Below are 52416 nucleotides of genomic sequence, written 5' to 3' on the forward strand. Positions count from 1 at the left end.
CTGAGCAGGTCTGCGAGTTCCATGAACAGTTCTCGCAACGGCCTGCTCACTTCTCAAACTCGCTCAACTAGACAGTGCCGTATGCCCTCCCCTTTCGAAAATCCGATTGTTCGCTACGGTATCCCACTGGTCAGCGCCTCGGTCGTCGCGGCTGTCGCGTTCCTCTTGCTTGAAGGGACGATACGATATGTCGCACTCGGTATCGCCGCGCTCGAAGTTGTGGTCGCTCCACAGATCCTGAAACAGGCGGTGTCGGACGGATAGCCGGAGACAGGTCGTTCTTCTGTCACCGTGTCGGTCCGACATGGTGTGCAGTCCTGCGGCTGTCCGCCTTTGACATCCGAAGCTTGACGCCTCGAACCGCTGCGAAACTGAGCGCTCGCGTGTCGCTACGCTCCCGCTCGCGGTTCGAGGTTCTTTCCTTCGGTCAGAACCTCGCTTTCTACGGGCTCAAACGCTGACGGTCTCGAACCGCTGCGAGACAGTGCGACTCTACGGAGAGAGTCGCTGTCGGTCTCGCGGGAACAGCACCGCTTCCCGGATGTTCTCTAGCCCGAGCATCGTCATGATGAGGCGCTCGCCGCCGAGGCCCCAGCCGGCGTGTGGCGGCATACCGTACTTGAACATCTTGGTGTAGTACTCGAAGGCTTCCGGGTCCAGCCCCTGCTGTTCGAACCCTTCGACGAGGTGGTCGAAGCGGTGCTCACGCTGGCCACCAGAGACCAGTTCCATCGACGGGTGCATCATGTCGAAGCCGGTCGAGACTTCTTCATCGTCGTCGTGGTCCTTGATGTAGAACGGCTTGATCTCGCTGGGCCAGTCGGTGATGAAGTAGTGCTCGCCGACTTCCTGCCCGAGGACGTGCTCGGCCTCCGTCGAGAGGTCGTCGCCCCACACCAGCGGCTCGTCGAGTTCGCCGGTGGCGTTGATTTTGTCGAGCGCTTCCTCGTAGGTGAGCCGTGGGAAGTCACCTTCGGGGGCCGCGAACTCGTCTTCGAGGCCGAGCGCTTCCAGTTCGTCCTGACAGTTCTCGGCGACGCCCTCGTAGGCGGACTGGACGACGTGTTCGCAGGCGTCCATCGCCTCGGTGTGGTCGTAGAACGCCGACTCGAAGTCGATGGAGGTCGCCTCGTTGAGGTGCCGGGGCGTGTTGTGCTCCTCGGCGCGAAAGATCGGACCGATTTCGAAGACGCGTTCGAGGCCGGAGCCGACCATCAGCTGTTTGAACAGCTGCGGGCTCTGGTTCATGAACGCTTCCTGGCCGAAGTACGTAATCGGGAACAGTTCGGTGCCGCCCTCAGTCCCCGTGGCGACGATCTTCGGTGTGTTGATCTCCGTGCAGTTGAGGTCGCGGAACGCCTCGCGGACCGACCGCAGGACCTCAGCGCGGATCTCGAAGATGGCCTTCACTTCGTCCTTGCGGAGGTCGAGCGTGCGGTTGTCGAGGCGGGTCGGCAGTTCGGCGTCGACCTTGCCCGACGGGTCGAGTGGCAGTTCAGGGTCGGCTTCCGAAATCACGTCAACGGACTCCGGTGTGACTTCGACGCCGGTCGGCGCGCGTGGCTCCTCTTCAACGTCGCCGGTCACCGAGATGACCGACTCGCGCTGGACGTTCAGCCCCGTTTCCACGAGGTTGTCGTCCATCTCGTCTTTCTCGAACTTGACCTGTATCTTTCCGGTGGTGTCTCGAAGGATGAGGAAGGCAATACCACCGAGGTCTCGGATCTCGTGGACCCAGCCGGCGACGGTGACCGTGTCACCCGGCGCTGCGTCCGCCGTGTAGGTTCGGTTTTCCATGGCTGTTCGTTCTTGTGGCCGTAACTTAAGAACAGTCTTTCGAGGCGAGGGAAGGCCACTCGCAGATCATGGTTTGTTTTAAAAAGGACATAGTACCACTCAGGTCCGACCGAAGCGATAGCCCGTTTTCGCTTAAACATAGCAACAGTTTACAGTGTGTTTTATATAATACACTTTCAAACCCGACCATATGGCCCTCCCCCGATGGTTCCCCGTTGCACGGAAAGAGGCAACCACGTTACTCAAATCGAAAGGCATCTGGATACTTGCACCCCTGCTCGTCGTCTGGGGGTATGGTCCCACTTACATCAGTTGGGATACTCTTGGCCCGGACGTTACGGTCGGGTTCGTGCAGGTAGCCGGGTCGCTCCTCCTCCCGCTCTGTGTACTGTTACTGACGTATCGATCGATTATCCAGGAGCGCACGTCGGGCAGTCTGAAATTCCTGCTGGGGCTGCCACTCACGCGGACTGAGATCCTCATCGGCAAAGTCTTCGGTCGGAGCGTCGGCGCTGTGGTACCATTTGCCGTCGCAACAGTTGTTCTCGGCGTGATTGGCGGTGTCAAGTTCGGGTTATTCTCCCCGTTACGTTTCATCGGCGTGTTTCTGGTGACGGTGCTGTACATCGCTGTGCTCGTGTCGGTCGCAACAGCGGCATCGGCGGTGACGACCAGCACAGTCCGTGTAACCGCCGTACTCTTCGGTGGTTTCTTTCTGCTGCTGACACTGGGGTGGAAAATTGTCGGTGTCCGTCTCTACTCGGCTGTGACTGGTAACCCAGTCAATCCGCTTGATCCGCCGGCTGACGGCCTGTTGTTCGCTATACTTCGGTTGTCGCCGGGTCGAGCGTACCGAACTGTAACGAACTGGATACTCGGACTGGCGAACTCCGGTGGCCAGTACACGTCAGTCGCCACAGTACTGTATCCCGGGCACTCGGTCAACGAGTACGTCGTTGACGCGGTCTTCAGTGGACAGCCAGTCCCACCCTATCTCCACGAATCGATCGCTCTCGTCGTATTGCTTCTCTGGGGAGTCGTCCCGCTAGCACTGGCCAGCTATCGATTCAACCGAGGTGACCTCGCATGAGGTCGCCGGCAATCGAGACTGATGGCCTTTCGAAACAGTACGGCGACGTTGTTGCGCTTGATGAACTGAACATGACTGTTGCACAGGGCGAGGTGTACGGCTTCCTCGGCCCGAACGGTGCCGGCAAGTCGACCACGATCAACCTGCTGATGGACTACATCAAACCAACGTCGGGGACAGCGCGCGTTCTCGGCCACGACCCGTGGAACGATGTCGTCGCCTGTCATCAGCGCGTTGGTATCTGCCCCGACCGTTTCGAGACCTACGAGTCGCTGTCCGCGCGGCGGCATCTCGAACTGGTGATTGATACGAAGCGTGCGGACGACGATCCACGGGCACTGCTTGAACGCGTCGGACTGGCCGACGCCATCGAAAGGCCCGCCGGCGAGTTCTCACAGGGGATGGAACAGCGGTTGGCACTTGCGATGAGTCTCGTCGGGGAGCCGGACCTTCTGATTCTCGACGAACCGTTCACTGGGCTTGACCCCCACGGCGTCGCGCTGGTGCGAGATGTTGTCGAAGCGGAGTCTGAACGCGGTGCGACGGTTTTCTTCTCCAGTCACGTCCTCGGACAAGTCGACCTGGTCTGTGATCGCATCGGGATTCTCTATGAGGGGGATCTCATTGCCGAAGGGACCCTGCCGGCGCTCCGAGACACCTGTGACCTTTCGTCTGACGCGACAGTCGAGGATATCTTCATGAGACTGACTGACGGCTCCGCACACGCCGGGGAGGTGGACGCGTGAATCGCCGCCAATATCTGGCCGCGTCGACGGCGGCGCTGTCCGGGCTCGCCGGCTGTCTGGGCGAGGCCGAGTACACGATCTCCAGCGTGGAAGCCGAAGATGATTCGCACCCGCTCGCGCTCGACGTGACGGCAGTCGACCGAAACATAGCGATCGAAAGCCCCGGGCGACTGGACATAACGCTTCGGAACACTGGGACGCAGAACGTTATCATCAAGAACACCGGCATCTGGCCACTCGGGGTGTTAGGACTGATCCCAGCGGATGAGTCAGGGGCCGCTGACATTCTACTGCTGGCTGACGAGTATGCGGAGGCAGATACTGTCGAGGTACGGCCAAACGGGGCGAGTAAAGATAATGCCCCACTCACCGGAACACTGGCAGCTGCTGAATCTATTCAGCGGCAGTATGAAATCGACGGGCGGCGGGTTTCAGCCGCTGGCACGTACACGTTGCAGGGCTACTTTGACGAAGTACCCCTCTCCTACCGCACAGGCCAGAACGCGGACTGGGTCACATATCACCCGTCAGTGAACGTGACACTCACCGAACAGTCGATGCTTCCCTGAGACACAGCGGCGTCTGTACCTCGAACCCGCGTAGCGAGTCCGTATGCTACTGTTGAGGCACAGGTGAGTGTTGAAAATGGCCGGACAAAACCACAACATCCGGGCCAATATCCTGAACCTTTGTACTGGTAGCCATCAAAACAGCCGCCATGGCCGACGCGGAGTACCCTATCGACGACCTGGACCGGAACATCATCTACGCGCTCCAGCAGGATGCGAGACACACGTCCGCGAGTGAAATAGCCGAATCGCTTGACGTCTCCGCACGAACCGTTCGGAATCGCATCACGAAGCTCGAAGACGCCGGCGTCATCGCCGGCTACGATGTCGATGTCGATTACGAGGCCGCGGGGTATCAGCTCCATACGCTCATCGTCTGTACAGCACCGATCCACGAGCGCGAGGAGGTCGCACAGCAGGCACTCGACGTGTCCGGTGTCGTCGCCATCCGGGAGGTCATGACTGGGGCCGACAACGTCCACGTTGAGGTGGTTGGAACCGACGGAAACGACCTGAGCCGCATCGGCAGGGACCTCAACGACATCGGACTGGAGGTCGTCGACGAGGACCTCATCCGGAACGAGTACACCCGGCCGTTCCACCAGTTCGGGCACGACGATGCTGAGAGTGCGTCTAAATAGTCTAAACTTCCGAAAGGTGCTCATATAATCATAATAGTCCTGAATCGGAACTCTAGCCTAGATATTTATCGCCTTCCGGAATCAATAGGTGCGTACCGGCCGGCTCGATCCGGCTCTACGAACCCAATGATATCTCTTACCGGACTCCGCGAACGTGTGGACGACGACATCGACCCCCCGTCGGTACTGGTCATCAGCGACCGGCACGTCGGGTCTGAGGTAGTAGCGACGTTAGATCGAGGCACCGATGCCTGTCTCGTCACCGACCACGACGGTGTTGCCGGGCAAACGCCCGACGACACCCGCGTGGTAGTCGGTGACGAGCGGGAGTGTGCTGTTCTCCGGGACGCTGGGGCCCAAACGACCGATATCGCACTGGTCTCGATGCAGACGGACCGCGGGGCGTTCCTCGTGACACAACTGCTTCGGACGCAGTTCGATGTTGAAACTGTGGTCGTCGTGCTCAACGACCCGCAGCATCGACCGGCGTTCGAGTCGGTCGGCTCTGAGGTGGTCTGTGGCTCGCAGATCCTAGCAACCGAACTGGAACGCACTGTGGAAACAACGCTCCAGACGCACGAAACTGCGTAATAATGGCCAAGGATCTGGAACGCGACCTCGGACTGCTGTCAGTGGTAGCGATATCAATCGGCGCAATGGTCGGCAGCGGCATCTTCATTTTGCCGGCACTGGCGGTGAAAGACGCCGGGGCCGGCATCATCGCCGCCTACCTGCTCGCGGGCGTGCTCGTGCTTCCCGCCGCACTCAGCAAGGCCGAGATGGCGACAGCAATGCCCGAGGCTGGCGGCACGTACGTCTACATCGAGCGGTCGATGGGGCCGCTGCTGGGCACAGTTTCGGGACTCGGAACGTGGTTCTCCCTCTCGTTCAAGGGCGCGCTCGCGCTCGTCGGCGGCGTGCCGTACCTCGTCCTTCTGTTCGACCTGCCGATCCGTCCGGTCGCGATCACGCTCGCCGTCGTTCTCGTCCTCGTCAACATCCTCGGGGCGGAACAGACCGGCCGACTCCAGATTGGCATCGTCGCGGTGATGCTCGTGGCGATCGGCTGGTTTGTCGCCGGCGGCGGCCCGGCAGTCAACACCGCGACGTACGGCGGGATGTGGGACTACGGCGTCGAAGGGATCTTCGCCGCGACCGGCCTCGTGTTCGTCTCCTTCGCTGGCGTGACAAAGATCGCCTCCATCGCCGAGGAGGTCGAAGATCCGGACCGTGTCATCCCGCTGGGGATGCTCGGGTCGCTCGCCTTCACCACGCTGCTGTACGTGCTCGTTGTTGCCGTCGTAGTCGGCGTCATCCCGCTCGATCAGCTCGCCGGGAGCACGACGCCCATCGCTGATGCAGCCGAGGCAACGCTCGGCACCGCTGGCGTCGCGGCCGTGGTCCTCGCGGCGATTCTGGCGCTGGTCAGTACGGCCAACGCCGGTATCCTTTCCTCGTCGCGCTACCCGTTCGCCATGAGCCGCGACGGCCTCGCGCCCGGTCTGTTCAGTACGGTCAGCGACCGATTTGGCACGCCGGTGACCGCTATCACGCTGACCGGCGGCGTGATGTTGCTGCTCATCCTCTTCGTTCCGATTCTGGAGATCGCGAAGCTCGCGAGCGCGTTCAAGATCCTCGTGTTCGCGCTCATCAACGTCGCGCTCATCGGCTTCCGTGAGAGCGACGCCCCCGACTACGACCCCTCCTTCGAGGTCCCACTGTACCCGTGGACGCCGATATTCGGCACCCTGACTGGCTTCGCCCTGCTGACGCAGATGGGTCTGGTTGCGATCGTCGGAGCCGTCGGCATTGTCATCGGCAGCGTCGTCTGGTATCTGGGCTACGTCCGACCGCGAGTCACCAGAGAGGGCGCGATCAAGGAATCCGTCCGCCGGAGCATCGGCGACCGCGCGCTCGACCGGACTGAGGAAACGCTCGATGAGACGGCAGAGACCTCCGTCCTCGTCGCGCTTCCCGAAGGTGCTTCGCGGCAGAGCGAAGCGACACTGCTTGAACTCGGGGCTGCGCTTTCACCCACCGGCAGCGGTCTCTCCGTCGTCCAGTTCGACGAAGTCCCCGACCAGCAGCCCCTCGATTATGCCTCCGGCGTGCAGTCCCCAGACGACCTCGAATTCGAGTGTCGGACCGATACGCTGGCGGCTGCACTCGATATCCCTGTCGAATACGGCGAACTCGTCAGCCACCACCCCGAGCGGGCTGTCGCCAATACTGTCAAAGAGCGGGATGTCGACGTGCTTCTGGTGGAACGTGGCGCGTCGTTCGAGGATTCGCTGTTGGGCGACAGTATCGACCGCATCCGCAAGCAGACCGACTGCGACACTATCGCCGTGGACGCACAGCCGCTCGACGCGCTGGACACGATCACGCTGCTTACGACCCGCGGCCCGTACGATCCACTGAAAGTCCGGGTCGGTAACGCTGTCGCGACAGCGGCCGAGGCCAACCTCCAGTTCCTCTACCCGCTCGACGAGCGCCAGTCGGCCGAGGAACGCCAGCAACTCGAAGCGTACCACGACGACCTGCTGGACCTCTGTGATGTCCCGACGGAGCGAAGATTCGTCGACCGAGGCGACCTTTCAGCGGCAATAGATGCGGCTGACAGTGACAGGACGCTGCTCGTACACGCGAACAATGGTGGGCTTTCAGCCCGCGCGTCAAACGACGGCGGAACCGCGGAGCCAGCAATCCAGGACAGCGATCACGCATCAATGGAAGTGGATACGAAACGCCACCCTGGCGGCGTCGTCGGTCGGCTGCTCGAACGGCTGGCGTTCTAGCTACCGGACTGTCGCCGTCGCGTCCTTCGCGCCTTTCACCGTCTCCCGAACCGCGTCGACGCCTTCGTCGTGGACGAGGTCGCCGACGACGATGGTATCCGCGTGCTGTGCCATGGTGCGGGCGGACTCGTAATCGTGGATGCCACCGCCATAGAACAGCGTCGCGTCGTCGAGAATGTCCGCGGCGGCGGCGACGATGTCGGTGTCACCGAGCATCCCCGAGTATTCGACGTAGACGATCTCCTGCCCCAGCAGGTGCTCGGCGGCTTCGGCGTAGGCGGCCACGTCGGCCGCGTCGAGGTCGCAGTTGGCCTGTGTGTAGGACGCCACCGACGCCTCCGGGTTCATGACGATGTAAGCCTCGGTGAAAGTCCGCGACCAGTCGATATCGTCGTCGATGCGTATCCACTCCTTGTGCGCGCCGGTGATCCAGGCCACGTCGCCGGCGTTCATCACGACCGGAATGAGATACCCGTCGTGACGCTCGCTGTGGACGACTGACGCGGGGTTGGACGGCTCGATGTACACGGGGATGTCGTGTTTCCCGCAGGCGTCGACGACCCGCTTCATCTTCTCCTCTGTCATTCCAGTGGTCCCGCCGACTTCGATGGCGTCGGTCCCCGTCGCTGCGACGTCTTCGAACGTTTCTCCATCGACCAGCGTCTTGTCGGGGTCTATCTTCACGATGTGGTCCCAGTCCGCCCAATCGCTCATACCTGCCAGACTTGCGCGTGGCCGTATAACCGCTTCGGATACACCCATCACAGTGGGTCACACTGACAGCCCTGTACGGACAACCCGACCGGTGTCGGCTCCGGATATATACGTCTCCGAAGATTTATGATGGTTATGTTACAATCGTCAGACAATGACCGCGGACAAGCGTCGGTACGTCGTCGCTGCTATCCGGGCCGCGCTCGTTCTCACGGGCGCTGTCGTGACGGTGGCAGTGCTGTACTCGTTTTCGACGATGCCGACAGCGTCACCGTCCGAAAACGGCTTCGTCCGTGGGCTCTCGTATCTGTTCGGTAGTGTTTTCTTTATTCTGGCGCTGGGCGGTGCCGGACTCGGTCTCGCCTTACCATCGCTGTTGGGGGCTGAGGACGCGCTGGCGTTCGACCGCTGGCAACGCCGCTGTCTCCAGGGCGCTGGCGGCCTTTTCGTCGGTGGGTTCGTCGTCGGACTGGCGGCAGGACTACTCACCGAGTTACAGTTCGGTCTCTTTCTCTGGCTCGTCGCTATCGTCGTTGCTGTCCTCGTCGTCAGTTGCGTGCTGGTTTGGCGACTGTTCGAGGTGTTCGTTACCGCACTGGTGCGCCTCATCGCCGCGGAGACCAGCGAGTGACGCGCACAGGTCCCGCACTACGGTAACGCTGATACCGGCGGCAGCCTAACGCGCCAGTCGTGCAGCGACTTACGACAGTCGAGACGGTACACGAGGACGGGTCGTGGCTGTTCACCGCCGAAGACCCATACGGCGACCTTGAGGAGGTCGTTCTCGTCCCCTGCGAGGACGGCGTCGAGGCGTGGGTGAACCGATGTACGCACGAAGCACAGCGGTTCGACACCGGGCGGGGCGTCCCGATGCGGGGCGACCAGCTCATCTGTCCCCGACACGGCTCGCTGTTCGACGCCTGTGACGGCGGCTGCGACAACGGCGACGCCGCTGGGACGACGCTCCCCGACGTCGAAATTTCGGAGACCCACGGCGACGTGTTCCTCACGGACGACGACTACGCGTTCGCCCACGAGGGCGGCATCGATGACGACGACGGTCCGAGTTCGACATCCCACCTCCAGTTGTGACCGACGGCAACAGCATTGACCGGGATCGACTGCGAGCGGGCGTCGTCGAATGTCCGCTCTGTGAGCGCCAGATTCCCGAGCCGGTAACGCACGCGGTCGTCTACGGTGCCGTCGACACAGTCACAGCCGACAACGCGGAGGCCGTCGAGTGTCCGGTCTGCGACGGTGTGACGTTCATCTCCGACTGACCGGCCCCCTCAGGCTTCCAGTTCGTCCTGCCAGTCCCGGACCTGCGTGGCGCTGACGCCCTGTACCTCGGTCGCGATGATGTCGGGGTCGGCCTCCCGGAGCGCCGCCAGCGAGTCGACACCAGCGTCGCCGAGCTTTTCGGCGGTCGCCGAGCCAATGCCGCTCAGATCTTCCAAGTCCTCGACAGCGGTGCGGGCCTGGTACTCCTCGTAGTTGCAGATCGGACACCCCAGCTCCCACGGGTCGTCGCTGTCGGCATCGATGACCAGCTCCGGCAGGTCGTGCTCCTCGCAGAACGCCTCGGTCACGGAGATGTCGCCGTTGCGGGGCAGCGGCAGCGAGTAGTCACAGTCGGGGTAGCGCGTACAGCCGACAAGCCGGGAGCCCGAGCGGAGGTGTTTGATGGCGAGTTCCCCGTCGTGCTCGGAGCCGCATTCGGGACACGGCCCGATGACCTCGTCCTCGCTCTCGTCGGCCTTCTCGGCCTCACAGCGGGGACAGCCGTGGACGAAGGTGTCCCGGCCGGCGAGCATCTTGACGTGGTGCATGTCGTGCTCCTCGCAGTGCTCTTCGAGCACTTGCGGCTCGCCCGTCGACGGCAGCGGGAGCGTGTTGCGACACTCGGGGAAGCCGTCACAGCCGACGAAGTACGACCCCTGGCGCGAGCGCCGAACCAGCATATCCTCGCCACATTTCGGACAGGGGCCGAGCGTCTTGTCGGCTTTCAGCGACTCCTGAAGGTGTTCGCCGATTTCCTCGCGGGAATCGCGCAGTTCGTCGAACACCCGCTTGAGCATCTCGCGGGACTCGTCGGCCACGTCGTCGAGCGTCGCGTCGCCGTTGGCGATGGCGGTCATGTCAGCCTCTAGCTGGGCGGTCATCTCGTCGCTGACGACGTGGTCGGCGAACTCCTCGGCGGCCTCAACGACGGCCATCGCCAGCGTCGTCGGGCGGGGCGGATCGCCCTCGATGTAGCCGCGTTCGTACAGCTTCTCGATGGAGTTGTGTCGCGTGCTCTTTGTCCCCAATCCTTTGTCCTCCATTGTCTGGATGAGCCGCGACTGACCGTAGCGGCGGGGCGGCTGGGTCTGCTTGGCCTCCATCCGCACCTCGGAGATGGCCAGTTCCTCGCCTTCCTCCACGTCGGGGACGTGGTTCTCGCTGGCGCTGGAGTAGGGGTATACCTCGTGATAGCCCGGTTCGACGAGGCGCTTGCCGTTGGCCTTCAGCGAGCGACCACCGGCGTCGGCGACGACGCGAAGGTGTTCCCACGTGGCGGCCTCGGCGACCGTCGCGAAGAAGCGACGGACGACCAGTTCGTAGATCTCCCACTCGTCGTCCGAGAGGTCGACTTTCGGCGGAATCTCGCCCGTCGGGTGAATGGGCGGGTGGTCAGTCGTCTCCTCGTCACCCTCAGTGGCGGTGATGTCGTCTTGCTCCAGCAGCATCTCGGCGTCCTCGCCGAAGTGTCCGGCTCCGACGAACTCATCGAGCAGTGCGTCTTCTTCGAGGTCGTCCGGGTAGACCGTGTTGTCCGTCCGAGGGTAGGTGATGTAACCGGTGGTGTACAGTTCCTCGGCGATCGACATCGCCTGCTGGGCGGAGTAGCCCAGCGAACTCGCGGCGGAAATGAAGGCGGTGGTGTTGAACGGCGTCGGCGGGCTATCGGTTCGGGTCCGGCGGCGGACGCTCGTCACCGTCGCCGCGTCGACGCTCGTCAGGTCGGCGTAGGCCTCGTCGGCGTCGTCCTCGACCCAGACCCGCTCGGCCTCCTTGCCGTCGTCGTCGTAGAAGTACTGAGCCTCGAAGCCCGACCCGTTCTTCTGAAGATCGGCGAAGATTTCCCAGTAGTCCTCGGGATCGAAAGCCTGTATCTCGCGCTCGCGGTCGACGATGAGCTTCAGCGTCGGCGACTGGACCCGACCCACCGAAATGAAGTCGTCGCCGAGTTGCCGGGCCGACAGCGAGAGGAAGCGAGTGAGTGCTGCGCCCCACACGAGGTCGATGATCTGCCGGGCCTCGCCCGCCGCCGCCAGATCGAAGTCGATGTCGTCGGGGTTGGCGAATGCGTCCCGGACCTCCCGCTCAGTGATTGAGGAGAACCGGACCCGGTCGACGGGTACGTCGGTCTCCTCGCGGATGAGTTCGTAGGCCTCCTTGCCGATGAGTTCCCCCTCGCGGTCGTAGTCTGTCGCGATGGTGGCCTCGTCGGCCTCGCGTGCCAGTTGCTTGAGCGTGGTGACGATGTTCTCCTGCGTCGGTTCCTTCGTCACGTCGGCGTCGATGAGTTCGACCGGCTCCACGTCGCGCCAGTCGTTGTACTCCTCGGGGAAGTCGACGCCGACAACGTGCCCGGAGAGGCCGACGACGCGGGTGTTCCCCCACCGATAGACGTTGACGCCGTTTTGCCTGCTCGCGGACGCGCTCCCCTCGGAGAGGATCTCCGCGATGCGGCGGGCGGCGTTGTCTTTCTCGGTGATAATCAGCCGCATCAGACACCACCTGTCTCTATCATTACCCGTCGCTACGGAGTCAGTTATTCTAAAGGCTTTCGGGAAAATCAGGCGACAGCGCGGGAGTGCGGGCGCTTGCGGGGCCGCTCGCGCTCGCGCGGAGGTAGCCCCCATTACCACTTCGGCAGCGGTCCAACGCAGCTGGGCAGCCGTGGCACCACTCATCACTTCGATGCACTCTTGCCACTGCCACCCCGACTGTCTGTATGGATCGCCGGACGACCAAACTCCTCCGCGGAACCGCCGCCGCACTCGTTTTTGTGACGGCGGCGTTTCACCTCTGGTGGGGGCTCCCGCGAAGCATCATCTACGCGCAGGCGATTGAGGGGCTCTTCGGACGGGGGCTCCCGCCGGACCCCCGACCGTTCCTGTTTGTCGCCTTCGCCGCGGTGTTGCTCGCCGGCCCGTATCTCATCACCCGGGGAGTCATCGGCCTGCGGAACGCCTATATTGCCGGGACGCTCCTCATGATCGCGTCCATCGCCGGCTGGGTGTTCTGGCACGCTACCGGGCACGGCGCCTTCCTCGTCGAGGGGTTCTCCGCACCGTCGTCCGGTAGCGGCGGACACCACGGCGGGAGTACCGCGTTGCTGATACTAGACCATTTCAACACTGAACCGACCGAATCAGCTATCAAGACCCTCGAAGCACTCGCCGCTGCGATCCTCGTCACGCTGCTGTGGAAGGACCCCGCAATCATTCCGGGCGAGCGGCGCGAGAGCGTCGAATCGAACGCGTCGAGCGAATCGTAGTACGCGGCGCAGCGTAGCGGATACTGGACGGGCTCTCAAGCGAAACGCACCTGTACGATTCAGGACCGACTCGGCAAGCAAACGGCGGTATCGTGGCATTTATCATCAATAGTATGTCTCTTGTTACAGGATGGAAACCTCTATCCCGGACGTGATATGGGACCCAGGGATGGATCGGGTATTCGAGGCGTTGTTTACCCGCCGTCGCCGAATGATTCTGTTCATGCTGAAACAGAATAGTCCACGGCCGATTGTCGACTTTCTGCCAAGAAGTGTCGGGGCTCAAAGTACTGAAACTGAACTCCGCCACGATGACTTACCCCGTCTGGCCAGTTTAGCGTACATCAACTGGGACCGGGCAGCCGACGAAGTATCACGGGGCCAGCGATTCGACGAAATAGAACCGATGCTCGAACTGCTCGAGAACCACGCGGATGAACTGCCAGACAACTGGCCACAGCAGTGACCGCGACAATGCAGACGCACCACTGCACCGCTCAGGCCGAGTAGGACGCTGTCTTAGCTCTCCAATTCCTCGCGAAGCAGCCCGTTCACGTCCCCGGGATCGGCGCTCCCGCCGGTCTTTTGCATGACCTGTCCGACAAGGAAGTTGATTGCGCCGTCCTCGCCGTTGTGGTAATCCTCGACGGCGTCGGGGTTCTCGTCGATAGCGTCCACGACAGCCTGCTGGACCTCGTCGCCGGAGGTCTTGCCCAGTCCCTCGCGGTCAACGACGGTGTCGGGGTCGTCGCCCGTGTCGAGCATCTCCCGAAGCACAGTCTCATGGGCGTTTTTGGCCGTGATCTCGTCCTCGGCGACGAGTTCCACGAGCCGGGTCATCTCGTCGAAGCGGTCGTCGATGTCGGTGATAGCCATATCCCGGTAGTTCAGTTCGCCGAGCAGGTTGTCGGCGACCCACGTCGCAGCCAGATCGGCATCGAAGCGCTCGGCCACGTCCTCGAAGAAGTCCGCGACCTGCTTCGTACTCGTGAGCTTCGAGGCGGCCTCTTCGCTGAGACCGTACTCCGCGACGAACCGCTCGCGGCGGGCGTCGGGGAGTTCCGGAATCGGCACCTCATCCTTCCAGTGGCTGACTCGCAGCGGCGGCAGGTCGGCCTCCCGGAAGTAGCGGTAGTCCTTCTCCTCTTCTTTCGAGCGCATCGACACCGTGTTGCCGTGTGTCTCGTTGAAGTGGCGGGTCTCCTGCTCGACGGCACGTCCCGACTGGATGAGCTTTCGCTGGCGGGAGGCCTCGAACGAGAGCGCCTGTTCCGCGCCCTTGTGACTGGAGATGTTCTTGACCTCGGTGCGGTTGGCGTCTTCGAGGACGGATTCGTCGATGTCGCCGGTGTCGTCCACCTCGCCCGCGTCGACCATCGAGAGGTTCGCGTCGATGCGGAGGCTGCCGTCCCGCGTCGCGTCGAACACGCCCAGGTATTCGAGGACCTCTTCGAGCTTTTCGAGGAACGACCGGACCTCGCCCGGCGCGCGGAAGTCCGGTTCCGTGACGATCTCCATCAACGGCGTCCCGGCGCGGTTGTAGTCGATGAGCGTGTAGTCCGCGCGCTCGATAGAACAGGTGCGGGACTCCAGCGGACCCGACCCTTCACGGACGTGTTTGATAGAGCCGGGGTCCTCTTCGAGGTGCGCCCGGCGGATGTCGACGCTGCGGCGTTCGCCTTCGACGGAGAATTCGAGTTCGCCGTCCTGACAGATCGGCGAGTCGTACTGCGTTATCTGGAAGTTCTTCGGGAGGTCGGGGTAGTAGTAGTTCTTCCGGTGGAAGGTGGTCTCCTCCGGGATGTCGGCATCGATAGCCTTGCCGACCTTCACGGCGGCCTCGACCGCACCCTCGTTGACCACCGGGAGCGCGCCGGGAAGGCCCAGACACACCGGGCAGGTGTGGGTGTTGGGTTCGGCATCGGCCACGTCGGTCGAACAGCCACAGAATATCTTCGTCTCCGTCTCAAGCTGGACGTGGACCTCCAGCCCGATGACGGCCGCGAGTTCGCGGGCTTCGGACGCTTGCGCAGTCATTGTCCGGGATTCGGTGGCGCGTGGCTAAAGGCTAACGACCCCATCCGCAACGACTCGATCTGTATTCACCCGCGATAACGGCCCCGCCAGTTTCAATACGGAGAATCAAATGTGTGGCAGTGTGACGATATCGGCGTTCATCGATACGGTTCCGCTAGCTCGGCGGACGCTGACGGTGTTTAACGACGATGAACCCGAGCCGTTGGTGCGGATGCTCAAGCGGATGGTGGATTCACCGGCTGTCGAGATAGGGGCCGGCGAGATATCGCCAGAAACCCCAGAGAACGCTGTGATTGTCGAGGACGAAGACGGGACGGAGCTGGCTGTGTCATCGATCAGTGAGATCAGTGCCTGCGTGTTGCTCGTCAACTCCGATCTGTATGTCACCGGAACGCGGTCTATCGAGGAGGTGGACACGCCGGCGGCACTGCGACACCTCGATGAGGTTCGCTTTTCGGTCACGGGCAAGCGGAAGATGCTGCTCATCGAACTTTCACGGTACATCGAGTCGCTTGGATGGCAATCGGACGATAACACGCTTCACGCCGGGTTCCAGTACCTCTCCCGGATTGACGACGAGCGCGGGACCCGACGCGTGTACGACCGACTGGCCGACAGCGACACCGACCTGCACCTGTACGGCCTCCCGGACCGTGTCCCCGAACTGTCCGGGGACACTACTATCCATACCGAACCGTGTGACGAACTGCGTGAGTCTTGGTTCGTCGTCAACACTGACTGTGACGCCGATATGAAGGGGGTACTCCTCGCCGAACGGACCGGACCGAGCCAGTGGCGTGGCTACTGGTCGTTCGACGCCGACCACGTCGACGAGATTTCAACGTATCTCCAGAACCGCTACTCAACGTGACGCAGACGTACTGTCCGTGCCCTGTGTCTTCTGACAACTCTGTACGATGTATCATTCGGACTGCCAATGTCTGACGTAGGTATAAGTGTCCACAATGGCTGGGTTACGGATATGTGCGGCAACCGAGTCGAGGAACTCGAAACGCGCGTCAGAGAACTAGAAGCGTCGGTCGAGGGTCTGACCGACGAACTCGTCGAATGCAAGGTTCGTATCCGGGAACTCGAAGCCAGCGTGGACGAGGACAACGGATTCAGCGCCGACGAGTCCGACTCGGAGGAATCGGCCGCCACTCAGACGGAGGCCGACACACCTAACACTGAGGATACCGACGAGGTTGATAACAGGGAGGAAGCCGAGGCCGCGTCGGAGACCGAGACCGAAGAGGACTCGGAGTCCGACATCATCGTCGCGTAGGGCTGTCGGCCACACTACCGTATGCATATCAAAGAGCTCGTCCTCGACAATTTCAAGAGCTTCGGGCGGAAGACCCGAATCCCGTTCTACGAAGATTTCACTACCATCAGCGGCCCGAACGGCTCGGGCAAGTCCAACATCATCGACGCGATTCTGTTCGCACTCGGACTCGCCCGCACCTCGGGTATCCGCGCCGAGAAACTCACTGACCTCATCTACAACCCCGGCCACGCCGACGAAGACGCCGAGTACGACGGCGAACGGCAGGCCAGCGTCGAGGTGATTCTGGCAAACGACGACCGGACGCTGTCACGCTCGCAGGTCGTCAACGCCGCCGGTACCGAAGACGTGGGTGACGTGGACGAGATCGCGATCAAACGACGGGTCAAGGAGACCGAGGACAACTACTACTCCTACTACTACATCAACGGTCGCTCGGTCAACCTCTCGGACATTCAGGACCTGCTCGCCCAGGCCGGCGTGACGCCGGAGGGGTACAACGTCGTCATGCAGGGCGACGTGACCGAGATCATCAATATGACCGCCGGCTCCCGTCGGGAGATCATCGACGAGATCGCCGGGGTCGCACAGTTTGACGCAAAGAAGGCGGACGCCTTCGACGAACTGGAAGTCGTCCAGGAGCGCATCGACGAGGCCGAACTTCGCATCGAGGAGAAGCAGGAGCGACTCGATCAACTCGAAGACGAGCGGGAAACGGCGCTCAAATATCAAGACCTCCGTGACGAGAAAGAGGAATACGAAGGCTACCGCAAAGCCGCCGAACTCGAAGACAAGCGAGACGAACTGGCGGCCGTCGAGGAAACCATCGACGAGCTCGAAAACGAACTCACCGAGCTCCAGACGGAACTCGACGAGCGTCAGGGCGCGGTCATCCGGCTGGAAGACGAGCTGCACGAGCTCAACCAGGAAATCGAACGCAAGGGCGAGGACGAACAGCTCGCCATCAAACGCGAGATCGAGGAGATCAAAGGCGACATCTCCCGGCTGGAGGACAAGATAGAGTCCGCCAAGGAAACGGTCGAAGCCGCCGAAAACGAGCGCCGACAGGCGTTCGTCCAGATCGACCGCAAGCAAGAGACCATCGACGACCTCGAAAGCGACATCCGCGAGACGAAGGTCGCCAAATCCAACGTCAAGGCCGATATCGCAGAGAAGGAATCCGAACTCGCTGAGGTCCAGCAACGAATCGACGAGGTCGGCGAGGAGTTCCAGGAGGTCAAAGACGAACTGGAGGAGAAGCGCTCGCGACTGGAGACGCTCAAAAGCGAGAAGAACGACCTCCAGCGCGAGCAGGACCGCCTGCTCGACGAGGCTCGGCGGCGCTCGAACGCCGAGGACGAGAAGCGCGAGGCTATCGAGGCGGCCGAAGCCGAGATTCCCGACCTCGAAGCCGATATCGAGGATCTAGAGACAGAGCTGGAGAAAGCGAAACAAAACAAGGCGACTATCGGCGAGGTCGTCGACGACCTGCGGTCCGAGAAGCGCGAACTCCAGTCGGACCTCGATGAGCTGGAAGACGAAATCAGCGCGAAGCAACAGGAGTACGCCCAGCTCGAGGCGAAAGCCGGCGAAGACGGCGACTCCTCGTACGGGCGCGCGGTGACGGCGATTCTCAACGCCGGTCAGGACGGCGTTCACGGCACTGTCGGCCAACTCGGCGGGGTCGACCCCGAGTACGCCACGGCCTGTGAGACGGCGGCTGGCGGGCGGCTCGCCCACGTCGTCGTCGACGACGACAGCGTGGGCCAGCGCTGTATCGAGTACCTCAAATCCCGTAGCGCCGGCCGTGCGACGTTCCTGCCGATCACGCAGATGCAGAACCGCTCGCTGGGCTCGCTGCCCAGCGCCGACGGCGTTATCGACTTCGCGTACAACCTCGTAGACTTCGACCGCGAATATGCGGGTATCTTCTCGTACGTGCTCGGCGACACCGTCGTCGTCGACAGCATGGACACTGCCCGCGAGCTGATGGGCGACTACCGGATGGTCACGCTTGAGGGCGACCTCGTCGAGAAGTCCGGCGCGATGACCGGCGGCTCCTCCTCGGGTACGCGCTACTCCTTCTCGGGTGGCGCTGGCAAGCTCGAACGGGTCGCCACGCGCATCAACGAACTCGAAGACGAGCGCGCTGACGTGCGCGAGGATCTGCGGGACGTGGAAGAGCGCCTCGACGACGCCCGCGACCGCGAGTCCGACGCGACCGAGCAGGTCCGTGATATCGAGACGAGCATCGAGCGCAAACAGAGCGCCCTCGAAGACACCCGCGAGCGAATCGAGCAACTGGAAGCCGACCTCGAGGAAATCGCCGCCGAGCGCGAGGACGTGGCCGACCAGATGGACGAGCTGGAGGCCGATATCGAAGAAAAGACCGAGGAGATCGACGCGCTCCAGAGCGACATCGACGAACTTGAAGCCGAGGTCGAGGACTCGGAACTGCCGGACCTGACCGACCAGCGGGAGTCGATCAAAGACGACATCGACACGCTCGAAGACCGGCAGGGCGAACTCGACGCCGAACTCAACGAGTACCAGTTAGAGAAGCAGTACGCCGAGGAGGCTATCGAAGACCTCCACGACGACATCGAGGCGGCCCAGAACCGCAAGGCGGAACACGAGGAACGCATCGATGACCTCGAAGCGAAGGTCGCGGAGAAGCAGGAGCTGAAAGGTGAGAAGGAACAGGCTGTTGCTGACCTCGAAGAGGAACTGGCCGAACTCAAGTCTGAGCGCGAGGACCTGAAAGCCGACCTGCAGGAGGCCAAGGAGGCCCGCGACGAGCAACAGGCCGCCGTCTCCGAAGTCGAGCGCGACCTCGAAAACGAGCAGGAGACCCAGGAGCGTTTAGACTGGGAAATCGACGAACTCGAAGCGCAAGTCGGCGACTACGACCCCGAAGACGTGCCCGACCACGAGACGGTCGGGCGGGAGATTGACCGGCTGGAAACGGAGATGGAGAAACTGGAGCCGGTCAACATGCGGGCTATTGAGGAGTACGACCGCGTCAACGACGACCTGCAGGAACTCGAAGACAAGAAAGCGACGCTGGTCGAGGAGGCCGACGGCATCCGCGACCGCATCGACACCTACGAGGCCCGCAAGAAGGAGACGTTCATGGAGTCGTTCACGGAGATCAACGACCAGTTCCAGAACATCTTCGAGCGGCTCTCGAACGGCACCGGCCATCTCCACCTCGAAGACGAAGACGACCCCTTCGAAGGCGGGCTGACGATGAAGGCCCAGCCCGGGGACAAGCCGATTCAGCGGCTGAACGCGATGTCTGGTGGCGAGAAATCCTTGACGGCGCTGGCGTTTATTTTCGCCATCCAGCGGCACAATCCCGCGCCGTTCTACGCGCTGGATGAGGTCGATGCCTTCCTCGACGCGGCCAACGCCGACCTCGTCGGCGAACTGGTCGACGAACTCGCCGGCGACGCCCAGTTTGTCGTCGTCTCCCACCGCTCGGCCATGCTGGAGCGGTCCGAGCGCGCCATCGGCGTGATGATGCAGGGTGACAACGTGAGCGCCGTGACCGGCATCGACCTCTCGGACGAGGGCGACGGAGACGAGGAGGTGCCGGCTGATGACTAGTGAGCCGCCACGCGGCTCGGAACAGTCGAGCGGCGACCACGGGGTGCCACGAGACGATGAAGAGACGGGAGAGCAGGCGGATGACATCCCGCTCAACATCACCGGGCACGAGGACCGCGAGCCACCAGGCGTCTCGGACGACGCGGCGGCGCTACTCGGTGAATCCACAGACACGGACGATGAGACAACGGTACAGGACCGCCCCGAAAACGACCAGCCGACCGGCAGCGACGAGGACGGAGACGAAGACGAAGACGTCGAACCGGTCGAAGTGCTGGTCCAGCTCGCCGACGACGGCGAAATCGACCCGTGGGACATCGACGTAGTGCGGGTCACCGACAAGTTCCTCCAGCGCATCGACGATGCGGACCTGCGCACGTCAGGGCGGGCGCTGTTCTACGCGAGCGTCTTGATTCGGATGAAAAGCGACGCGATGCTCGGCGAGGGCGAGGACGAGGAGGAGCCGGCCGAGCCGTGGGAGCAGGCGATGCACGAGGACGCGCCCATCGAAGAACCGGACCCTTTCGCCGCGCTGGAGTCGGAGATGGACCGCCGGCTCGAACGCCGCCGTGCCCGCGGGATGCCACAGACGCTCGACGAACTCGTCCGGGACCTCCGCGACGCCGAGCGCGAATCGTGGTGGAAAGAATCCAGAGAGTACGACACCAGCGACTCTCCGAGCGGGTACGACCGCGGGACGCAGGAACTGGACTACCGCGGGGCCGACGACATGCGACTGGACGAGGAGCCGTCGGCCGCCGACGTGACCGGGACGGCCCACGCCGAGAACATCGACGACATCATCGCCGACGTACACGACGCTGTCCGCGAACAGTACGACCAGGGCCGCGATGAGGTGCTGTACCGCGAGGTCGCCACGGCTGGCGGGACCCGCGTCGAGACGTTCCTCGGACTGCTGTTTCTTGCCCATCGCGGCCAAGTCCGTCTTCAGCAGGATGACCTCTTCGGCGACCTCTGGATTCAGGACCCCAACGCCGCGACTGGGTCGGACGAAGCCGTCGCAGACTGACTGTTTCGCCCGCAATCTTCCGCCGTTTGTGGCCACCACTGAACGTCGAGAGTGACACGGTAAACAGGTTCAAACGGGTCGAACCCTAAACGTAGGTAATGGCGACCCAGTCCTCGCAGCCGGAGTTGCCGGACCCGGAAGCGCTCGCAGACACGTTCTACGTGTACGAGATCGACAGGACCGCCGAGGACGGCGTCCGGTATTACGGCGAGCCGATGACCGAGTCAGAGCAGGTCATCCACCGCATCGCGCCGGCGTTCCGTCAGCGCGGGTATCGTGTCGCGCTCAAGCGGGAGATGGGCGAGTGGGTACTGATCGCGCGGGAGCGGTCGCTCGGCGTCGACGGCATCCCGTGGCTGAACGTCGGACTCGCTGTCCTGACGCTGGTGTCGACGCTGTACGCCGGGACCCGCTGGTACGGGCTGTCTGTGCTCGAAGACCCGACAGCGATGCTGCAGGCGTGGCCATTCGCTGCGGCGGCACTCGGTATCCTCGCCGTCCACGAGTTCGGCCACTACGTCATGAGCCGCTACCACGAGGTGGAGGCGAGCCTGCCGTACTTTCTGCCGTTCCCGAACGTCCTCGGGACGCTGGGTGCGGTCATCAGCATGAACGACCATATCCCCGACCGCAAGGCGCTGTTCGACATCGGCGTCGCCGGGCCGCTGGCGGGCCTCGCTGCAACAGTCGTCGTGACCGCTATCGGCGTGACGCTCCCGCCGGTGGAGGTAACCCGCGGGATCGTTACGAACATCGAACTCGGCTACCCGCTGTTGCTGCAGGGCATCGCCGCAGTGATGGGTGAACCGCTGGAGTACGCGAACCCGCAGCTCCTCCCGAACCCGGTCGTCATCGGCGGCTGGGTAGGAGCGTTCGTGACCTTCCTGAATCTCCTGCCGGTCGGCCAACTCGACGGCGCACACGTTGCCCGCTCGCTGTTCGGCGACCGCCTGTCGCTGGTCCAGCTCGCCGTCCCCGTGGCCCTGTTTGGGCTCGCAGGCTACCTCGTGGTCTTCGAGGGGGGCCGAGCGGCTGGGCTGTGGGCGTTCTGGGGGATTCTGGCGCTGGTGTTCGGCCGGCTCGGTTCCGCGACGCCGCTGGACGAGACACCGCTGGGGCCGGGCCGCTGGGCTGTTGGCCTAGTTACGTTCGTTTTAGGGATGCTCTGTTTCGTCCCGGTGCCGCTCGTCATCACGATGTAGCGCCCCGCCGCTCGTTCTTGCCGTAGCCAATTCACAGCCCGTACGGGTCGTACTCGGGTCTGTTGTCCGCGCCGGCAGAGAGATCATATCGCTCCCGGAACTCAGTGAGCAGTTCGTCAGCGCCAGCAGTGAACAGCACGGCGACGCCGTAGGGTCGTGAGTACGAGTCAGCATCGGGCGGGTCGGGGTCGATGAAAATAGCGTCCGTCGGCGGCTCGCCGATACCGGGGAGCTCGGTCAGCAGTGATTCCATCGGCACGAGGCCGGTGAGCACGCTCGGGACAAAGGTACCGCCAGGCAGCGGCGCGCGCGGCTGAACGAAACACTCCGCGACCGGCTCGCCATCCTCTTCGAGTACAGTGCTTGCCGGACGTTCCAGCCCCGGCTCCCAGAGGTCAGCCGCCACTGCCGGTATTTCGGCGTCAACGGCGAAATCCATCGTCACGCGGTCGAGCCGCTCGAACGAAAGCAGCGACCAGGCCTCATCCGAGTCGTCGGGGTCGCCGCCCAGCGTCGCTTCGACGAGATTGCCCGTCCGGAGGTCGTCGACTGCCGGCTGTCGCTCGCCGTAGCCGGACTGGTACACGGTATAGAGCCGCGTTGCATCGGTGTCGAACAGATTGATGTGCGGGACCGCGTCGACAACGCGGTAGACCCTGAACACGCCCGTGCGCTCGTCCATATTTCCCCGACGCGCTCCATCGTCAAGACTCCGCGGACTCACCGCCGCTCAGGCAGCCGTCATGAGCTTGAGCCACTCGGTCAGGCAGTCGTCGCTACAGTGGTGGTGACGCTGTCGGTCGCCGCTCGTGTCCAGCACACCGACGACGAGATGCCAGTCGTCGGCGTACACGTGGCCGCCACAGACCACGCAATCGCGCACCGTCTCGTCGTCCGTCCGCTTCCCGACAGACACCGTCTCGACGTAGTAGGTCCCTCCGAGGGCGTACGGCGTTTCCAGTTCCATCAGCGCAGTCTGGGGACTACACACGCCTAAATGACGGGTGCAAACCGACCGGTCCGACGCAACACGGACGTATCTTCAGCTCTAAGTTACAAATATGAGTCAATCCACGGAACTTCCAGACCCAGACCCGGAACAGCTCCGCCTGGCAGTCGAACGGCTGCTCGACGAGACGGTTGACCGCAACGAGCCACTCCAACTCTCGGCTGATGAGCTGTCGGTCTCTGTTCCGATGCGGTTCGGTTCAGACTCCCCGCAGGCAACGTGGCGGTTCGACGGCGACGTGACGATCTCAGTCGACGGTGTTCGGGGGCCGCTCAGAGAGTGGGTCGACCTCCTCGAAGAATAGCCGGCGTCGGAGCCGAAGCGCTCAGAACGCCTCAACGTGGGGGCGGAGATCGAGTTCCAGCGTCCACGCCGAGCGGTCCTGTTCGACGAGGTGCCAGTACGACTGGGCGACCTCGTCGGGATCAAGGTACGACTGTGCGTCGCGGTCGGCTGTGTCCGTAGCGTCCGGTGGGCGAATCTGGCCGTCGATGATGACGTGAGCGACGTGGATGCCTTCCGGACCGAGTTCCCGCGCCATCGATTCAGCTAGCCCGCGGACGGCGAACTTGGCGGCACTGAACCCGATCGCACCGTCGCGGCCCCGGACAGCAGATGTCGCACCGGTGAAGATGATCGTCCCGCCGTCGCCGGCCAGCATGTCCTCGACGGCCTCCTGCGAACAGGCTAGCCCGCCCGTCGGGCCGACGGCGAGGGCGTGCTGGAACTCGTCGTGTGTGATTTCCTGTGTCCCCTTCCACGCACCGCCGCTGGCGTGGTTCACGAGCACGTCGACGGGGCCGAACTCGTCCCGGACCTGCTCGAAGCCCGCCGCGACTTGGTCCGGACTGGTAATATCAGTCTGTACTGCGAGCGCGTCGTCGCCGAGATCCGCCGACAGTGACTCCAGATACGACGCCGACCGGGCGAACAGGCCGACCTGACAGCCTTCGCCGATGAGCGTTCTGGCCAGTGACTCCCCGAGGCCCGGACCGACACCTGCAATGACTGCTGTCCGTGACATATGGACACGAACGACTACCGGGTGGATGAAAGTATGGTCACAGCAGCGGTTCGGAATGGAGGGCCGCAATATCCACGGTGATGCCTGAAATCACAGGGTTCCGTGTCAGTCGTCTCCTCCATGTGCGTGGCCGATACGCAGCGTCACGGCGTTGCAGACGACGAGCGCGACGAACGCGATCCGCGTCGCCCCGGAGTTCAGGCCGGTAACTAGTAGCGGAAGATACAGAAATGGGAGCGCAATCGCTGTCCAGAACGCGATGCCTCGAACGGCGGAGACGAGCGACTCGTCGAACTCCGGTATGGACTCATCAAACTGGGCGAGTAATTCGTATGCGGACGAACTTGACATATGGAGGGACCTACCCACGGCTTCTATTGGAGATAGCTTATAACCGCTAGAGGTTTCCGCCCGTTTCGCTTCGTTTCACGCATAGCGGCCCCTAGTCGTTCATTTTATTATCGGCTGAGCGACGCTTAGACATTTTATCAGCGGTGCAGCTGTGGTATGATACGTATAACACCTCCAGCTACGATGATACCTCCACTGGACGTGTACGACCGATTATGGTCCGAGTAGTGACACAGTTACGTCGTGCTCTGTGTCGTTTAGTGTCGTACTATCGACGACGTGGTCCGGAAGTGACTCCCGCCACTCGGCGAGCCGCTGCTCGTGGTAGGTCCGGTGGCGCTCCAGCGAGTACGTCTCGTCGTCGGCAGCCCGAAGCTCGTCAGCGGTGTCATCGGGCGTCGGATACGGCGGTGCATCCGTAGTCAGCAGTGAGTCGGGCTCGATGTGGATCGTGTTATCGTCGTCGTCGGGCTGGACGACGTGGAGGCGCGCCCGCATCCGGCCACTGAACGGTGGTGTGACGCGTAACACGGTCTCTGATCCGTCTGCAGTCGATTCAATGGCCGCGACGAGGTCCGTGGCGCTTATTGCGATTGACTTGATGTCTGTCGGGTCGGTGTCCATGGCTGAGTCTGTGTGTTCCATTGTTCAGGCAGTTACATCCGATTGCTGTAGTCCCAGGTGTGGAGTCGGTCGGGCGTAATCGTGATCTGTATCTCACGGCGGTCGGGTGCAAGCAGCCGTTCGGCCAGCGGTGAGTCGGTGCCGCCGAGATACCGGTGCAATAAGTCGGTGAGAACCGTCTTATCCTCGTCCGCTGTCATCGTCGCTGTGCCATTGCCCCTGACGCCGCGGTACGGCGGCTCGTTCGTCGAGACTTCGAACGAGACGTGGTCGTCATAGTCGAGGTAATCGACAACGGCGGCGTCTGCCCCGGTCGCACACTCGAAGACACCGTCAACGAACCGATACCAGAGCGAGAGCATCCAGGGTTTGTCTGCTGGAGTTCGGCATCCGAGACGGAGTGGCACAGTTTCGGTGCTGAGAAACTGTTCCATCTCCTCGTTCGTCCACGGTCCGGAGACGGTCACCATACACGCAGCGTACGGTCGCCGCTATGTTAACATCTCTGGCATGAGTCACTGCTTTGTGACAGTACCTACCAAAGAAAAGTCAATAGACCAACTCCACTGTTCTCAGAATCGATAATACGCTGGGTACCTTTATTTTGGTGTTCGGGAAAGTCACCGTGAGAGCAGTACGTGAGTCGACAGGAGGGACAACAAGTGCAAAAGCGTGTTGAGACGGAGGAGGCAACGGTTCTCGTCGTCGACGATGAGCAAGATATCGCGGATCTGTATTCGACGTGGTTGCTGACCGCACACGACGTTCGGACCGCACACAGCGGTACGGAAGCGCTCCAGTTAGTCGATGCGTCCGTCGACGTCGTCTTTCTGGATCGGCAGATGCCCGATATGAGCGGTGACGAGGTCCTCGATACCATCGCGGAACGGGGTATCGATCCGGCAGTCGTAATGGTGACGGCCGTCGACCCGGACTTCGACATCATCGAGATGCCCTTCGACGAGTACCTGACGAAGCCGGTCAGCCGCGAGGACCTCCTCGACACCGTCTCGGAGATGCTCGTCCGGACCACGTACGACGATCAGGTGCAGGAGTACTTCGCCGTGGCCTCGAAGAAAGCGACGCTGGAAACGCAGAAGAACACCGCGCAACTGGAAGCTAACGACGAGTACCGGACTGTCAGCGAGCGACTCGAAGAACTCCGCGAGACGGCCGATTCCACGGCCGCAGAGATCGACGACTTCGAAGCCGTGTTTCACGAGTTCCCTGGTGGCGGCCTCTCGTCTGGCTGACCGCTGGCGATTCTTCTCCTGTGAAACTACCGTCTAAGTCTCCAAACAGTCGTGACAAACACGACAGTGTTCGGGAGCGACTCGGCGGGGATGCCGTCTACTCGCTCGGTGCAGCACTGCTCGCTCCAGTCGCGTGCTGTCTGTTCGGCACGGGCCAGTGATACTGCTGGCTGTTGGTCGATGTGATCTGGAAAATGCCCGGGGAGAGCATTATACCCGAGCTTTACATGCCCGTCGTCCGTGACACTGTCTACATGACTGACAACCCAGCCGATGCCGTCGAGACCATGGTCGACCGGCTCGACGACGACCACTACGACATCAGCGAGGCCGACCGCGACCTCCTCCAAAACCTCGACCGACAGATCCGGCTGCTCGGACCCAGCGAGTTCTCCGACCACCGTCATGAGTTCCTCTTGCGGCGTGGGCTGATCATCGCGAAGCGCGTTGGCGGCCTCGCCGAGGCCGTCACCGATCGCAACGCTGCAGAAGATATCGTCGCGTGGATCAACACCGAGCAGACCGGGAGCCCTGAGACGAACAAAGACTACCGCGTGGCCTTCCGGACTATCGGGAAGGTCGTTACCGACGGCGACGGGTACCCAGACGCTGTCGAGTGGGTTCCCGGCGGCTATCCCGAGAACTATGACCCGGCGCCCGATCCCAGCGAGATGTTGGACTGGGCGGAGGATATCCAACCGATGCTGGACGCCTGCCTCAATTCCCGCGACAGGGCCCTCATCGCCCTCGCGTGGGACCTCGGCCCTCGCCCCGGAGAGTTGTACGACCTCACACCAGGCGACATCGTTGATCACGACTACGGCCTGCAGGTGACGCTGAACGGAAAGAACGGCCGTCGGTCGCCCGTTCTGGTTCCCTCGGTGCCCTACGTCCGTCGATGGCTCGACGATCACCCCGGCGGTGACACCGACCCGCTGTGGTGCAAGCTCAACAGCCCAGAGGCGATCTCGAACAATCGTGTTCGCGATGCTCTGAAGGATGTCGCCGACCGCGCTGGCGTCAGCAAGACCGTCACGCCCACCTACTTCCGGAAGTCCTCGGCCAGCTACCTTGCCTCGCAGGGTGTCTCGCAGGCTCACCTGGAAGAGCACCACGGCTGGACTCGTGGATCCGACATCGCAAGTCGGTACATCGCTGTCTTCGACGATGCCAGCGAACGAGAAATCGCCCGGGCACATGGTATCGACGTTGAGGCCGACGAGCCCGATGCGGTCGGCCCGCTGGTCTGCCCGCGTTGCGAACAAAAGACGCCGCGAGAAAAGGACGCCTGCGTGTGGTGCGGACAGGTCCTGTCCCAGAGAGCGGCCGAAGAGGCTGAACGGCAACGGCAGGATGCGATGGATAGCATGGTCGAGGCTGACGGTGACCTCGCCGAAGCTATCGCGACTGTCGAGGCCGAGATTGGAGACGATGTCTCCATTCGGATCGAAGGACTCGACGAGTAGCTCAGACATCGTACCCGGCCTCTCGAAGGGAGTCGAGCCAGTTCTCTGCGTACTCAGCGTATGGAACATCACTGTCGGCGATGGTCTGCAGCTCCTCGCGAACGCTATACAGCGATTCAAGTCGGTCGTCGTCAGGTTGGTCAGGTAGGTCAGTCTCAGCGCTTTTGCTCATTAGAAATCAGCCTCCCGCAGTGATTTGTTTGGGTGCTCGCGAACGTCACGAGCGGCGACGTGGAGCTTGCCCCGAGCTCGCAGGTCCGGCGCCGGCGCGGTTACCCCCTTGAATGGTTCACGCTGGCGCCATCGCTCGGCAAGCTCGGCGGTGATTCGACCCAGTCCCTCACACAGCGCACACGTGTTGTCGCCGTGCATGCAGCGGCCCTGGGCGTGACACAGGTCGTCGTAACACTCGATGTGCTTGCCGGTGCCGTGACAGCGGATGCAATCTCTCCATTCGGGGCCCCTCATGCTATCGCCCCCGTCGAAACAGCAAGCAGTGCCAGCAGGATCAGCCCCCACACGATCATCAGGATGCCCTCGTGGACTGGCGTCAGTTCCATCAGTCGTCACCCCCTTTCGGGCCGCTGGCGTCGGTGATGCGGTGGTAGACACCGACCTCAACGGTGAATAGCCGCGCCCGTGGTGGTCGGACGTTGAGTTCGTCGGCCACGTCGTCCAGATAGACATGACTGCTAGCCTGCTGCCCCGCCGCAGCGTCGACGGCGTCGCGGACGTCCTGTGCCGTCAACCCCGGCGGGAGATCGCTTTCCGAATCAGCCGTGACGCCGCCGTCGGCTTCGGTTTCTTGTGCTCCAGCGCCGTCCTCGTTAATCGGATCACCGACGTGGTGCTCATCCTGCTCAGACTGAGTCTCGCCGTCGCCGTCAGCGTCATCAACAAGTGAGTAGAGCTGTCGCCGGCCGTCGTCGGGGTCGGGTCGGGACTCAACACGCCCCATGTCCTCAAGATCGCTGAGGTTTGAGGAGACGCCCTGGTGACTCCGCTGGGTGATGTACTTGAGGTCAGCGCTGGGAAGCTCGCCGTGCTCGCGGAGGGCGTCGACGACCTCTTCGGCCGTCGGGGTGAGCGACAGGTCGCCGTCGGCATCATCCCTGTCGTCGTCGACAGCAGCCTCGACCTCGGCGTCGGTCGCCTCATCGGGGACTCCGTCAGTGGGTGACCCCGTTTGCTCGATGAAATCAGCCCCGACGACATCGATCCCGAGCCGCTCGGCGTTGAACGCCACGCGGGGCAGATCGGCCGCGTCGTCGCCAAACTCCTCAACGAACTGCTGGATGACGGTCTCGATCTGGCCGTCGGTGTAGCAACCTGACGCGGTGCCGTCGTCGTGGACCTGCTCCTCGTCGGGCAGGTGGTCGACAGCGAACCGCCACGCCAGTTCCCAGTCGTCGATGTTGATAACCTCGACCGGGTGAGTGTCGAGGCCGGCTTCGCGAGCGACCCACAGACGCTTGTGTCCCTCGACGACTTCGAAGCCCTCCACGCCGGGGTCGCCGTCGACAGGCCGGACCACAGGGAACGATCCCACCCAGCCGTCGTCGCGAACGCTCGCGATGTAGCCGCAGTTGCCTTCGCGGTCGAACTCGCGGACTGCGTACGGCGCCGGCTCGACGGCGTCGAGGCGGATGTTCTCAATGCGACGGTCGGCCGTCAGAACCTCGATGCTGTCACAATGGGCCACATAGGCCGTCCCGACGTCGCCATCTCGGTCGACGTTGACGGCGTCCTGGAGGAGGACGTGGCGATCATGGTGATGAATGCGTTCACACCACCCCTCGTAGGTAGTGCCGTCGTTGCCGACGACGCGGACGCGCTCACCGCGCATGTGGGTGTCCAGCGCGTCGAACAGTGGGTTGGTCACAGGCCCAACACCTCCCGAAGCGTCACGACGATATCGTGCGCCCGGCGGCCGTGCAAATCCGGGTGTAGCGTCCGGTCGTAGCTGTTGAGAGTCACCAGACCGTCGACATCGGCACCTTCGAAACGGCCGTGGTTCCGCACAACGCGGATGCGTCGCTCGTAGTCCCACACAGTGGGGCTGAATCCCGGTCCATCGGGACGGTCCTCGATGGATGGCCGGACCGTCATGCGATCCGCCTCCTCGCGGTGTCGATGTGCCACCAGGCGGCCATGACCGTCCAGTCGTCGCGTGCCTCGGCACCGGCCGGATAACTGTGGGACCAGACGTGTACCTCGTCCCCAGTATCGATGAGATAGACCGTTCCGACGTGTTCACCACGGGATCGAGCCGCGGCCTCCTCAACTGGTTCGCCGTCGCCGGCTGGAGCACCAACCTCACCGTCGACATCGTAGGTGTTGCCCTCAGACATCGGCGACCACCGCCTCGAAGTCGTCGTAGTCGAGTTCGTCGAGTAGCAACTCGATGCTCGCGATGATCTGATCCTCAACGTCCCGTTCGAACTTGTTGGTGAGGTGGAACTGCCCACCGTTGGGATTGCAGATCGCCGCCGGCGCGAGGCTGCCCGTGTCCCACCAGACGTGCGTCGTGAAGGGCTCGATGCTGGTCGCCCGGTCGTCAGTGACGCGGTACTCGGTGGACTCGGCGTCGCAGTTGGTCGCGACGAACCACTCGTCGTCGTGGTCGGCATCTGGAAACTCGTCGGTCCAGACGCCATCGTACCCACTGCCGTCCGCGGGAACGGCACCGCGAGCGATAGCGAGTTCTGAGACCCGAACGAACAGCAGCGACAGGGAATCCTCACTCTCCGCCATCGCCATCACCTCCGGTGAGAAAGCATCCAACGCAGCTGTCGAACCAGTCGCCTTCGGGCCCGGGACAGCCAACGACATCGTGCTGGCAGGTGGTGTCCTGGTCGCCGACGCCGGCCAACTGGGCAGCGCTGCCCTGTGCCTGTCGGCGGACCGCGCCACCGTCGGTCGCGACACGCTTGACGTCGACGTCGTGCAGCTCCTTGCGCTCGTGGCGCTCAGCTTCGTCGCTGGCCGCAAGCAGGTCATCAGCCGTTGCTGACCACGAACAGTCCTGGCAGTCGGCGAGCGCCATCAGTCCGCACCTCCATCGAACAGCGTCGCTTCGTCGACGGTCACGCCTCGCGGAGACCCATGCAGCAGGTCCTTCGCGATGCTCCGCGTCGTGACCTCGGCGAAGTGTGGATCCTGGCCCTGCAGGCGGTCCAGTGCGGAGTAGCCGGCGACGGCGAATCGGCCCTCGTCAGGGATGTAGCCGATTTCGTTGAAGCCCGCCGTCGACCAGGTCACGGCGACAAGCTCGCCGCCGGTGTGCTGGATAGCCCGCAGCCAGTCGATAGGTCTGGGTTCGTCGGCGGGGATCTCCCCGACTAACGCTGCCCGGACACGCTTGACCGTCTTGCGTTGGCCGTTGTCGGCCTCCGCAAGGACATCCAGCGCCGCATCGGTGGCGGACTGGTCGGCCGGTAGCGGGAGCTGGTCGAGGTCCCACGACAGATCGTCGTTCGGCGGATGTGACCGGGTGCGGTCGTTGGTCGCCATCTAGGCCACCTCCTCACCGTGCTCGCGATCCCATTCGAACTCGTAGTCGACCTCATCCAGTTTGTTCCGCAGTGATGGGCGCTGGTCCGACTTGCCGCCTTGTGGTTGGTTGAGCACACAGCTGCTGCAGGGCGGGTAGAGTCGGCCGTGACACTCTTGCCGAGTCATGTCCACGGGGTCGTGTGCCTGCAGGTCGGAGCACTCAGGGTCGTCGTGGTAGCAAATATCGCCCCGGCCGTTGGTTCGCACCCGATAGACAGTGTCGTCGAGGTCGCCGTCGTCTTTCTCGATCCGACGGCGGCGCTCGTCACGGGTGATAGTCGCATTGGGCATCAGCACCACGCCTCCCGGTCAACCACGACGTTGCTCTTGATCCACTCCTCGGACGCAGGCGTCGCGACTATGGCGTTCGCGAACTCGGTGAGCTGGATGTCGCCCGCCGGCGCGAGCAGCACGCCAGTCGGGTCTTCGATACAGGCCATTTCCTCTGGCAAAGCGCGCTGGCGGTCGCGGGCCCGGCGCTGGGCACGCGCGGAGGCTTCGGTGAAGTGCTCCGACATCAGTCCTCACCCCACGACCCGCAAACCGTTTCCTCGACGCTGACGTGCAGCGAGACCTCGACATCGTCGGCTACCGAGTGCCGCGCCGCGCGTTCAAGATTATCTGCCAGCGTGCGGAGCTTAGCGGCAGCCTCGATGCGGGTGTCGGTAATCCGCTCCGTGGATTCCTCGCCAGTGAGTAGATGCTCCTCGACCATCGAGAGCTTGCGGTGCTCGTCAGTGGTCAGTGCGGCATCGCTGCCGTTGAGGACATCCGCGACGAGGTCCGCCGCAGACGCGTCGTTCATCACGGCACCGCCGTCGGTCATCGGCTCGCCGACGTGATCGGCGCTGACATCGTCGGGGTCAGCTTTCGCGAGCTTCCCAGCGAGGTAGCCAGGGTCGCCGGGCGTGGCCTGGCGGTCGCGCTGGATCGGTTCGTCGAAAGTCGCCCCGCAGTGCCGGCAGGCGTAGTGCTCGTCTGCGGGTCGCCCCCGGAGTTTGTCGGTCGAGCGAGCCTCGACGGCCGTCGTGTCGCATTCGGGACAGGCGCGGACAGTGTTATCCGATTCGGTTGCGTCGGTCCGCGTGGAGGACCCCGTCCCTAACTGAGTCCTCTGCGTGTGACTCGCGTTGTCGCGCGAGTCCGTTTTTTGTGGCGTCGTCGACTCGGGAGAATCACGACTCTGGAGAGAGTCGGCTGTGCTGTCGTTGGCCTCATCTTTATGGGGCCGATGTTCGTCGTTATTCATGGTTTCCGGAATCGCCCCTTGCAGGGTTCGGAAGCCACGGCCCGAGGTGTTGGGGCACCATTAGAGGGCCGCTTTTGGCGAGTAGGGTTAGGCTTCCAGTTCTATCTATGAATCAGGAGCCACTTAATCTTAGCGTCGCTTAGTCAGCGGAGTACCGTTGGCATCGATTATTTAACTGGTCCTTACCAACGGTATGATAGTGATGGCTGTGGAACCACCTGATGAATTGAAACTCACCGAGACTGATTTCCTCATCTTGTCCGTGCTGCGGGATGGGCGAAACATCCCGGCGAACATCGCGCTCGATATCGACCGAGCGCGAAACTACATCAATCAGCGGATGCCGTACCTGTTGGATTATGGCCTCGTCGAAAAAATCGGCCCATACGAAGATTCGGGTCTGTACGAGCTGACGGAGCGTGGTCGTTTGGCGTACGAACATCGCGCTGAATACCATCATGACGGCGTCGATTTCGACGAGCTTCTCGACGAACTCGTCGATGAGGACTGACATTCTCACGCGGGCCTCGCGAGCAGCGCCAGTTCGTCGACCAGCCACTCGGGTGTCTCGACATCGGCGAGCTGCCCGTCGCGATAGGTGCTCTCGATTTCTACCTCGCCGTCGGGATCCACCTCACAGATCCAGCGCCGGCCGTCGGGGTGGGTGATCTTGAGGCGGTGGCCGTCGTCGGACTGGCCTTGCTGTCGGACCTCGACCTCGTTGCCATCGTAGTCGCGGATCGAGTGTGGCATACACCCAAACTGGAGGGCCGGGTGTTGCTTAAAAAGGTGCTAGATGTCCGAATAATTCAAGCCACCAGTGGCACTAGACGCTCTACGGTAATGGGGGTGTGTGGGGAACGGCAGACGCTGTGCCCGTGCTTCACGGGACACGGACCAGTGTCTCCCGTTCCGTTCAGCCGGGGATATGGTGCCAACGCTCTGAGTTCTGAATCATAGCGCTTGTCATAGGCAGTCCTGTTCCCACATCCTGCCACTTCGTGACAGTTGATAAAAGTCTATTTTAATTCACATAATCAAAATAGATGATTTACTGGTTACTAATTGATGATCTCAGTCCAGCTCGGTCCTTCAGTATGACTCTGTCCTGAACGAGCGTTTCACCTCTCCGATTGAAGAAAGCGTATTGCCAGCTACTGCTAACCAACACTGCCGCGGTAGTTAATCAACACTCGGGGGGAGGAGGAAGCGGTGGTCTTACTCAACTGACGGGTCGCCGTCGCCTACCCGTCAATCTCTACGACGGTGACGTCCTCGTCATCGGGGATGTCGTCCTGATACCACCCGAGGTCAGTCATGCGCTCGACGGTTATCGTGACGGCCTCTTGGACGGCGTCGCCGCTATCGGCGTCGATGACTGAGAGGTGGCCGTCTTCAAAGATGATGACCGTCGGTCGCTCGTCGTCGAGATGGTACACGAGGGCCGGGAATGTGTCGGGGTCGTAGTCGATGTTATCCAGCCCCAGCCCGAGAGCGATGGTGTTGAGGTTGAGATGCGTGCCAAGATTGTAGTACCCCCCGGTCAGTCCATCGGCGATGTCATCTTCGAATTCCTCGACCAGTTCGCGGAGTTCAGAAACGCTGCTCGCAGCTCTCGCAGGATCGCTTGCTACATCTACTGCGTCCATGCACCTACTTGCACCGACAAGTCAAAGAAGTATTTACCCGATACTCAGTTTTGGGTGCCAGGTACTACAGTAACGTCGATATCGTACCCCGACCGGACACTTTCGTCAACGACGGCGTAAGCGCGGTCTCGGGTCGACCCAAGTGTTTCGATGAGGTTGTAGTCCGCGAGCTTGCGGAGTTTCCGCCGTTGACTTCGCTTTGCCAGCGGCGTTTGCGACCGACCGTCGTAGAGCCGGTCCCCGACAGCGTCGTAACGGTCGTGCAGTGTCTGGCCCTCGATACGGCCGGCGTCCCGGACCAGCGCGTAGAGGACGTGGTGATGGTAGGATAGTGAGTCCAGCGCCGCCTGTCGCATCCACTCCTGGGCCAACGGGTACGCGCCGGCGACGTCTTCGTCACGAACAGTGTAGTGGCCGCGGTCCTGTGCGAGCTCCGCGGCGGCGAGCAGCGAGTAGATACCGTACCGAGCCACGCCGGCGACTTCGTTGGCGATGGTCTCCAACTGCCGACGGGAAACGACACCGTGCTTAAGCCCCTTCTCGGCACGGGGTTCGAGAATGTCCGCGAGTTCGGTGACGCCGTAGCGGTCCAGCGTCAGCGTTTGACCATGCAGGCGACGGGTGATGCGTCCTGGTGCGTGGGCCAGCCACTCGTCAGCGTTGTAGCAGATGATGACCAGCGAGATGCCATCGACATCGGCCAGTCGGTCGAGCGCTTTGGTGTCATGGATATCGGAAGCCTCGTCGAGGACGACGACCAGCGGTTCGTCGACACGCTCGCGTAGGGAGAGACAGAGGTCTTCGAGGGGCGTATTGGTAGCGGGTGTGGGCCCGACTGTGGCGAGCGCCTCTCGAATGATGCCTGCTGTTGACGCGCCCATACACTCAACGTGGGTGTAGGCGAGATCGTGGCGCTTGGATACTCGGTCGAGCGTGTGGCGCGCCAGGACGGTTTTGCCAACGCCAGGTGACCCTTCGATGAGGAGGTCGTTGGCCTGCTCCCCACATTTGGCCGGTGCGAGCGCGGCTGTGAGTCGGTCAACCTCAGCGTCGCGATGTCGGAGGCGCTGCGGGGACCAGCAGTCATCGAAGACCGACCGGTCAGCAATCATGTCAGCGACTGATGGTAGACTGGTATATAAATGGGTGCGTGATGTCCGAAAAGCAGCTGCGGGTCAGCCCGCTTTCCTGAATACCGGGTACAAAGTAGCGTTGCAACTACGAGCTATCAACTCACCTCTCAAAAAACGGATGTGAGTAGCTATTCTTCGCGGAAGCTACTAAGTCGGCGATAGGCAGTCTTGGCAGCAGAGATCGGGCCAAGCGACGGCGAATTACTCATTCGCATTGTCTTGTCCGACCCCTTTCGCGACTTCGGTCGTTCGGAGTCACTTGAGGTCATTGTCTCGGCACCTACGGAGTTATTAATACTCCGTTGATATAGTCGTTTTGGGGAGCTTTAAATCCGGTATGATAACCTGGTTCAATTATTCTCTTGGTAGATGAGGATGAAAATTTTCTCTGCGAAGTAGACGAGCAGGTTCGCTATGAGAATGATAGCAACAGCTAATATAAACAAACCCACTGAAACCACGTCGGATGGGTTATATAATCCAGTTGCGACAGTGCCGGCGAAGAAGACGATCGCGTCCATCAGTAGAATGATCGCCCCTGTAATGAGGTAGGAATTGAACTTCCCGACATTGGCATTATGCTGTAGCCACTGTTTGTAGAGTCCTCGAAGATCGTCTTGGAAGCTAACTTCACTCTCATAGATCCCTCGCTCGGCGTCAGATATTACCTGTGGGCCAATACCCAGGTCATATGAGGACGACGTGTAGGCCATCGCAGAGAGGATTGTGGAGAAGAGCAGTCCAATCGCCCCGAACAGCGACCAGAGATTGAAAAACTGCCCAGGGTTGACGCCATCGGTCCGAACGACAATGGCGAGACCCGAAAGTAGGAGCCCGGTCAGGAGAATATTTGCCCGAAAAATCCCGACTGCTTTGGTGTCGTAGTTCTCGATACGCGTAACCTGCTGGTCAAGCGTCAAGCGTGCTTGGTGACAAACACTCTCCCACAACTGCTCGGGAACTTCTGCGCCGTCCGGGCCATCATCATCGGGCATCGCCCGACATTCCTCATGGAGGCAGTATGGGGTTAGGATATAAGCAATCGTTTCCGATTATATATCAGATCTATTTGACTCAATGAAACCGCGCGTCAGTCCTGCAACTGTTCGGCGTACCAGCGGCTATGCACGAACCGCTGCGGGCACCACTGCTCGTGCGGGAAGTCGTCGATGTTCGTCGCCACGGCCCCACACTCGGTACAGCGGATCTCACCCGTTGGTCGGCGTGCGGTCAGCCCACCCTGGCCGACTGACACCTCCTCGAAGACGAGTTCGAACGTCGTCGACGGGTCAGCGAACGACATCATTTGAAGTCCACCTCAATCCCGGTCGACCGTCGATAGGCCAGCAGCGCGAGTCGGTCACGAGGGAGTGGCACGTACACGCCCAGCCGCAACGACGACAGCGGCGTGAGCTCAACGTGGGCCCAGTCGATGCGGCCCTGGCCGTACTGCATTTCCGTCATGCCACCGCCTCCGCACCCTCGATAGCGATGCTGTCGACGATCTCCGACCCAACGTAGACCCACTGACACCCAGTCCAGCGCTCCTCGACGCGCCGCCAGCCACCCTCGTCGCGCGGCTCGTAGCGGTCCCGCTGGGCCGGTCCCCGGAGTGGCTCGCGCCGCACGATGACTGGGTCGCTGCGGTCGCGAGTCATCGAGACCCCCCGTTATCGATGTGTAGCCCGTTGTCGATGGCATCGTAGTCCACGCCGGCGGGGATGGCCCGCTCGCCGCGCTCAAACTCGATACGCCGGATATGCTTGCACCCTCCAGCCGGCCGCCGGTGGATCATATCCGGGCAGTCACAGCACGGCACATCGGGCGTGACGACGTATCGGTCGCCGTGGTTGTAGACCGCGACCTGTTCCTCGCGACAGGCTGGATCATCGGCGTAGACATCCATGTGCTCGGTCAATGCAGCGACATCACGACTGTCCAGCTGGGCGAGGGCGGCGATGTCGGCGGTGGCAGTTGTGGCCATCAGTCCTCGCCCTCCGCTTGGTCGTGAACCGATGTTTCCAGCTGGAGTCGCGAGCGGGGGTAGGCGTAGCGCTGGACGCGGTCGATATCGACGGTGGTCCGCCGGGCGAACACGGCTTCAACGACGCGGTCGTCGGCCGGGTAGTCCTCGTTGTACTCGGCGACGGTCGCAGCATCGTTGCACTGGTACTCATCGGCGCGAGCGGCCGGCGTCGCGACGACAACCAGCGGCGCGTCACGGTCCTGCTCGCGGTCGTGGACATGGTCGCCGACGTGGAACTGCGGATGTTCGTCATCAGTGTCGGGAGTCTTCCCGGCCATCATGCACCAGCCTCCAAGCCGCGGTCGAGCATCGCGCCGAACCCTTCGCCGTAGCGCAGGTCAGCCCACGCCTCGACGTGGCCGACCCAGTCCTCGATGTCGCGGCCGGTGCCGGCGAGGTCAAACACCTGGACGGCGTCGCTATCAACGACGAACACGCGCTCGTCGTGGGCCTTGGCGGCCATGTAGTAGTGGACGCGGCCCTCGCTGTCGGTGCCGACGAGGGCGGCCTCGTCGGGAACGGTACTGCTTTCCGATGGGGAAATGTAGTCTTGCATTGCTTGCTTCCCGCAAGCGGTCGGACGTGCTGTAACACGTCCCGGCCAACTTCTGACCGGTGTCCCGCTCACGTATAGTGTTAGAAGAGCCCGCTATTTAATACTTACTCTATGGAGTATACACTTCAAAGCGTACATACGCATTGGGGTAAGTTACTTACGCCAAGGCGTATACTTACGATATGAGGTAATATATGGAAGCGCAAGAAACACCGGAGGTAATGACCGAAGAAGGGCGAGCGCTGCTGACCCAGCGCGAGCGAGAAATCATCAGTGGCGAGGCTGAAGTATCGGACAACTACCGATACAAGGTCGAAAGCACGGTCCGGAACCGTGTGCGAAAGCATCTCGGCGACGACGTTGAGTTCTTGGCCGAGCACTTTGAGGAGGTTCACGACCTCGTGGTTGAGGAGGTCTGCGACGATGTCTGACGACGCCTCCGTAGAATCGCGTGATGGGGGCGAGTGGAGGCTTGCCCGTGCCCAAGCACTGCGCCGCGACCAGTACCGGTGTCAACACTGCGACCGTCGTGAGGGAAAATGGGGCACAGACCTACACGTGCATCATATCCAGCCCACTCGAAAAGGTGGTAGTCACGAATTGGAGAACCTCGTCACCCTCTGCAACTCGTGCCACAACAGATTGCATGGTCGGTACGGTGACGAAGACAAACTTCCGCCAAAACTGCTTGAGGAAGACCGGGCCACTCTCGGGTTTACCGACACTCGAATTGACAGGTCAGAACTGTCGGATTGTGCGAATGAAATAATCGATATACTCCAATCGCGTGGGCCCACGCAGCTGAAAGATATCGTGGAGCGGTCAGAGTACAGTCGGGGGTATATTAACACGGAAATACAGCGTATCAAGTCTTTGAACTACGTTTGTCGGGTGTCCCGCGGTGTCTATGCGTACGTAACCACGTTGGAGTACCGGCGGTTGCTGGAACAAGATGCCGATGAATATGGCCGCCGGCAGGTCTCAGTCTGGAATCCGGGTGTGCAGCAAGACCTTGGAGAATATATTGACAATTGGACCTCCGATGACCCACGCGAGGAATCATGAGTGCTCAGGCGGAACTTGATCCTGAAGAGATGACCGACTCAACTGTCACACTGGGCGATGTCCAGTTCGACCCTGTCCAGGAGCAGGACTTCCGCCTCTCGGTTGAGGGCACGTCGGGCACTGGCAAGAGCAACACACTCGCCGTCATCCTAGAGGACCTCGCCGACGTCGCCATTCCGACACTCATCGTCGAGCGACTGGGCGCGCTGTCGCCGGTCCGCCTGGAAGACGAGGACATCGTCGTGGTCGGCGCTCGTGACGAGGAGGGCGTTGACCTCGCTGTTGGGTTGGAGGACCTCGACCAGATCGGCAGTTGGGTGCTTGACCGTGGCATGAAGATCCTGCTCGATGTCTCGACGTATGCCGACTACGAGCAGGAGGGGAGTCGCGTCCACGAGGCCGCTGCCCGCGCAGTCCGGTCGCTCAACGACCGCGCCCATGAGAAGTATCGCAGTGGCGACCGGACGAAGTCGCTACTCGCCGTCGACGAGGCCCACTATATGGCGCCGAAGGACTCCGCGCCTGAGCCCGAACTCGATGAGCACGTCAAACGCTGCCGCGGCCAGCTCATCAAGGTCGCCACGGAGGGGGGCAACAAGGGTATCTCCGTCATCTCCGGCTACCAGCGCCGCGCGTTCTTGCACAACGGTGTGATCCAGCTGTGTGACGACTACATCGCCCACAAGCCCGGCGACGAGGACGTCGACCGGACCGCGAAAGCCCTGCGCTGCTCAGAGGACGCCCTGGCGGCGCTGGAGACGGGCGAGATTCTCGCTCGGGGGACGTCCATCACCGACGGCGACCTTGTCGGTCCGACCACTGTCCGAAAGCGTCGGTCGCCGGACCCTCGCGAGGAGTCCTTCGAGTTGCCGGAGACACCCGACCAGCTGGCCGATGTCCTCGAAGATATCCAGGGCGAGGTTGAGGCCGAGCGGGAGCGTCGCGACCAACGCGAAGACGAACTCGAACAGCTTCGTGAAGAGAACGACCGCCTTCGTGAGGAGAAAGAGGAGCTGGAGCAGGAGCTGGCCGACACCTCTCGCCTGGGCGATGCGCTGAAGAACCTCGCCGACAGCGGGGACGCTACGCCAGCCGCCGCCCAGGATGTCGGTGAGGGCGTGGCTGACCTGCAGGACCGCGTCGCAGAACTGAAAGCCGAACGCGACGACTTGCAGGAGCGTCTCAACGAGACTGAAGCGACCGTCGACGAACTCCGCGAGGAACGGGCCACGCTCCAGGACGACGTCGCCGATCTTGAGGCCGAGGTCCAAGAGGTCCGGGCAGCCTTCGACGGTGCCGCTGGGCACGTCCAGGAACTGGCCAGCGCGTTTGACGTGGACGTCGACGTGACCAAGCCGGAGACCGCGCCCGACGGCGACGATGTCCCAGCGCTGCGCGACCGCATTGGCGAACTCGAAGCGGAGAACGCCCGCCTTCGCAAGCAACAACCGGAGACGCTGGAGCCGCTGGCCGACTACGAGGCCTTTCTTGAAGACGACGCCGTCCAAGCGGCCATCGACGCTGCGAAAGACGATGCAACCTGCTCCCCGCGATATATCAAAGGCGTGCTGGCGGCGATCATCGACGAGGGCGGATGGGTCCCCTATGACGATGTTGCCGAACGCCTCGGTGTATCAACGACCAGCGACGTATCGAAGGCAGCCTCCGAGCTGGAGCGCCGGAAAGTCATCAAGAAGGACAGCCGCAACGAAGGGATGCACGTCGACCTGAACATCGACGGGCTGAATGAGGTCCGGGAGGCCGCGGCTCGACGTGAGAAGACTGAGCAACTGATGGACGAGTTGTAGCCTGATAACAGATGGGCGGTCGGGGTGTCCGAAAACGACGCCTGCACCAGCGCCTAAGCAACCCAAGCACCCGGTACATCGGTTACTCACTAGTTAATCAGCATTTTACTACCACGTATGTAGCTAGTTGTATGGCCGATGAGAACACCGATCCACAAGGCGGGTCTGGCAAGCTACAGAAACGCGGCGAAGAGCTCCCGGGCAGGAAGGAGGCGACACTGTCCGAACTCTGCAATCCGACGTTCATGCGAAAATACACTGACTTTGAGTCGCTAGAGGAGTTCGCCAGCGAAAGCCCGTGGTCCATGGAATCCAAAGCGGATTTTGAGCGGATCCCCGACGATCCCCTCGCCGAGTACGTGAACGAGCATACGATATTTGCGGACGGCAACGAGATGATGCGGAGGAGCGCGCAAGAGGTGCTAGCGGAGCGACTGGGGCTGTAAGCTGCCTCTCATTTTCTTGAAAAGAGACCGGAATGCTGAAGAAAAGTGAATAACGACCGAGGTTAAGCTATGCGTCAGGCCCTTCGTTTTGACCGAGGGTCGCTGAACTATCTCCTTCTGGCGACTGGTACACAATACGGAGGCTGTAGCTATCGTCGTTAATACCAATATCAGCGGAATCCCCAGCAACTACTTTACTATTTGAACTTGCACTACTGTCTTGTAGGTCACTCCATTTTCCTTCATCTTCAAGATATGACCCACGAGCGTATAGCTCAGACTGTGGTATCGAGTCCCCACCGTTGTGCGTCACCGTAACTACACCAACATCTCCCGCATTGTCGGCTGAATCATCCTCGATGTAGTCGAACGAGAACGATGCTTGTGGCGCAGTATTGCTAACCGAATCGCCAAGCCCGAGAACAAACGTAGCAATCACAGCTGCCAGGATGACAGTAATTGCGACCATCAGAATGACGCCGATGACCGGCGATACAGCACTATCATCGTTGAATAACTCTTTGATTTCCATGGTTTTGATTTCACACACTTGAAACGGTCTTGTCTTGAAACCGATTACCAGAGTTGGCGTGTCCGGAATTCTCTTAGTACCGTTTCTGTCGTGTACACTTAGATCTGGGATACATATTTATTAAAAGTCTCTGACGCAGGTACCAATTATGATAACTGAGTTCTCCTCGGCCTGTTGGTGGAAGCCGCTTCCAAGGATTGTTAATACAAGCTCTAATGACTATCTTCAATGCGTCTCTCAAACTAACGTTGATCGCAAAAGTGTGTGCGGACACACTATGGCGGAAGAGGGCTATTCAAACCCCTGTTCTTATGGATAGTATTGTTCTCCCGGGCGGACGGGCCGCCAACCTATGGTATACGCGCATGGTAAAAACCTTATTGAAAGCGAATTCTCCCCTGGTAAATACTACGGCGGCTGCGGCAGCGGTTTCGAATAGCGTCAGAACCGTTACCGCTCCGCTGGCTGTCCTTGTGCTCTTGTCAATCTCGGGTGAGCAACCCGCCAAGTGAAGCTTCGGCGATATCGAATGGACATCTAAATCCAGAGTCGTAGACCATGGTCTCAGCTAACTCCGAACGCTGGAGATCGCCTTTAGCGACTTGGCAGCAAGGAGTCGAAACAACGATGTGACTGTACCTTTCAGATTATTGGGATACCAAACTTCTCTGAGGAATCCAAGAAGACACACCACTGTTTCCGGAGAAAACCCGCCAGATAACGTCGGAAACACTCGTAGGGTGGTGTCTGAGTCACAACATCACCGGGCGTTTCTGGTCGTCCGACAGTCCCCACCAGCGACACAGTGGATTTCGAAACGGTGCTGACACGCTGGAAGCCAAAGGTGTGAGGTGACTGGCTTGTGCGTGTCAGCACAGAGCAACTGTCGGCGCTCAGTCTGGTGATACCAGGATGGGTGAGTATGAGCGCCGACATCCGGCACATAATATTACGAACTAATAAAATCCAGGGTGTCATAGAACGATTCACACACTTCAGTAGCTCCCGGAAAACCGCTGTCTGAGAGATGGATATTATCGCCGCTATTCAGAAGTAGCAACAGCGGTTCTCTCGGCCGGTATCAAAAAACCATGCCAACTGTTCTATGACACCCTCAAAATCACCTATCCCGAAGGAGGCAACACGCAGCGCAGCCGATTGTCCAGTATGGAACTGCAGGTCCGCAAGCCCGAGGGCTGGACGACCGTCTCGTTCCCCGAGGAAGTCGAAGAAATCGCCGTCGCCGGCGGGAAGGTTGACGGCCAGCTGTGTCTCACCTTGACGGGCGAGCGCGAAGACGGTCCTCGCGTGGTCCGGACTGGGATACTTGACGTCGACGAGGATGATGAGGCGACCCTCGCGAACAGCGTGCCTCGCACTGACGACGGCACGAGCCTCATCTTAGAGACCTTGCGACCGGATTAACAGTAGTTGCTATTCAGGTGAATGGCCGAATCGGCCAGTGCAAGAGAAAAGGATAGCGGTCGGATTATATCCAGTCGGAGGGGAGTTCGTCTTCGTGATTGTCCAGCAGTTCGAGTAGTGGCCTGATCTCGTCGAAATTCGGCCCCTTCGAGACTTCGTGTGTGTCCTTATTCCACTCACAGGCGTTTCATCTCTACGATTGGATAAAGAGCCCGTATTGGCAACGACTGTTAGGTCTGCCGCGCTGTGTCGGACAATGAACTTCGAATGTCGTTGACCACGTCGCCGACGGACTGGCCCAGCCCCAGCTCCAAAACGACCTCGCGCGGAGACTCAGCAATGCTCCGAACCCGAAGGTCACCCACATCGGGCAGCGCCGACAGGTCCAGCGATTCAGTGAGCCGGTACCCGATGTCCTGCCGAGAGAGCGTGGCCTGTGCGCTGACGACGGGGCCCTGCGACTGGTCGACGATATACAGCGCCGCTTGGTCGGCCTGTGGCTGGGAGATGATCTGCGGGATGTCGACGATCTCTGGCTGGCGGACGTCGGCATGTCTATCGCCGGTGAAGTCGCCGACAACTTCGGCCTCGTAGTCGATATTGTAGGTGTTGCCCTCGACAAGGTTGCTGTCGAGGTCGGGCATCTGGATTGTGCCCAGCGTTTCGTTGATGACGTAGTCCGCGTCCGGTCCACGCCCGTACTCAGTGGTTGAGTCGTAAACGCGGGTCGAACCCTTGAGGATGTCATCGTTATCGAGCTGGACATCGTTCAAGTCGGCGACGAACTGCTCCTCTTCGATTTGCTTACTCTGGCCGTGAACCACCGCCTTGGTCGCCTCGGCCTCGATGTCCTTGTCCACGCGCCAGTCAACGAGGTCAGGATCAGCCGCCGACGAGCGCTGGCCTGGTCGCGTGACGACGACCTCGAAGCCGTCATCGTACTGCAGCTCCCAGATAAGGTTTGCCCGGTCGGCGTACTTCGAGAGCGCATCCACGACCGTCGCGTCCACGGTTTCGCTGACCCCCGGCGAGTCGATGCTGTCGTACTTGATCGTCAGCGAGTCGAGTGTCTGGGGTTGGGTTCGATACCGTGTGACCGTGTCCTCGACGTTGCTGCCGCCGTCGCCGTCGATGCCGCCGAGTGTCGTCCGTGCAACGAACTGGCCCGTCGAACTGGCGAAGTCATCCTCAACACTGGTTGCGTTGGTCGCCGTGACGAACGTCTCGCCATCCGGTGAGACCGCGACGGCCTGTCCGTTGGCCGTTGAGGAGACGGGGGCCTCGACGCGGCCGCCGGTCGCTCGCCGAATCGGAACGGCATCGAAGTCGAAGTCGGTCGGAGTGAACAGCGCCGGCGGTCCATCGAGGAGTGCGATGTCGCTCCGGAGCGTGTTCGAGAAATTGCTCGGGTCCTGCTCGCGCTTGTCGAACAGGACGACGGAATCGATGAACGCCTCGCCCGCGGGTCCGATGTCGTTCCCGCCGGTGTCACTTGCGGCGGTGAACGTGATGTCCACGGTCCCGCTGACGGGGATTTTGTCGTCAGTGATGGACGTGCCAGGGTTGAGGGCGCTCTGCCACTCCACGCTCTTGTCGGTCTCGTCGGGATTAAACGCTGAATCCGCTCCCAAGAGCGCACCGTCCACGCGGACCTCGATGAATCCCTCGTAGTTGTCTGCAATGCGATAGTAGAGCCCCCAGTCCGATGCGTCAAGTGCATAGGGCAGGTCGATACTGACGCCAGTCGATTCGAGCGCGGCGACGTCCAGTTCCAGCGCCTCGCTAGCGGTCCAGTTCCAGCGCGTGTCGGTGACGAGCTTCCCAGATGAGATGTCCCCTGGCGGGACGATCACTGCCGACTGCTTGGGTCGCGCCTGCCCGTTGTCGACGGCACGCGGGCCACTGAGTGACTGCGCGGCGCTGCCCAGCTCTTCGGTTGAGTCCAGCGTCGTCAGTAGTTCGTTGTCGGCCGTCGGCGCGGGGTCGACTGTCGAATCGTAGCTAACCTCGTCGAGGATGGATTCGATAGCGGTCTCGGCAGTCACGTCATCGAAGTCCTGCTGGACGCGCTGTTGCAGCTCGTCGCCGCCGCGGCCGACGAGCACGGTCCGGTCGGGCTCGGGACTGACCTGCGCGAGCGTATCGATCGGGATGCGCTGGCCGTCACGCCACACTCGCATCGCACTATCTTCCCACTCTGTCGAGAGCCACGAGTCGTCGGGCCGGACAGCGACCTCGACCTCTGGCCGGCCGTTGAGCGTCGGCCGGATGCTGGGATCATCGAGGATAGACGGTCGCCGGGTGGTCCCGTCGGCGCGCTCGACCTCGACGGTCCAGCCGGCGCTGTCGGTCGGGGTCTGCTTCGCGACCGACGGCGTCGTGGCTGTGTCAGAGCCGACGGCCTCGGCGTCCTCAGTGAACGCGCGGACGGTGTACTCGTAGTCGGCCGACGGCTGGGCCGTCGTATCGGTGTAGGACTCCGTATTTGCACCCAGCGTCGCCAGCGAGCGCGTGCGTGTCCCGTCAGCGAACGACCGGGTCCGTAGTATCTCGAACCCGTCCTCGTTGTCGGCTTGGTCCGTCCACGAGACAGTCACTTGCGTCGCGCTGTCGGCCGCTGCGGAGACATCAGTCGGCGTCGGGAACGTTGTTGTGATGGCGACCGGCGACGTCCATGCACCGGTGACGTGCTCGGTCTCGGAGCGGATGCGAACCTCGTAGGCCTCGCCGTCCTCTAGCCCGCCGAAGGTAATCGACGAGTTGGTCTGGTCAACGACGACCTCGTCGAATCCGACGGCCGAGGAGTCCCACGACGACTGCTCCGTCTCGCGGATTTGGCCACGATAGCTGCCGTAGTTGCTGATGTCAGAGTAACTGGCCGTGACCTCGTCTTCGATGCCGTTGTCCAGCGCCGGCTGCGGGACATCAGGCAGAGTTGTTGTGGCTTGGATAGGCATTTGATATTATGTCCGTATGCAGCGCATCGGCTGGTCAGTCTGGCTCAATATATCTTAATGAGCTTCCCCGGTTAGCGCCATCACCGTGACTGAATACGGCGTGTAGCTGCTTGTGTCGAACTGAAGATCTAATCCGTCGCTGCTGGTCGAATACGATCGAGAGTCTGGGCTAAATGCCTCAACGCTATTTATCACGGTAGCGCCAGCATTCCTATCAAAAAGCACAACATCGTTAAACCGCCGACTGGTCCCATCGTATTCGGAATCTCCACTAACAACAACAAACCCATCTCTCTCTTTGTAGATTGTTGATGCTGTAGAAGCGTCAACGCCAAGATTTGGTTGAGATTTTATATATGCTTGGTTGTCTCCTGTTTTGTGCTTCGCTTGTATCATTGTCCCCGTTACTCCGTCTGATACTTCCCCTGCACTGACCGCCGAGACGTCCAGCCCATCGCCGGTGAGTCGGGCCTGCTCGCCCGACTGCGAGTGCTCGACGATGATATCTCCGTTCGTGTCCGCGTCGAGTTTGCCGATTAGTGTGCCGTTGTCGTCTCTGATGTTGAATGTCATAGCTCAAACCTCGTCCTGACGTTGATTTCGCCGCTGTTGTCGACCGTCCCGCCGTTTTCGTAGGGCGCGTCTCGGTTGACTGTCTCTCCCGCTGCGACCGTCCGCGTCTCGCCGGGCGCGGCGGTGAAGCCATGCCAGTCCCGCCGCGTCGCCACGTCGTTGACCGCCTCTACAGCGATGAGATACTCTTCGCCGTTCTTGAGCCCCGACAGCGTGTAGCTGGTCGTGCTGGCCCCCAGCGTTGCGACCTGCGTCTCGGTCGCGCCGCCGTCGCGTGATTTGTAGACCCGATACTCGGTCGCCGGGTCGGTATCCGGCAGGGAGTCGTCCGTCCACGAGATGCCGATCTCCGTGTCGCGGACGGCGTCGGCCGTGAGCGACGTGGGCGGCGGTGGCGGGTAGGCTGGTTCGATCTCGACAAAGGGGCCGCCCGAGGAGGTCGTCGTATCTGTGACGGTGACGCTACTGTCGGTGAGCGTCCCGCCAGCGGTCGGATCCGGACCGCCCCCACCCCCGCCATCGCCACCGTCCTCGCCATCGGGGTCGGATTGTATCCCGCCGGCCCCGCCACGAGCACCGCCACCGCCACCGCCGGGGGCAGGGGATACGTTCCCATCAGAACCGCCAGCCCCGCCGCCACCGCCACCGACTGCCAGCACCGTCCCGTTGACCACAATCGCTGATGGTGCCCCACCACCAGCCCCATTGGTCCCGCTACTCCCAGCCCCACCATCGCCGCCGGAGACACCACCGTCAAACGGCGACGTGCCGCCAGACCCGGGCACGAAAGCGTCTTGGTTGTCTTGGCCGCCCTCGCCGACGAATACGTCCACTACTGTCCCGCCAGACAGCTGGACTTCGCCAGAGACCTCGCCACCGCCAGCGCCGATCGAATGGCTGTTGCTGTTAAATGTGTCATCACCGCCCGCGCCACCGCGGACGGTAAAGCGGATGCCAGCCGCGCCGTCCGGGACTGTGTAGCTGTGCTGGCTGTTGGTCGTATCAAACGTCGCCATCAGCGAATCGCCTCCCGCGGCCGCAGGTCACGTTTGGGCTGGGGTGTGACGAGCCGATCCGACGCGGCCGGCGAGAGCAGCGACTCCAGTCCCGCGGGGACCGGCGACGTGCTGTCGGGCACTCTGGAGAACTGGATGCCCGGCCAGCCCCGATGGATGGTCACATCGAGGGGATACGTTGCGCCGGTTGAGGCGTTGCGCCAGCGCGTCCACGCATCGACGCGGGCCGCGCCGAGGCGCTGGGACTGTCGCTCGGCGATGTCCAACTCAACGAGGGACCAGTCCGACGCCGGGAGTGAGACGTTGTTCCACGCGTCGGCGTTGTAGTCGTACTGCTCGACGGAAACGCCGGGTGACGCCGTCGGGTCGGCGCGAAGTCGGACGAGGCCGTTGTCGACGATCGCCTCGCCAGAGAACTCGTGGGATGGGTCGAACACCTTGGCCCAGCGGAGGTTGCCGTCGGCGTCGAGTTTACTCCCGCCCAGCGAATCGAATACGCGGACGTCCGTCGCTCCCTCACTGTCGTAGTCGATATCATAGACAAGTGACGGCGATGCGTAGGGCGCATCAGACAGTCGATACTCGTCGATGTCTCCGAGTTCAGCGCTGCGGGTCGTCGTCGGTGACGCTGTCGTCGTGGCGTCCGTCTCGGGGTTGAGCCAGCGAACACCCTCGGCTGTCGCGGGGGCGGCGACGTAGCCGCTCACGTCGTTGCCGAACGGATGGGTCAGTTCGCGCGCCTCGGTCGTGACCTCACGACGGTGGGTCGAACGAGTGCCTTTGCGAATAAGTGTCAAGTCGTACTGGTACACGTCTCTCCGGTTGGCATGGACAGGGTCAACGTTCAGATTCTTAATCGTGTAGTAGCCGGCATCGCTAAACCCGCCAGTATCCTGATAGAGCGGGAGGCCTCCCAATCTGGCACCGGCCAATTCACTCAACTCGCCGGCCAACATCCTGGAAATCCTCTCGCCGTAGCGATACTGTCCGTCGAGGGAGAGGTCGCCCCCGCCTGAAGAGATTTGCTCAACAGCAGACCGCTGTTGCCCAAGCAGCCCCTGTTGAGACAGTTCCTGTCGGAGCTGGTTTTGTTCCCCAGTCTGTGCGCTTTCTGGGAGTGGGCTGGTGTACAGGTATTTCATCGCTCTGGAATGATCTCGTTGATGTCCTTGGCTACCGACTCCGCCTCGTCGACGACTGCTTCGGGCAACACAGCAGCCCACTCTGCAGTGATACTCACATCAATCGCGTTCGGGTCGTCCGGATCGTCGGTGACGTTCGTCTCGATGATGGCAACCGTTAGTGGCCGGCCGAACGCGCCAGCAGAGTCTGCATAGGTTCCATCCGACCACTGGCCCCAGTACAGCCGCGCCTGGCCGAGCGATCCAGTCTTCGACTGTGAGATGACGTACTCGAAAATCTGCTTTTGCGCGAGTGTGTCACAGCCAGTCGCGTCGTACTTGGAGATATCGTTGGGGTCGGTCGGGTCGGTACTGCCGTCGCCCCACTGCAGGTCACGGTCGCCAGCTTTGCCAGCAATCTGTTCGACGTACTGCCCCGCGCCACCGTCGACGAAGTAGCCTCGCCGGGATTCGGTGTTTTCGTCGGCGAGTTCGCCCGGGACTGTTTTGTCGGCTATTTCATACGCCGCACGTAGGTACTGTCCCCGGCTACCGATCAAGTATGTCTTCGCAACGTTGCCAGTGTCTTCTAGCTCTTCCTTCACCTGAAAGGCGCACGTCCGAGTATCTCCAGTCTCGTCGACGACATCCACCTCCAAAATCGCACTGTCAGTTAGTCCGGGCACTGTCGGTACACCTCACTGTAGCTGTGTGTTGTCATGGTTACAATCGCTCAGAATCAGCGGTTTTGCTATTGACTGTACTATCCACGCCAGCGCCGGCGGGCAAGCAGCACGGCCGCCACTGCGATCAGTAGCAAGATTATAGATGCAATGTTCATGAAGTAGAGAACCAGCACCATTACTACGACAACCGCCACCACGATGGAGAGCAAGACTTTCACCACGGCCCAAGGCGTGATGTTTTCTAACATTTCGGTGAAAACTATTCTCCAACCAATCATAAGTTACACCCCACTTGATGCCATCGTCACCGCCGACCTCGCGCCGCGTCCTTAATTTCCCGCCTTAGATCGTCCAATTCAGATTCGATGTCGGCAATCCGGTCATCGTACTCCCGCTCGATCTCGTCAATGGCGTCGTCAACCACATCTTCTGTGTTGGTCTCGACGACGACCTCGGTGGTTGAGTTATCGGTGTAGTTGATGCTTTGACTTCCATCAGGTGGCTGGCTGGCCTCCACCGTCACCGATGACGTCTGCCCTTGTTCCTGTCTCCGCTTGTTATCCGAGGATTTGAGGTTTGGAACGGGCTCCGGCAGCAGGGGGACATCTCTACCCCAATCGCGCGCGGAATTCACCACCTCTTTATTCGCGTCCGCGAGTGACGGCCCAACCACTGGCACGTCTCGGAGAATGTCATTGGCCCATTGATGAGGGGCTTCGCGCTCCCCGGCACCCGACGAAGAGCTGCCTTGGCCAACCGACACAGAGACGTCAACTGGTATTGGCCCAACATCTTCCACCGGGTACGGTTTTGATGGCTCCTCGACTGGGTACGTGCCTGACGGCTCCGCGAGTGGGTAATCACCCGACGGCTCTTCGAGCGGGTAGGTTCCTGGCTCCTCGATAGCCAGCGGGTCCACATCCTCGACGTCGAGTGGGCCAACGTCCTCAACCTGCAACGGCGTCCATGCTGGTTTCTCTACTGAGACTGAGCTGCCACCGGCGCCCGACAAGGCACCAGCCGCTGCGGTGAGTGCTGCCGCTGCTCCTCCGTGTGCAGCCGCCGCTCCTGTGTGGGCTGTCGCAGCCCCAGTCAACGCAGCAGCGGCACCACTCAACGCCGCTGCGCCGCCGGCGTCGCCGCCTGAGTCGATTACTTGGTTGATAATTCCACCGGCAATACCGCCATCGTCACCCTCACCAACCTTGTCGTCGATTTCTTCGAGGTAGGTGACGGCATCCTCAAGATACCCGGTCCGTTCACGAGCCCATCGGAACTCACGCCGGCGGCGTCGGCGTTCGCGACCACTGCCAGCACCACCAGCCATTTGGGCAGACATACTGCCGCCATCAGTGACGCCGAGCGGCATCGACCCGATCTCCGATTCGATTTGATGCTTGACATTCGTTAGCGACCGCTCATCGAGCTCGACGCTGAGCGTGCTAGTCGTGCCAAAGCCATCATCTGATCCAGACATGGGTGATTACAAGAGCCGAGACGCCGCGTAGGCGTCGAGCAACCGCAAATAGTCTATCGGGATATCCATGAGAGCGTCGGGCGTCAGCCCGTGCGCGAGTCCGACGACGATGTAGTAGTCTCGCCGGGCCCGTCCGTCGAGGTCGCCGACGTCCCGGTCGCCGTCGAGGACGTCGAGGACCTGTTTCCCGATTCACTTGGGACACCGAGGTCGTTTGCCTCCGCTTCAACCCACGAGGCGTAGCCAGGATGGACGGTCAACGCAGCGAATGCGGCTTCGATATCGTCATCGTCGTCGACGTTCGGCGCGGAGACTGTGCTGGCGGCAGCGAACCAGAGACGGCGTTCTTTCTGGCCGGCGTTGCTGGGGATATGGCGGTCCATTTCTGCCTCTTCGAGTGCGCTCAGCGCGCCCAGCGTGAGTTCGGCATCGCTCCCCCAGCCGGCCTCATCACGTTGCCAAACGAGACCAATCTTGTAGTACTGCAGGCGGCTCTTCTGAGACTGTGCCGCATCATACTCTCCCGTCCCCGGTTCGAGGTCGTTGATCCTGTCCTTGAGGGCGGTTAGCCGGTCATCCAAGCTGGCGATCTCCTCGCCGAGCGTGTAGGTTTGTGTCTGTAGCATAGACAAGGAACGTTAGGCGATGGTCGTGCTCGCTTCGACGTCTGTGACGTGGTAGTCAACCGGTTCTGACAGGTCAGCGCCGGCAGCGACGAGGTCACTCCAGCCGTAGCTGGTTGGCTGGCAGTCGGTGAGTGTGTAGTCGATCGTATCGCCCTGACCGTTCTCAAGGCTAAACGTCGCCGGGACTTTCCCAACCGGTCCACTCGTATTGGCCGTGTCGTCAACGGCTAGTGCAAGCTGGTCACGCTCAGTGAAGACCGCATCCGATGAGAATGACGGTTCGATTGCATCGACGACAGCGTCGTACGGGTGACGGCCTTGGCCGCGGCGGAAACGTGCCAGCCCCGATAGCGACAGCGTCGCCGACTGCATGAGGGGCTGGTTGAGGCCATCGACCTGAAACGAGGCTCCGTGCCAACTGAAGACGTCGTCATCAGACGGCTGTGCGATGTCACTCTCTGCCGGCGTAGTAACATTGTCCGGTTCGTCGCCATACAGGATCGTCAACTCGACTGTGATATCGCTGCCCTGCTCGTAGTTAACTGTCGCGTCTTGGACGATCGCCCCGGTCGGCGTTCGAGACTCTGTCGACCCATCAGGGAGCGTGACGGGAAGGTACCACGTCGCCGAGGGTGCTCGCATCGGGGCGTTGGGCAGTGCGGTGCCGCCGTCGGCGAAGACGAGGTCGTGCCAGTTGGCGTCGGTAAGCGACCAACTGACAGACA

General features: G+C 61.6%; 67 protein-coding genes (1 of these 67 only partly in view). 26 read left to right on the plus strand and 41 right to left on the minus strand.

Annotation, left to right across the window (positions count from 1 at the left end; translation table 11 throughout):
• The first annotated feature begins 81 nt into the window (after positions 1-81).
• The gene (locus tag IEY38_RS14160; protein ID WP_170097345.1) at positions 82-264 is read left to right on the plus strand and encodes a hypothetical protein; all 183 of its coding nucleotides are present in this window, start codon (positions 82-84) and stop codon (positions 262-264) included.
• Positions 265-492: 228 nt separating this feature from the next.
• Here IEY38_RS14160 and aspS read toward each other — a convergent pair whose 3' ends face one another.
• Positions 493-1797 (minus strand): aspartate--tRNA(Asn) ligase, encoded by a 1305-nt coding sequence (gene aspS / locus IEY38_RS14165; RefSeq protein WP_188978841.1) that lies wholly within the window; start codon positions 1795-1797, stop codon positions 493-495.
• A 190-nt stretch (positions 1798-1987) separates the two neighbouring features.
• Between aspS and IEY38_RS14170 the strand changes: the two genes are divergently transcribed.
• The 6 genes from IEY38_RS14170 to IEY38_RS14195 all read left to right on the plus strand — a co-directional run bounded on the left by IEY38_RS14170 (position 1988) and on the right by IEY38_RS14195 (position 7641).
• A complete protein-coding gene (locus IEY38_RS14170; RefSeq protein WP_188978843.1) occupies positions 1988-2887 on the plus strand; it encodes an ABC transporter permease in 900 nt (299 codons plus the stop codon).
• Positions 2884-3633: an ABC transporter ATP-binding protein gene (locus IEY38_RS14175; protein ID WP_188978845.1), complete on the plus strand. Its 750-nt coding sequence runs from the start codon at positions 2884-2886 to the stop codon at positions 3631-3633. The genes IEY38_RS14170 and IEY38_RS14175 overlap by 4 nt, the downstream gene beginning before the upstream one ends.
• Entirely contained in the window at positions 3630-4202 is a 573-nt protein-coding gene (locus IEY38_RS14180; RefSeq protein ID WP_188978847.1) for a hypothetical protein, read from the plus strand. The genes IEY38_RS14175 and IEY38_RS14180 overlap by 4 nt, the downstream gene beginning before the upstream one ends.
• Before the next feature lie 149 nt (positions 4203-4351).
• Positions 4352-4843, plus strand: a complete 492-nt coding sequence (locus IEY38_RS14185) for an Lrp/AsnC family transcriptional regulator (protein ID WP_005537991.1) — start codon at positions 4352-4354, stop codon at positions 4841-4843.
• Positions 4844-4969: 126 nt separating this feature from the next.
• Positions 4970-5434: an NAD-binding protein gene (locus IEY38_RS14190; protein WP_005537992.1), complete on the plus strand. Its 465-nt coding sequence runs from the start codon at positions 4970-4972 to the stop codon at positions 5432-5434.
• Positions 5435-5436: 2 nt separating this feature from the next.
• Complete coding sequence (locus IEY38_RS14195) at positions 5437-7641, plus strand: APC family permease (protein WP_188978849.1); 2205 nt, start codon at positions 5437-5439, stop codon at positions 7639-7641.
• Here IEY38_RS14195 and IEY38_RS14200 read toward each other — a convergent pair whose 3' ends face one another.
• Positions 7642-8355 (minus strand): phosphoglycerol geranylgeranyltransferase, encoded by a 714-nt coding sequence (locus tag IEY38_RS14200; protein WP_188978852.1) that lies wholly within the window; start codon positions 8353-8355, stop codon positions 7642-7644.
• A 154-nt stretch (positions 8356-8509) separates the two neighbouring features.
• Between IEY38_RS14200 and IEY38_RS14205 the strand changes: the two genes are divergently transcribed.
• The 3 genes from IEY38_RS14205 to IEY38_RS14215 are packed head-to-tail and all read left to right on the plus strand — an operon-like array spanning position 8510 to position 9635.
• Positions 8510-8986: a hypothetical protein gene (locus tag IEY38_RS14205; RefSeq protein WP_188978854.1), complete on the plus strand. Its 477-nt coding sequence runs from the start codon at positions 8510-8512 to the stop codon at positions 8984-8986.
• A gap of 59 nt (positions 8987-9045) precedes the next feature.
• Positions 9046-9447, plus strand: a complete 402-nt coding sequence (locus IEY38_RS14210) for a Rieske (2Fe-2S) protein (RefSeq protein WP_188978862.1) — start codon at positions 9046-9048, stop codon at positions 9445-9447.
• On the plus strand, positions 9444-9635 hold the full coding sequence (locus IEY38_RS14215) for a hypothetical protein (RefSeq protein ID WP_188978864.1): 192 nt from the start codon (positions 9444-9446) through the stop codon (positions 9633-9635). The genes IEY38_RS14210 and IEY38_RS14215 overlap by 4 nt, the downstream gene beginning before the upstream one ends.
• Positions 9636-9644: 9 nt before the next feature.
• On the opposite strand, the gene IEY38_RS14220 is transcribed toward IEY38_RS14215, so the two are convergent.
• Positions 9645-12128 carry a DNA topoisomerase I gene (locus IEY38_RS14220; RefSeq protein WP_188978866.1) on the minus strand — a complete coding sequence of 828 codons (2484 nt, stop codon included), beginning with the start codon at positions 12126-12128 and terminating at the stop codon, positions 9645-9647.
• A gap of 227 nt (positions 12129-12355) precedes the next feature.
• On the opposite strand from IEY38_RS14220, the gene IEY38_RS14225 reads away from it, so the two are divergent.
• Together IEY38_RS14225 and IEY38_RS14230 are read left to right on the plus strand one after the other, a co-directional pair.
• Complete coding sequence (locus IEY38_RS14225) at positions 12356-12901, plus strand: hypothetical protein (RefSeq protein ID WP_188978869.1); 546 nt, start codon at positions 12356-12358, stop codon at positions 12899-12901.
• Positions 12902-13070: 169 nt separating this feature from the next.
• Positions 13071-13367, plus strand: a complete 297-nt coding sequence (locus IEY38_RS14230) for a hypothetical protein (RefSeq protein ID WP_188978870.1) — start codon at positions 13071-13073, stop codon at positions 13365-13367.
• Positions 13368-13420: 53 nt separating this feature from the next.
• On the opposite strand, the gene gatB is transcribed toward IEY38_RS14230, so the two are convergent.
• The gene (gatB, locus tag IEY38_RS14235; protein WP_188978872.1) at positions 13421-14938 is read right to left on the minus strand and encodes an Asp-tRNA(Asn)/Glu-tRNA(Gln) amidotransferase subunit GatB; all 1518 of its coding nucleotides are present in this window, start codon (positions 14936-14938) and stop codon (positions 13421-13423) included.
• Between the two features lie 121 nt (positions 14939-15059).
• Here gatB and IEY38_RS14240 point away from each other — a divergent pair, with 121 nt between their 5' ends.
• From IEY38_RS14240 to IEY38_RS14260, 5 genes are all read left to right on the plus strand, one after another.
• Entirely contained in the window at positions 15060-15809 is a 750-nt protein-coding gene (locus tag IEY38_RS14240) for a DICT sensory domain-containing protein (RefSeq protein WP_229775323.1), read from the plus strand.
• 111 nt (positions 15810-15920) lie between these two features.
• Positions 15921-16223, plus strand: a complete 303-nt coding sequence (locus IEY38_RS14245; protein ID WP_170097359.1) for a DUF7518 family protein — start codon at positions 15921-15923, stop codon at positions 16221-16223.
• A 21-nt stretch (positions 16224-16244) separates the two neighbouring features.
• On the plus strand, positions 16245-19832 hold the full coding sequence (smc, locus tag IEY38_RS14250; RefSeq protein ID WP_188978876.1) for a chromosome segregation protein SMC: 3588 nt from the start codon (positions 16245-16247) through the stop codon (positions 19830-19832).
• A complete protein-coding gene (locus tag IEY38_RS14255) occupies positions 19825-20862 on the plus strand; it encodes a segregation and condensation protein A (protein ID WP_188978878.1) in 1038 nt (345 codons plus the stop codon). The genes smc and IEY38_RS14255 overlap by 8 nt, the downstream gene beginning before the upstream one ends.
• 98 nt (positions 20863-20960) lie before the next feature.
• Positions 20961-22064 carry a site-2 protease family protein gene (locus tag IEY38_RS14260; RefSeq protein ID WP_188978880.1) on the plus strand — a complete coding sequence of 368 codons (1104 nt, stop codon included), beginning with the start codon at positions 20961-20963 and terminating at the stop codon, positions 22062-22064.
• A 31-nt stretch (positions 22065-22095) separates the two neighbouring features.
• Here IEY38_RS14260 and IEY38_RS14265 read toward each other — a convergent pair whose 3' ends face one another.
• A complete protein-coding gene (locus IEY38_RS14265) occupies positions 22096-22746 on the minus strand; it encodes a hypothetical protein (protein WP_188978882.1) in 651 nt (216 codons plus the stop codon).
• 48 nt (positions 22747-22794) lie between these two features.
• On the minus strand, positions 22795-23031 hold the full coding sequence (locus tag IEY38_RS14270; protein ID WP_188978885.1) for a DUF7576 family protein: 237 nt from the start codon (positions 23029-23031) through the stop codon (positions 22795-22797).
• 94 nt (positions 23032-23125) lie between these two features.
• Between IEY38_RS14270 and IEY38_RS14275 the strand changes: the two genes are divergently transcribed.
• Positions 23126-23377, plus strand: coding sequence for a hypothetical protein (locus IEY38_RS14275; protein ID WP_170097365.1), 252 nt, complete (start codon positions 23126-23128; stop codon positions 23375-23377).
• A gap of 21 nt (positions 23378-23398) precedes the next feature.
• On the opposite strand, the gene IEY38_RS14280 is transcribed toward IEY38_RS14275, so the two are convergent.
• The 4 genes from IEY38_RS14280 to IEY38_RS14295 form a co-directional block, all read right to left on the minus strand.
• Positions 23399-24097 (minus strand): SDR family NAD(P)-dependent oxidoreductase, encoded by a 699-nt coding sequence (locus tag IEY38_RS14280; protein ID WP_188978887.1) that lies wholly within the window; start codon positions 24095-24097, stop codon positions 23399-23401.
• 105 nt (positions 24098-24202) lie between these two features.
• Positions 24203-24448, minus strand: coding sequence for a hypothetical protein (locus IEY38_RS14285; RefSeq protein WP_188978889.1), 246 nt, complete (start codon positions 24446-24448; stop codon positions 24203-24205).
• 213 nt (positions 24449-24661) lie between these two features.
• The gene (locus IEY38_RS14290) at positions 24662-25093 is read right to left on the minus strand and encodes a hypothetical protein (RefSeq protein WP_188978891.1); all 432 of its coding nucleotides are present in this window, start codon (positions 25091-25093) and stop codon (positions 24662-24664) included.
• Positions 25094-25104: 11 nt separating this feature from the next.
• Positions 25105-25542 (minus strand): pyridoxamine 5'-phosphate oxidase family protein, encoded by a 438-nt coding sequence (locus IEY38_RS14295; protein WP_188978893.1) that lies wholly within the window; start codon positions 25540-25542, stop codon positions 25105-25107.
• A 192-nt stretch (positions 25543-25734) separates the two neighbouring features.
• Here IEY38_RS14295 and IEY38_RS14300 point away from each other — a divergent pair, with 192 nt between their 5' ends.
• The gene (locus IEY38_RS14300) at positions 25735-26325 is read left to right on the plus strand and encodes a HalX domain-containing protein (RefSeq protein ID WP_188978895.1); all 591 of its coding nucleotides are present in this window, start codon (positions 25735-25737) and stop codon (positions 26323-26325) included.
• A gap of 254 nt (positions 26326-26579) precedes the next feature.
• Entirely contained in the window at positions 26580-27791 is a 1212-nt protein-coding gene (locus IEY38_RS14305; RefSeq protein ID WP_229775324.1) for a tyrosine-type recombinase/integrase, read from the plus strand.
• Between the two features lies 1 nt (position 27792).
• Here the strand turns inward: IEY38_RS14305 and IEY38_RS14310 are convergent, their stop codons facing one another.
• The 11 genes from IEY38_RS14310 to IEY38_RS14360 all read right to left on the minus strand — a co-directional run bounded on the left by IEY38_RS14310 (position 27793) and on the right by IEY38_RS14360 (position 32595).
• The gene (locus IEY38_RS14310) at positions 27793-27963 is read right to left on the minus strand and encodes a hypothetical protein (protein WP_188978899.1); all 171 of its coding nucleotides are present in this window, start codon (positions 27961-27963) and stop codon (positions 27793-27795) included.
• Positions 27963-28259 carry a hypothetical protein gene (locus IEY38_RS14315; RefSeq protein WP_188978901.1) on the minus strand — a complete coding sequence of 99 codons (297 nt, stop codon included), beginning with the start codon at positions 28257-28259 and terminating at the stop codon, positions 27963-27965. The genes IEY38_RS14310 and IEY38_RS14315 overlap by 1 nt, the downstream gene beginning before the upstream one ends.
• Before the next feature lie 91 nt (positions 28260-28350).
• Entirely contained in the window at positions 28351-29673 is a 1323-nt protein-coding gene (locus IEY38_RS14320) for a ParB N-terminal domain-containing protein (RefSeq protein ID WP_188978903.1), read from the minus strand.
• The gene (locus IEY38_RS14325; RefSeq protein ID WP_188978906.1) at positions 29670-29900 is read right to left on the minus strand and encodes a hypothetical protein; all 231 of its coding nucleotides are present in this window, start codon (positions 29898-29900) and stop codon (positions 29670-29672) included. Before IEY38_RS14325 ends, IEY38_RS14320 begins: the two co-directional genes overlap by 4 nt.
• Positions 29897-30142, minus strand: coding sequence for a hypothetical protein (locus tag IEY38_RS14330; protein WP_188978907.1), 246 nt, complete (start codon positions 30140-30142; stop codon positions 29897-29899). The genes IEY38_RS14325 and IEY38_RS14330 overlap by 4 nt, the downstream gene beginning before the upstream one ends.
• A complete protein-coding gene (locus IEY38_RS14335) occupies positions 30135-30545 on the minus strand; it encodes a hypothetical protein (RefSeq protein ID WP_188978909.1) in 411 nt (136 codons plus the stop codon). The genes IEY38_RS14330 and IEY38_RS14335 overlap by 8 nt, the downstream gene beginning before the upstream one ends.
• The gene (locus IEY38_RS14340; protein WP_188978911.1) at positions 30532-30837 is read right to left on the minus strand and encodes a hypothetical protein; all 306 of its coding nucleotides are present in this window, start codon (positions 30835-30837) and stop codon (positions 30532-30534) included. The genes IEY38_RS14335 and IEY38_RS14340 overlap by 14 nt, the downstream gene beginning before the upstream one ends.
• A complete protein-coding gene (locus IEY38_RS14345) occupies positions 30837-31304 on the minus strand; it encodes a hypothetical protein (RefSeq protein WP_188978913.1) in 468 nt (155 codons plus the stop codon). Before IEY38_RS14345 ends, IEY38_RS14340 begins: the two co-directional genes overlap by 1 nt.
• Entirely contained in the window at positions 31305-31637 is a 333-nt protein-coding gene (locus IEY38_RS14350; RefSeq protein WP_188978915.1) for a hypothetical protein, read from the minus strand.
• Positions 31637-31864, minus strand: coding sequence for a hypothetical protein (locus IEY38_RS14355; protein ID WP_188978916.1), 228 nt, complete (start codon positions 31862-31864; stop codon positions 31637-31639). The genes IEY38_RS14350 and IEY38_RS14355 overlap by 1 nt, the downstream gene beginning before the upstream one ends.
• Positions 31864-32595 carry a hypothetical protein gene (locus IEY38_RS14360; RefSeq protein WP_188978918.1) on the minus strand — a complete coding sequence of 244 codons (732 nt, stop codon included), beginning with the start codon at positions 32593-32595 and terminating at the stop codon, positions 31864-31866. The genes IEY38_RS14355 and IEY38_RS14360 overlap by 1 nt, the downstream gene beginning before the upstream one ends.
• 202 nt (positions 32596-32797) lie before the next feature.
• Between IEY38_RS14360 and IEY38_RS14365 the strand changes: the two genes are divergently transcribed.
• Positions 32798-33106, plus strand: coding sequence for a helix-turn-helix domain-containing protein (locus IEY38_RS14365; protein ID WP_188978920.1), 309 nt, complete (start codon positions 32798-32800; stop codon positions 33104-33106).
• Positions 33107-33111: 5 nt separating this feature from the next.
• Here IEY38_RS14365 and IEY38_RS14370 read toward each other — a convergent pair whose 3' ends face one another.
• The 10 genes from IEY38_RS14370 to IEY38_RS14415 form a co-directional block, all read right to left on the minus strand.
• The gene (locus IEY38_RS14370; RefSeq protein ID WP_188978922.1) at positions 33112-33348 is read right to left on the minus strand and encodes a hypothetical protein; all 237 of its coding nucleotides are present in this window, start codon (positions 33346-33348) and stop codon (positions 33112-33114) included.
• A 491-nt stretch (positions 33349-33839) separates the two neighbouring features.
• The gene (locus IEY38_RS14375) at positions 33840-34244 is read right to left on the minus strand and encodes a TATA-box-binding protein (protein WP_188978924.1); all 405 of its coding nucleotides are present in this window, start codon (positions 34242-34244) and stop codon (positions 33840-33842) included.
• Between the two features lie 44 nt (positions 34245-34288).
• Complete coding sequence (locus tag IEY38_RS14380; RefSeq protein WP_188978927.1) at positions 34289-35356, minus strand: Cdc6/Cdc18 family protein; 1068 nt, start codon at positions 35354-35356, stop codon at positions 34289-34291.
• A gap of 371 nt (positions 35357-35727) precedes the next feature.
• Positions 35728-36372 (minus strand): hypothetical protein, encoded by a 645-nt coding sequence (locus IEY38_RS14385; RefSeq protein WP_188978929.1) that lies wholly within the window; start codon positions 36370-36372, stop codon positions 35728-35730.
• A gap of 95 nt (positions 36373-36467) precedes the next feature.
• Positions 36468-36683, minus strand: a complete 216-nt coding sequence (locus tag IEY38_RS14390) for a hypothetical protein (protein WP_188978931.1) — start codon at positions 36681-36683, stop codon at positions 36468-36470.
• Positions 36680-36841, minus strand: coding sequence for a hypothetical protein (locus IEY38_RS14395; protein ID WP_188978933.1), 162 nt, complete (start codon positions 36839-36841; stop codon positions 36680-36682). The genes IEY38_RS14390 and IEY38_RS14395 overlap by 4 nt, the downstream gene beginning before the upstream one ends.
• Positions 36838-37035: a hypothetical protein gene (locus IEY38_RS14400; protein WP_188978935.1), complete on the minus strand. Its 198-nt coding sequence runs from the start codon at positions 37033-37035 to the stop codon at positions 36838-36840. The genes IEY38_RS14395 and IEY38_RS14400 overlap by 4 nt, the downstream gene beginning before the upstream one ends.
• Positions 37032-37361: a hypothetical protein gene (locus tag IEY38_RS14405; protein WP_188978937.1), complete on the minus strand. Its 330-nt coding sequence runs from the start codon at positions 37359-37361 to the stop codon at positions 37032-37034. Before IEY38_RS14405 ends, IEY38_RS14400 begins: the two co-directional genes overlap by 4 nt.
• A complete protein-coding gene (locus tag IEY38_RS14410) occupies positions 37361-37681 on the minus strand; it encodes a hypothetical protein (RefSeq protein WP_188978939.1) in 321 nt (106 codons plus the stop codon). Before IEY38_RS14410 ends, IEY38_RS14405 begins: the two co-directional genes overlap by 1 nt.
• Complete coding sequence (locus IEY38_RS14415) at positions 37681-37959, minus strand: hypothetical protein (RefSeq protein ID WP_188978941.1); 279 nt, start codon at positions 37957-37959, stop codon at positions 37681-37683. The genes IEY38_RS14410 and IEY38_RS14415 overlap by 1 nt, the downstream gene beginning before the upstream one ends.
• Positions 37960-38153: 194 nt before the next feature.
• Between IEY38_RS14415 and IEY38_RS14420 the strand changes: the two genes are divergently transcribed.
• From IEY38_RS14420 to IEY38_RS14435, 4 genes are all read left to right on the plus strand, one after another.
• Entirely contained in the window at positions 38154-38390 is a 237-nt protein-coding gene (locus IEY38_RS14420; RefSeq protein WP_229775325.1) for a hypothetical protein, read from the plus strand.
• Positions 38383-39024 (plus strand): HNH endonuclease, encoded by a 642-nt coding sequence (locus IEY38_RS21820; RefSeq protein ID WP_188978943.1) that lies wholly within the window; start codon positions 38383-38385, stop codon positions 39022-39024. Before IEY38_RS14420 ends, IEY38_RS21820 begins: the two co-directional genes overlap by 8 nt.
• Positions 39021-40832: a coiled-coil domain-containing protein gene (locus tag IEY38_RS14430; protein ID WP_188978945.1), complete on the plus strand. Its 1812-nt coding sequence runs from the start codon at positions 39021-39023 to the stop codon at positions 40830-40832. The genes IEY38_RS21820 and IEY38_RS14430 overlap by 4 nt, the downstream gene beginning before the upstream one ends.
• 131 nt (positions 40833-40963) lie before the next feature.
• Positions 40964-41278, plus strand: coding sequence for a hypothetical protein (locus IEY38_RS14435; RefSeq protein ID WP_188978947.1), 315 nt, complete (start codon positions 40964-40966; stop codon positions 41276-41278).
• A 67-nt stretch (positions 41279-41345) separates the two neighbouring features.
• On the opposite strand, the gene IEY38_RS14440 is transcribed toward IEY38_RS14435, so the two are convergent.
• Positions 41346-41810 (minus strand): type IV pilin, encoded by a 465-nt coding sequence (locus IEY38_RS14440; RefSeq protein ID WP_188978949.1) that lies wholly within the window; start codon positions 41808-41810, stop codon positions 41346-41348.
• Between the two features lie 1167 nt (positions 41811-42977).
• Here IEY38_RS14440 and IEY38_RS14445 point away from each other — a divergent pair.
• Entirely contained in the window at positions 42978-43235 is a 258-nt protein-coding gene (locus IEY38_RS14445) for a hypothetical protein (protein ID WP_188978951.1), read from the plus strand.
• Positions 43236-43465: 230 nt separating this feature from the next.
• On the opposite strand, the gene IEY38_RS14450 is transcribed toward IEY38_RS14445, so the two are convergent.
• The 9 genes from IEY38_RS14450 to IEY38_RS14490 form a co-directional block, all read right to left on the minus strand.
• Positions 43466-46192: a fibronectin type III domain-containing protein gene (locus IEY38_RS14450; protein ID WP_188978953.1), complete on the minus strand. Its 2727-nt coding sequence runs from the start codon at positions 46190-46192 to the stop codon at positions 43466-43468.
• Between the two features lie 54 nt (positions 46193-46246).
• Positions 46247-46765, minus strand: a complete 519-nt coding sequence (locus tag IEY38_RS14455; RefSeq protein WP_188978955.1) for a hypothetical protein — start codon at positions 46763-46765, stop codon at positions 46247-46249.
• Positions 46762-47781 carry a fibronectin type III domain-containing protein gene (locus IEY38_RS14460; RefSeq protein ID WP_188978957.1) on the minus strand — a complete coding sequence of 340 codons (1020 nt, stop codon included), beginning with the start codon at positions 47779-47781 and terminating at the stop codon, positions 46762-46764. The genes IEY38_RS14455 and IEY38_RS14460 overlap by 4 nt, the downstream gene beginning before the upstream one ends.
• On the minus strand, positions 47781-48923 hold the full coding sequence (locus tag IEY38_RS14465) for a hypothetical protein (protein ID WP_188978958.1): 1143 nt from the start codon (positions 48921-48923) through the stop codon (positions 47781-47783). The genes IEY38_RS14460 and IEY38_RS14465 overlap by 1 nt, the downstream gene beginning before the upstream one ends.
• Positions 48920-49588, minus strand: a complete 669-nt coding sequence (locus IEY38_RS14470; RefSeq protein ID WP_188978959.1) for a hypothetical protein — start codon at positions 49586-49588, stop codon at positions 48920-48922. The genes IEY38_RS14465 and IEY38_RS14470 overlap by 4 nt, the downstream gene beginning before the upstream one ends.
• 77 nt (positions 49589-49665) lie before the next feature.
• Positions 49666-49836, minus strand: a complete 171-nt coding sequence (locus IEY38_RS14475; protein WP_188978961.1) for a hypothetical protein — start codon at positions 49834-49836, stop codon at positions 49666-49668.
• Between the two features lie 56 nt (positions 49837-49892).
• Positions 49893-51065, minus strand: a complete 1173-nt coding sequence (locus IEY38_RS14480; protein ID WP_188978963.1) for a hypothetical protein — start codon at positions 51063-51065, stop codon at positions 49893-49895.
• 83 nt (positions 51066-51148) lie between these two features.
• Positions 51149-51691 carry a hypothetical protein gene (locus IEY38_RS14485; RefSeq protein ID WP_188978965.1) on the minus strand — a complete coding sequence of 181 codons (543 nt, stop codon included), beginning with the start codon at positions 51689-51691 and terminating at the stop codon, positions 51149-51151.
• A 12-nt stretch (positions 51692-51703) separates the two neighbouring features.
• Positions 51704-52416: the 3' portion of a phage tail tube protein gene (locus tag IEY38_RS14490; RefSeq protein ID WP_188978967.1), read on the minus strand. Its footprint extends 199 nt past the window's final position; the window shows 713 of its 912 coding nt (coding positions 200-912); the start codon falls outside the window, past its right edge; it ends in the stop codon at positions 51704-51706.

Source organism: Haloarcula sebkhae, from assembly GCF_014647415.1.
Lineage (GTDB): Archaea > Halobacteriota > Halobacteria > Halobacteriales > Haloarculaceae > Haloarcula > Haloarcula sebkhae.

Excerpts from the sequence above, each read along its gene's own strand:
- IEY38_RS14160 (WP_170097345.1), top strand. The coding sequence starts at position 82 with ATGCCCTCCCCTTTCGAAAATCCGATTGTTCGCTACGGTATCCCACTG.
- aspS (WP_188978841.1), bottom strand. The coding sequence starts at position 1,797 with ATGGAAAACCGAACCTACACGGCGGACGCAGCGCCGGGTGACACGGTC.
- IEY38_RS14170 (WP_188978843.1), top strand. The coding sequence starts at position 1,988 with ATGGCCCTCCCCCGATGGTTCCCCGTTGCACGGAAAGAGGCAACCACG.
- IEY38_RS14175 (WP_188978845.1), top strand. The coding sequence starts at position 2,884 with ATGAGGTCGCCGGCAATCGAGACTGATGGCCTTTCGAAACAGTACGGC.
- IEY38_RS14185 (WP_005537991.1), top strand. The coding sequence starts at position 4,352 with ATGGCCGACGCGGAGTACCCTATCGACGACCTGGACCGGAACATCATC.
- IEY38_RS14190 (WP_005537992.1), top strand. The coding sequence starts at position 4,970 with ATGATATCTCTTACCGGACTCCGCGAACGTGTGGACGACGACATCGAC.
- IEY38_RS14195 (WP_188978849.1), top strand. The coding sequence starts at position 5,437 with ATGGCCAAGGATCTGGAACGCGACCTCGGACTGCTGTCAGTGGTAGCG.
- IEY38_RS14200 (WP_188978852.1), bottom strand. The coding sequence starts at position 8,355 with ATGAGCGATTGGGCGGACTGGGACCACATCGTGAAGATAGACCCCGAC.
- IEY38_RS14205 (WP_188978854.1), top strand. The coding sequence starts at position 8,510 with ATGACCGCGGACAAGCGTCGGTACGTCGTCGCTGCTATCCGGGCCGCG.
- IEY38_RS14220 (WP_188978866.1), bottom strand. The coding sequence starts at position 12,128 with ATGCGGCTGATTATCACCGAGAAAGACAACGCCGCCCGCCGCATCGCG.
- IEY38_RS14225 (WP_188978869.1), top strand. The coding sequence starts at position 12,356 with ATGGATCGCCGGACGACCAAACTCCTCCGCGGAACCGCCGCCGCACTC.
- IEY38_RS14230 (WP_188978870.1), top strand. The coding sequence starts at position 13,071 with ATGGATCGGGTATTCGAGGCGTTGTTTACCCGCCGTCGCCGAATGATT.
- gatB (WP_188978872.1), bottom strand. The coding sequence starts at position 14,938 with ATGACTGCGCAAGCGTCCGAAGCCCGCGAACTCGCGGCCGTCATCGGG.
- IEY38_RS14245 (WP_170097359.1), top strand. The coding sequence starts at position 15,921 with ATGTGCGGCAACCGAGTCGAGGAACTCGAAACGCGCGTCAGAGAACTA.
- smc (WP_188978876.1), top strand. The coding sequence starts at position 16,245 with ATGCATATCAAAGAGCTCGTCCTCGACAATTTCAAGAGCTTCGGGCGG.
- IEY38_RS14255 (WP_188978878.1), top strand. The coding sequence starts at position 19,825 with ATGACTAGTGAGCCGCCACGCGGCTCGGAACAGTCGAGCGGCGACCAC.
- IEY38_RS14260 (WP_188978880.1), top strand. The coding sequence starts at position 20,961 with ATGGCGACCCAGTCCTCGCAGCCGGAGTTGCCGGACCCGGAAGCGCTC.
- IEY38_RS14265 (WP_188978882.1), bottom strand. The coding sequence starts at position 22,746 with ATGGACGAGCGCACGGGCGTGTTCAGGGTCTACCGCGTTGTCGACGCG.
- IEY38_RS14270 (WP_188978885.1), bottom strand. The coding sequence starts at position 23,031 with ATGGAACTGGAAACGCCGTACGCCCTCGGAGGGACCTACTACGTCGAG.
- IEY38_RS14275 (WP_170097365.1), top strand. The coding sequence starts at position 23,126 with ATGAGTCAATCCACGGAACTTCCAGACCCAGACCCGGAACAGCTCCGC.
- IEY38_RS14280 (WP_188978887.1), bottom strand. The coding sequence starts at position 24,097 with ATGTCACGGACAGCAGTCATTGCAGGTGTCGGTCCGGGCCTCGGGGAG.
- IEY38_RS14285 (WP_188978889.1), bottom strand. The coding sequence starts at position 24,448 with ATGTCAAGTTCGTCCGCATACGAATTACTCGCCCAGTTTGATGAGTCC.
- IEY38_RS14290 (WP_188978891.1), bottom strand. The coding sequence starts at position 25,093 with ATGGAACACACAGACTCAGCCATGGACACCGACCCGACAGACATCAAG.
- IEY38_RS14295 (WP_188978893.1), bottom strand. The coding sequence starts at position 25,542 with ATGGTGACCGTCTCCGGACCGTGGACGAACGAGGAGATGGAACAGTTT.
- IEY38_RS14305 (WP_229775324.1), top strand. The coding sequence starts at position 26,580 with ATGACTGACAACCCAGCCGATGCCGTCGAGACCATGGTCGACCGGCTC.
- IEY38_RS14310 (WP_188978899.1), bottom strand. The coding sequence starts at position 27,963 with ATGAGCAAAAGCGCTGAGACTGACCTACCTGACCAACCTGACGACGAC.
- IEY38_RS14315 (WP_188978901.1), bottom strand. The coding sequence starts at position 28,259 with ATGAGGGGCCCCGAATGGAGAGATTGCATCCGCTGTCACGGCACCGGC.
- IEY38_RS14325 (WP_188978906.1), bottom strand. The coding sequence starts at position 29,900 with ATGACGGTCCGGCCATCCATCGAGGACCGTCCCGATGGACCGGGATTC.
- IEY38_RS14330 (WP_188978907.1), bottom strand. The coding sequence starts at position 30,142 with ATGTCTGAGGGCAACACCTACGATGTCGACGGTGAGGTTGGTGCTCCA.
- IEY38_RS14335 (WP_188978909.1), bottom strand. The coding sequence starts at position 30,545 with ATGGCGGAGAGTGAGGATTCCCTGTCGCTGCTGTTCGTTCGGGTCTCA.
- IEY38_RS14340 (WP_188978911.1), bottom strand. The coding sequence starts at position 30,837 with ATGGCGCTCGCCGACTGCCAGGACTGTTCGTGGTCAGCAACGGCTGAT.
- IEY38_RS14345 (WP_188978913.1), bottom strand. The coding sequence starts at position 31,304 with ATGGCGACCAACGACCGCACCCGGTCACATCCGCCGAACGACGATCTG.
- IEY38_RS14350 (WP_188978915.1), bottom strand. The coding sequence starts at position 31,637 with ATGCCCAATGCGACTATCACCCGTGACGAGCGCCGCCGTCGGATCGAG.
- IEY38_RS14355 (WP_188978916.1), bottom strand. The coding sequence starts at position 31,864 with ATGTCGGAGCACTTCACCGAAGCCTCCGCGCGTGCCCAGCGCCGGGCC.
- IEY38_RS14360 (WP_188978918.1), bottom strand. The coding sequence starts at position 32,595 with ATGAATAACGACGAACATCGGCCCCATAAAGATGAGGCCAACGACAGC.
- IEY38_RS14365 (WP_188978920.1), top strand. The coding sequence starts at position 32,798 with ATGGCTGTGGAACCACCTGATGAATTGAAACTCACCGAGACTGATTTC.
- IEY38_RS14370 (WP_188978922.1), bottom strand. The coding sequence starts at position 33,348 with ATGCCACACTCGATCCGCGACTACGATGGCAACGAGGTCGAGGTCCGA.
- IEY38_RS14375 (WP_188978924.1), bottom strand. The coding sequence starts at position 34,244 with ATGGACGCAGTAGATGTAGCAAGCGATCCTGCGAGAGCTGCGAGCAGC.
- IEY38_RS14380 (WP_188978927.1), bottom strand. The coding sequence starts at position 35,356 with ATGATTGCTGACCGGTCGGTCTTCGATGACTGCTGGTCCCCGCAGCGC.
- IEY38_RS14385 (WP_188978929.1), bottom strand. The coding sequence starts at position 36,372 with ATGCCCGATGATGATGGCCCGGACGGCGCAGAAGTTCCCGAGCAGTTG.
- IEY38_RS14390 (WP_188978931.1), bottom strand. The coding sequence starts at position 36,683 with ATGATGTCGTTCGCTGACCCGTCGACGACGTTCGAACTCGTCTTCGAG.
- IEY38_RS14395 (WP_188978933.1), bottom strand. The coding sequence starts at position 36,841 with ATGACGGAAATGCAGTACGGCCAGGGCCGCATCGACTGGGCCCACGTT.
- IEY38_RS14400 (WP_188978935.1), bottom strand. The coding sequence starts at position 37,035 with ATGACTCGCGACCGCAGCGACCCAGTCATCGTGCGGCGCGAGCCACTC.
- IEY38_RS14405 (WP_188978937.1), bottom strand. The coding sequence starts at position 37,361 with ATGGCCACAACTGCCACCGCCGACATCGCCGCCCTCGCCCAGCTGGAC.
- IEY38_RS14410 (WP_188978939.1), bottom strand. The coding sequence starts at position 37,681 with ATGGCCGGGAAGACTCCCGACACTGATGACGAACATCCGCAGTTCCAC.
- IEY38_RS14415 (WP_188978941.1), bottom strand. The coding sequence starts at position 37,959 with ATGCAAGACTACATTTCCCCATCGGAAAGCAGTACCGTTCCCGACGAG.
- IEY38_RS14420 (WP_229775325.1), top strand. The coding sequence starts at position 38,154 with ATGGAAGCGCAAGAAACACCGGAGGTAATGACCGAAGAAGGGCGAGCG.
- IEY38_RS21820 (WP_188978943.1), top strand. The coding sequence starts at position 38,383 with ATGTCTGACGACGCCTCCGTAGAATCGCGTGATGGGGGCGAGTGGAGG.
- IEY38_RS14430 (WP_188978945.1), top strand. The coding sequence starts at position 39,021 with ATGAGTGCTCAGGCGGAACTTGATCCTGAAGAGATGACCGACTCAACT.
- IEY38_RS14435 (WP_188978947.1), top strand. The coding sequence starts at position 40,964 with ATGGCCGATGAGAACACCGATCCACAAGGCGGGTCTGGCAAGCTACAG.
- IEY38_RS14440 (WP_188978949.1), bottom strand. The coding sequence starts at position 41,810 with ATGGAAATCAAAGAGTTATTCAACGATGATAGTGCTGTATCGCCGGTC.
- IEY38_RS14445 (WP_188978951.1), top strand. The coding sequence starts at position 42,978 with ATGGAACTGCAGGTCCGCAAGCCCGAGGGCTGGACGACCGTCTCGTTC.
- IEY38_RS14450 (WP_188978953.1), bottom strand. The coding sequence starts at position 46,192 with ATGCCTATCCAAGCCACAACAACTCTGCCTGATGTCCCGCAGCCGGCG.
- IEY38_RS14455 (WP_188978955.1), bottom strand. The coding sequence starts at position 46,765 with ATGACATTCAACATCAGAGACGACAACGGCACACTAATCGGCAAACTC.
- IEY38_RS14460 (WP_188978957.1), bottom strand. The coding sequence starts at position 47,781 with ATGGCGACGTTTGATACGACCAACAGCCAGCACAGCTACACAGTCCCG.
- IEY38_RS14465 (WP_188978958.1), bottom strand. The coding sequence starts at position 48,923 with ATGAAATACCTGTACACCAGCCCACTCCCAGAAAGCGCACAGACTGGG.
- IEY38_RS14475 (WP_188978961.1), bottom strand. The coding sequence starts at position 49,836 with ATGTTAGAAAACATCACGCCTTGGGCCGTGGTGAAAGTCTTGCTCTCC.
- IEY38_RS14480 (WP_188978963.1), bottom strand. The coding sequence starts at position 51,065 with ATGTCTGGATCAGATGATGGCTTTGGCACGACTAGCACGCTCAGCGTC.
- IEY38_RS14485 (WP_188978965.1), bottom strand. The coding sequence starts at position 51,691 with ATGCTACAGACACAAACCTACACGCTCGGCGAGGAGATCGCCAGCTTG.